37 protein-coding genes and 3 pseudogenes are annotated in these 44,711 nt (G+C 66.9%); 14 read left to right on the forward strand and 26 right to left on the reverse strand.

Translation table 11 applies throughout. From position 1 onward, the window contains the following. A partial coding sequence (locus OXS27_RS25020; protein ID WP_267359553.1) for a LysR family transcriptional regulator occupies positions 1-1,025 on the forward strand: 1,025 nt, incomplete at its 5' end. A 16-nt stretch (positions 1,026-1,041) separates the two neighbouring features. On the opposite strand, the gene OXS27_RS25025 is transcribed toward OXS27_RS25020, so the two are convergent. Next, a complete protein-coding gene (locus tag OXS27_RS25025; protein ID WP_267359555.1) occupies positions 1,042-2,001 on the reverse strand; it encodes a LysR substrate-binding domain-containing protein in 960 nt (319 codons plus the stop codon). Between the two features lie 98 nt (positions 2,002-2,099). On the opposite strand from OXS27_RS25025, the gene OXS27_RS25030 reads away from it, so the two are divergent. The 3 genes from OXS27_RS25030 (at position 2,100) to OXS27_RS25040 (ending at position 4,408) form a co-directional block, all read left to right on the forward strand. Further along, positions 2,100-3,272, forward strand: a complete 1,173-nt coding sequence (locus OXS27_RS25030) for an alanine racemase (protein WP_267359557.1) — start codon at positions 2,100-2,102, stop codon at positions 3,270-3,272. A gap of 12 nt (positions 3,273-3,284) precedes the next feature. After that, on the forward strand, positions 3,285-3,677 hold the full coding sequence (locus OXS27_RS25035; protein ID WP_267359559.1) for a RidA family protein: 393 nt from the start codon (positions 3,285-3,287) through the stop codon (positions 3,675-3,677). A 98-nt stretch (positions 3,678-3,775) separates the two neighbouring features. Then, entirely contained in the window at positions 3,776-4,408 is a 633-nt protein-coding gene (locus OXS27_RS25040) for an HAD-IA family hydrolase (protein WP_267359561.1), read from the forward strand. A gap of 254 nt (positions 4,409-4,662) precedes the next feature. Here OXS27_RS25040 and OXS27_RS25045 read toward each other — a convergent pair whose 3' ends face one another. Then, entirely contained in the window at positions 4,663-5,295 is a 633-nt protein-coding gene (locus OXS27_RS25045; protein WP_267359563.1) for a tyrosine-type recombinase/integrase, read from the reverse strand. A 326-nt stretch (positions 5,296-5,621) separates the two neighbouring features. Continuing rightward, positions 5,622-5,906 (reverse strand): hypothetical protein, encoded by a 285-nt coding sequence (locus OXS27_RS25050; RefSeq protein ID WP_043346816.1) that lies wholly within the window; start codon positions 5,904-5,906, stop codon positions 5,622-5,624. Positions 5,907-6,115: 209 nt separating this feature from the next. Here OXS27_RS25050 and OXS27_RS25055 point away from each other — a divergent pair, with 209 nt between their 5' ends. Continuing rightward, positions 6,116-8,287, forward strand: a complete 2,172-nt coding sequence (locus OXS27_RS25055) for a hypothetical protein (protein WP_267359568.1) — start codon at positions 6,116-6,118, stop codon at positions 8,285-8,287. Between the two features lie 346 nt (positions 8,288-8,633). Here the strand turns inward: OXS27_RS25055 and OXS27_RS25060 are convergent, their stop codons facing one another. From OXS27_RS25060 to OXS27_RS25110, 11 genes are all read right to left on the reverse strand, one after another. Beyond that, a complete protein-coding gene (locus tag OXS27_RS25060; RefSeq protein ID WP_267359623.1) occupies positions 8,634-9,569 on the reverse strand; it encodes a LysR family transcriptional regulator in 936 nt (311 codons plus the stop codon). A 134-nt stretch (positions 9,570-9,703) separates the two neighbouring features. Next, entirely contained in the window at positions 9,704-9,931 is a 228-nt protein-coding gene (locus OXS27_RS25065; protein WP_267359570.1) for a hypothetical protein, read from the reverse strand. 147 nt (positions 9,932-10,078) lie between these two features. After that, positions 10,079-11,617 (reverse strand): ABC transporter ATP-binding protein, encoded by a 1,539-nt coding sequence (locus tag OXS27_RS25070; protein ID WP_267359572.1) that lies wholly within the window; start codon positions 11,615-11,617, stop codon positions 10,079-10,081. A gap of 5 nt (positions 11,618-11,622) precedes the next feature. Next, the gene (locus tag OXS27_RS25075; RefSeq protein WP_267359574.1) at positions 11,623-12,336 is read right to left on the reverse strand and encodes an isochorismatase family cysteine hydrolase; all 714 of its coding nucleotides are present in this window, start codon (positions 12,334-12,336) and stop codon (positions 11,623-11,625) included. Then, positions 12,333-13,361: a formamidase gene (locus OXS27_RS25080; RefSeq protein WP_267359575.1), complete on the reverse strand. Its 1,029-nt coding sequence runs from the start codon at positions 13,359-13,361 to the stop codon at positions 12,333-12,335. The genes OXS27_RS25075 and OXS27_RS25080 overlap by 4 nt, the downstream gene beginning before the upstream one ends. Positions 13,362-13,372: 11 nt before the next feature. Beyond that, positions 13,373-14,296: an ABC transporter permease gene (locus tag OXS27_RS25085; protein ID WP_092044145.1), complete on the reverse strand. Its 924-nt coding sequence runs from the start codon at positions 14,294-14,296 to the stop codon at positions 13,373-13,375. A 10-nt stretch (positions 14,297-14,306) separates the two neighbouring features. Further along, positions 14,307-15,437 carry an ABC transporter permease gene (locus OXS27_RS25090; protein ID WP_267359625.1) on the reverse strand — a complete coding sequence of 377 codons (1,131 nt, stop codon included), beginning with the start codon at positions 15,435-15,437 and terminating at the stop codon, positions 14,307-14,309. Positions 15,438-15,525: 88 nt separating this feature from the next. Next, positions 15,526-16,638 carry a BMP family ABC transporter substrate-binding protein gene (locus tag OXS27_RS25095; RefSeq protein ID WP_267359581.1) on the reverse strand — a complete coding sequence of 371 codons (1,113 nt, stop codon included), beginning with the start codon at positions 16,636-16,638 and terminating at the stop codon, positions 15,526-15,528. A gap of 459 nt (positions 16,639-17,097) precedes the next feature. Continuing rightward, positions 17,098-17,355, reverse strand: coding sequence for a hypothetical protein (locus OXS27_RS25100; RefSeq protein WP_267359583.1), 258 nt, complete (start codon positions 17,353-17,355; stop codon positions 17,098-17,100). 493 nt (positions 17,356-17,848) lie between these two features. Then, positions 17,849-18,691, reverse strand: coding sequence for a factor-independent urate hydroxylase (gene pucL, locus OXS27_RS25105; RefSeq protein ID WP_267359585.1), 843 nt, complete (start codon positions 18,689-18,691; stop codon positions 17,849-17,851). Positions 18,692-18,723: 32 nt separating this feature from the next. Beyond that, positions 18,724-20,127 (reverse strand): nucleobase:cation symporter-2 family protein, encoded by a 1,404-nt coding sequence (locus tag OXS27_RS25110; RefSeq protein WP_267359587.1) that lies wholly within the window; start codon positions 20,125-20,127, stop codon positions 18,724-18,726. Between the two features lie 191 nt (positions 20,128-20,318). Between OXS27_RS25110 and uraD the strand changes: the two genes are divergently transcribed. After that, positions 20,319-21,203, forward strand: coding sequence for a 2-oxo-4-hydroxy-4-carboxy-5-ureidoimidazoline decarboxylase (uraD, locus tag OXS27_RS25115; RefSeq protein ID WP_267359589.1), 885 nt, complete (start codon positions 20,319-20,321; stop codon positions 21,201-21,203). A 49-nt stretch (positions 21,204-21,252) separates the two neighbouring features. On the opposite strand, the gene OXS27_RS25120 is transcribed toward uraD, so the two are convergent. Further along, positions 21,253-21,483 (reverse strand): hypothetical protein, encoded by a 231-nt coding sequence (locus OXS27_RS25120; protein WP_267359591.1) that lies wholly within the window; start codon positions 21,481-21,483, stop codon positions 21,253-21,255. Positions 21,484-21,569: 86 nt separating this feature from the next. Between OXS27_RS25120 and OXS27_RS25125 the strand changes: the two genes are divergently transcribed. Next, the gene (locus OXS27_RS25125; protein WP_267359593.1) at positions 21,570-21,836 is read left to right on the forward strand and encodes a hypothetical protein; all 267 of its coding nucleotides are present in this window, start codon (positions 21,570-21,572) and stop codon (positions 21,834-21,836) included. A gap of 69 nt (positions 21,837-21,905) precedes the next feature. Here the strand turns inward: OXS27_RS25125 and OXS27_RS25130 are convergent, their stop codons facing one another. From OXS27_RS25130 to OXS27_RS25150, 5 genes are read right to left on the reverse strand one after another with little or no spacing between them, the layout of a single operon-like run. Further along, positions 21,906-22,967 (reverse strand): BMP family ABC transporter substrate-binding protein, encoded by a 1,062-nt coding sequence (locus tag OXS27_RS25130; protein ID WP_267359595.1) that lies wholly within the window; start codon positions 22,965-22,967, stop codon positions 21,906-21,908. Positions 22,968-23,000: 33 nt separating this feature from the next. Continuing rightward, positions 23,001-23,927, reverse strand: coding sequence for an ABC transporter permease (locus OXS27_RS25135; RefSeq protein ID WP_267359597.1), 927 nt, complete (start codon positions 23,925-23,927; stop codon positions 23,001-23,003). Beyond that, entirely contained in the window at positions 23,924-25,000 is a 1,077-nt protein-coding gene (locus OXS27_RS25140) for an ABC transporter permease (RefSeq protein WP_267359599.1), read from the reverse strand. The genes OXS27_RS25135 and OXS27_RS25140 overlap by 4 nt, the downstream gene beginning before the upstream one ends. A gap of 15 nt (positions 25,001-25,015) precedes the next feature. After that, on the reverse strand, positions 25,016-26,614 hold the full coding sequence (locus OXS27_RS25145; RefSeq protein WP_267359627.1) for an ABC transporter ATP-binding protein: 1,599 nt from the start codon (positions 26,612-26,614) through the stop codon (positions 25,016-25,018). A 54-nt stretch (positions 26,615-26,668) separates the two neighbouring features. Next, a complete protein-coding gene (locus tag OXS27_RS25150; protein WP_267359601.1) occupies positions 26,669-27,676 on the reverse strand; it encodes a hypothetical protein in 1,008 nt (335 codons plus the stop codon). 400 nt (positions 27,677-28,076) lie between these two features. On the opposite strand from OXS27_RS25150, the gene OXS27_RS25155 reads away from it, so the two are divergent. The 5 genes from OXS27_RS25155 (at position 28,077) to OXS27_RS25175 (ending at position 34,126) form a co-directional block, all read left to right on the forward strand. Next, on the forward strand, positions 28,077-28,781 hold the full coding sequence (locus OXS27_RS25155; protein ID WP_267359603.1) for an isochorismatase family cysteine hydrolase: 705 nt from the start codon (positions 28,077-28,079) through the stop codon (positions 28,779-28,781). Between the two features lie 80 nt (positions 28,782-28,861). Further along, positions 28,862-29,689, forward strand: coding sequence for an FAD binding domain-containing protein (locus tag OXS27_RS25160; protein ID WP_267359605.1), 828 nt, complete (start codon positions 28,862-28,864; stop codon positions 29,687-29,689). Continuing rightward, positions 29,686-32,421: a molybdopterin cofactor-binding domain-containing protein gene (locus tag OXS27_RS25165; protein ID WP_267359607.1), complete on the forward strand. Its 2,736-nt coding sequence runs from the start codon at positions 29,686-29,688 to the stop codon at positions 32,419-32,421. The genes OXS27_RS25160 and OXS27_RS25165 overlap by 4 nt, the downstream gene beginning before the upstream one ends. Next, on the forward strand, positions 32,412-33,803 hold the full coding sequence (gene guaD, locus OXS27_RS25170; RefSeq protein WP_267359609.1) for a guanine deaminase: 1,392 nt from the start codon (positions 32,412-32,414) through the stop codon (positions 33,801-33,803). Before OXS27_RS25165 ends, guaD begins: the two co-directional genes overlap by 10 nt. An 80-nt stretch (positions 33,804-33,883) precedes the next feature. Beyond that, positions 33,884-34,126 (forward strand): hypothetical protein, encoded by a 243-nt coding sequence (locus OXS27_RS25175; RefSeq protein ID WP_267359611.1) that lies wholly within the window; start codon positions 33,884-33,886, stop codon positions 34,124-34,126. A 630-nt stretch (positions 34,127-34,756) separates the two neighbouring features. Here the strand turns inward: OXS27_RS25175 and OXS27_RS25180 are convergent. The 5 genes and pseudogenes from OXS27_RS25180 to OXS27_RS25200 form a co-directional block, all read right to left on the reverse strand. Then, entirely contained in the window at positions 34,757-36,568 is a 1,812-nt protein-coding gene (locus OXS27_RS25180; protein ID WP_267359613.1) for a gamma-glutamyltransferase family protein, read from the reverse strand. A gap of 32 nt (positions 36,569-36,600) precedes the next feature. Then, entirely contained in the window at positions 36,601-38,217 is a 1,617-nt protein-coding gene (locus tag OXS27_RS25185) for an ABC transporter substrate-binding protein (protein WP_267359615.1), read from the reverse strand. Positions 38,218-38,972: 755 nt separating this feature from the next. Continuing rightward, positions 38,973-39,178 (reverse strand): annotated as a pseudogene (garD, locus tag OXS27_RS25190) (galactarate dehydratase); the annotation flags it as partial. 169 nt (positions 39,179-39,347) lie between these two features. Beyond that, positions 39,348-39,443, reverse strand: a pseudogene (locus OXS27_RS25195) (IS5/IS1182 family transposase); the annotation flags it as partial. A 142-nt stretch (positions 39,444-39,585) separates the two neighbouring features. Continuing rightward, entirely contained in the window at positions 39,586-43,221 is a 3,636-nt protein-coding gene (locus OXS27_RS25200) for a lysozyme inhibitor LprI family protein (protein WP_267359617.1), read from the reverse strand. An 87-nt stretch (positions 43,222-43,308) separates the two neighbouring features. On the opposite strand from OXS27_RS25200, the gene OXS27_RS25205 reads away from it, so the two are divergent. Beyond that, complete coding sequence (locus OXS27_RS25205; protein WP_267359619.1) at positions 43,309-43,554, forward strand: hypothetical protein; 246 nt, start codon at positions 43,309-43,311, stop codon at positions 43,552-43,554. Between the two features lie 82 nt (positions 43,555-43,636). Here the strand turns inward: OXS27_RS25205 and OXS27_RS25210 are convergent, their stop codons facing one another. Beyond that, positions 43,637-43,783, reverse strand: a complete 147-nt coding sequence (locus OXS27_RS25210) for a hypothetical protein (RefSeq protein ID WP_267359621.1) — start codon at positions 43,781-43,783, stop codon at positions 43,637-43,639. Positions 43,784-43,854: 71 nt separating this feature from the next. Between OXS27_RS25210 and OXS27_RS25215 the strand changes: the two are divergent. Further along, positions 43,855-44,711, forward strand: a pseudogene (locus OXS27_RS25215) (penicillin-binding transpeptidase domain-containing protein); the annotation flags it as partial.

Raw genomic sequence — 44,711 nt, forward strand, 5'->3', positions numbered from 1 at the left:
GGCCTGCCGCGGCGAGGCAAACCAACGCTACTGTGCGATCGGTAGCTGGGCAAAAGATACCTTTTCAGGGGGTATTGAGTTTTCTACAACACCCTATGGTCCACATCCCGCCCCTCGCCGCCCTGTCGGCTTTCGAGGCCACAATCCGCCTGGGCGGGTTTGCCCGGGCCGCGGCGGAGCTGAATGTGTCCACCAGCGCCGTGAGCCATCGGATCCGGGCGCTTGAGCGCGACCTGGGGACCCGGTTGCTGGAGCGGAGCACCGGCGTTGGCGGCATCCTTGTGACGCCCGCCGGCGCGCGGCTCTTACCGGCTGTCGAACAGGCGCTTCTGGTCCTCGAAGAAGCTTGCACCGAGATTAAAGGGATTAAGAACAGGCTAACCGTCTCCGCAAACCTGCCGTTCTCAACAATGTGGCTGCCGCGACGGCTCGCGGATTTTGCGAAAGTTCACCCTGACTATTCGATCAACGCGATCATCCAACCCGACGAACCCGACTTTTCACGCCATCCGATCGATCTCGCGATCGTCTATGCGCCGGCCAAGCATATCCGAACCGATGATGTCGTCCTGTTGGCCGAGCATGTCTTTCCCGTCTGCAGTCCGAGTCTGACCCCGGTCACACCCGATGTCTTTCGCCGGCACCGTCTCCTGCAGGAGGAGTGCGAGGGCAGTCCGGAGCTGGACTGGAACAGCTGGGCTTCGGAGCTCGATCTGCCGGGCGACGTCGAGCCTCGCGTGATCCGGTACGCGAGCTTCAGCCAGGTTATCGCGGCCGCCCTCGATGGCGCCGGGCTCGCGCTCGGCCGCTCGCCGCTGATCGACTCCGAACTCGCCAGCGGACGCCTCGTGCGGATATGGCCGTTTGCCTCCCGGGTCGCCTCTTGGCGCTTCGTCGCGCGCTCGGGTGTCGGTCGCCCCCACAGGTTGGTGGCCCTGCTCATTGAGTTTCTGCGGTTGGAGGCGGTCGGAGCAGAAGAGGTTGGTCTGCCTGGGACGGGCCGGTCCCGGGGAGGAGACGCCTAGGCGTGGGTCCGTCTCCCTACGGCGAGGATCGACCGGCTTGTGCCATGTCGGCGGGATGCCGATGCTCGCGCCACGGGAGCGGATCAAGCGATTGCTTCAGCGCCGCCAGGAACCTCTCGGTCCTCGCCGCGCGCGCTTGCCGTTTCGACCCGAGCAGTGCCACGACCGGAGCGGGAGGCAGAGCATGACCTTCGAGGACGCGAACCAGCCGCCCCGTCCGCAGGTCGTCCGCGACATCCCACTCTGAGCGCATGATCACACCGAGGCCGGCGAGGGCCCAGCCCCGCACCACCTCGCCGTCGTTGCTGGCCAGCCCCGCGTCGATCCGGACGCGCTCTTCCGCGCCATCGGCCGAGCAGAAGCGCCAGAGCGTGACATCCTCGTCGTTCTCGCGCAGCGCGATGCAGACGTGATCTTTCAACTCGGCGGGCGTCAGAGGAGCCGGACGCTGCGCCAAGTAGGCGGGTGCCGCGCAAAGGACACGGTCGTTCGGCGCGAGCGCGCGGACAGTCAGGCTCGGGGTTGCTTCCTTGATCTCACCCACGTGGATGGCGAGGTCCCACATCTCGGACGGCATGCGGCCGAGGCGGTCCGAGAGCAAAAGGTCGACTCTGACCCCTGGATGCAGGATGCGGAAAGCCGCCACGACCGGTGCGACGTGACGGCGCCCAAAGCCGAAAGGCGCGACGACCCGCAAGTGGCCGATCACCTCCCCGCGACGCTCGGCCAATGCATTGTCGAGGTCGTCGAAAGCGGCGAGAAGGTCGCGCCCGTGCTCGGCCAGCAGCTCACCTTCGTCGGTGAGAGTGAGGCCGCGACCGGAACGGTCCATCAAGTGGACCCGCAGTCGTTTCTCCAAAGCTCGCAATCGCTGCGTCACGGCAGGCGGTGACACGTTCAATGCGCGTGCGGCGGCGGCGAGGGAGGGGCTGGCCGCGACGACAGCGAAAAAGCGGAGGTCTTCTGTGTCGAGCATTAAGGCCCCCCTTAATCCAAAATGAAGTAAGGGTTAATAGAGCTTCTTCTTCCGCTATGATTTTTCACTCGGATCAGCAAGCGCGGGAGGCGGGCGTGTTGAACGCCGGATCCGATACCACGATCAATCTGGGGCGAGTCGACTTGGCGTCGCCCGTACTATCGACCCCATGCCTTATATTAGACGAAACGCGCCTCCGGGCGAACCTCGCAGGGATGCATGCGCATCTTCGGCAGCTGGGTGTCGGATTCCGACCGCACCTCAAGACGGCGAAGTCGATCCAGGTCGCCCGTCTCGCCATGACCAGCCCGGCGGGTCCTGCAACGGTCTCGACGCTGCGCGAGGCGGAATATTTCGCCGAGGGCGGGGTGCAAGACATCCTCTACGCAGTGGGAATCACCCCCCAGAAACTCGATCGCGTCGACATGATCCGAAGGCGTTGGGACACGACGCTTACCGTGCTGCTCGACTCGGTCGAGCAAGCGGAAGCGGTCGCGTCCTGGGGTGTCCATTCCGGCCATGTCCTGCCGGCGCTGATCGAGATCGACGCTGACGGACACCGCTCCGGTGTGCCGCCGGAGGACGCGCAGACGATTGTCGCGATCGGACGCGCATTGGGCACGGCGCTGCGGGGGGTACTTCTGCACGCCGGCGACAGCTACGGCCTCAACGAACCCGAGGCGCTCACAGAGGCCGCGGAGCGCGAGCGGGCGGCGGCGGTGGCCGCGGCCGCCATCTTGCGCGATGCGGATTTGCCTTGCCCAATAGTCAGCGTCGGTTCGACCCCGACCGCGCGCTGGGCCCGGGATCTCTCCGGCGTCACCGAGGTCCGCGCCGGTGTGTTCATGTTCGGCGACCTGTTCCAGGCAGGAGTCGGCTCCGTCGCGGTCAGGGATATTGCGCTCAGCGTGCTCGCCACCGTCATCGGACATCGCCGCGACAGGGGCTGGATCATCACCGATGCGGGCTGGATGGCGCTGTCACGGGACCGGAGCACGGCGCGGCAGGCGGTGGACCAGGAATACGGCGTAGTCTGTGACCTTGCGGGCCGCCCCTATCCCGATTTGCTCGTCGCCGAGGTCAACCAAGAGCACGGCATTCTCGCCCTCCGCCCGGGCACCGGAACCGATCTGCCCGACCTGCCCATCGGCGCACGGGTCCGCATCCTGCCGAACCATGCCTGCGCCACCGGTGCCCAGCACGATTGCTACCATGTGCTCAACGGTGACGGACGAGTCGGCGCCGTGTGGCCGCGCATCAACGGCTGGTAGGAGACGCCAACGATGAAAGCACCAATTCAGCGTGTCGCGACCGCCCGGGCTCCGGCACCGGCAGGCCACTATGTCCAAGCCACAGCATGGGGGGATCTCGTCTTCGTCTCGGGGCAGCTCCCACTCCGACCTGACGGTACCCACATGGCCGACGCGACAGTCGAGGCCCAGATCCGACGAGCGCTCGCCAACTTGCTGGCGGTCCTGGCCGAGGCAGGCTCCTGTCCGGACCACGTGCTGCGCGTGACGGCCTACCTCGTCGGCGTCGAACATTGGTTGGTATTCGACCAAATCTTCGCTGAGCTATTCGGACCGGCGAGGCCAGCTCGCGCCGTGTTGCCGGTTCCGCAGTTGCATCACGGCTATCTCGTGGAGGTCGAGGCGGTCGCCACACGCGCGCCCTGACGTCCCAACCCATGGCGCACTAGCGATGAACTAACCTCCAATGCGCCGTCCGGCCGCGCTCGGATGACATCTGGGTGGTAATCTCGGAGATGCCAGCAATGACCACTCACCGTTTCGACGCCGTCTTGTTCGATCTCTTGACGGCCCTGCTGGACAGTTGGTCCTTGTGGAACGCGATCGCAGGCAGCGAGAAAGATGGCCGCCGATGGCGGGCAGAGTACCTGCAGATCACCTACCGGACGGGTGCGTACCGGCCCTACGAAGATCTCGTCGCCGAAGCAGCTGAAGCAGTCGGTCTACCTCGCCGACTGGCACAGGACCTTGAGGACCGTTACGGGGAACTCCAACCCTGGCCTGGCGTGACACAGACCTTGCAGGCCCTTGCAGCGAAGTCAGTGCCGCTCGGCGTGGTGACTAATTGCTCCGAGCGGTTGGGTCGCATCGCGGCCGGTTGCTTGGGTGTCGACTTCAACGTCGTTGTCACGGCGGAGCGAGCCGGATTTTACAAGCCTGACCCCCGACCATATGAGTTGGGACTCAAAGCCCTCGGAGCAGAGCGCTCTCGCTGTTTGTTCGTTGCGGGCTCGGCATACGACCTCGTCGGAACGGGTCAGGTCGGCCTAGCGACGTATTGGCATGACCGCATCGGGATGGCAGCTCCCGACGGCGTGCCGCCACCGCTGGCGCGCGAGAGCACGCTCGATTCATTGCAGACCTTCATCGATTGGTGAGGGAGAACGGAAAGTTCCCATTTGGCTGGGTTTTGCCGCAGAATGCATTGGACGGTCGGTCGCCAGCAAAGGAGCTCCTGCGCGTCTAAAACGGGGCCGGCCACAAATTTCGGGTAAGTTCCAATCGGAACCTGTTCAGGTTATCGATGTCCGCTTTGAAGAGGGAGCGGCGAAGTCCTGTACGACCGAATTGGGCGCTTTGCAGCCGGGCCGGTTTGAAAGCCCCTCGACCCGGGAGCCGAGGGGGCCAGTGCTCAAATCTCAGTGCCTTCCGCTAAGGTCAGAGCATCCTCAACGTCGACACCGAGATACCTGACCGTGCTCTCGATCTTGGTATGGCCGAGCAGGATCTGGACGGCACGTAGGTTGCCAGTCCGCTTGTAGATCAACGACGCCTTGGTGCGACGCAGGGAATGGGTTCCGTAGTCCTCGCTGCGCAGCCCGATGCCCGCGACCCACTCATCGACCAAGCGTGCATACTGTCTGGTGCTGATGTGCGTGACGCCGTCGAGCCGGCTCGGGAAGACATGGTCGTCGAGCGATCCACCCCTGGCCTCTAGCCAGGAGAGGATGCTGGTACGGGCGGGTTCGAGCAACTCGAACTGCACTGGTCGACCGGTCTTACGCTGGATGACGATGGCGCGACTACGGACGCGACCGCCGCTGACGAGGTCGCCAATCTTGAGTTTGACGATGTCGCAGCCGCGCAGCTTGCTGTCGATGGCGAGGTCGAACATCGCCCGGTCGCGTATGCGCCGTTCACGGTCGAGCCAGAACCGGATGGCCCAGACCTGCTGAGGTTTGAGGGCGCGCTTGGCGCCGAGCTTGCGGCCGGCGTTCCAGGCCGGCCGTCCTTTGGTGGCGGGATCGTGTGCGGAATGCCCCATCGCCTGTCTCCTTGCCGGCCCCTGCCGACAAGGCGAGGAGACACCCGAACCGATGGACTGAGATGAGGGCGAGCATTTGCGGACGTTCCGCTGACGACCCAACCCAGCCGCATGAGCCGATTTTGTGGCTGCCAGAAAGCGGCCGTAAGCGCTTATTTCTGCGGATGGCAGAATTGGCCTAAATCGGGCTGCCTTGCTTCCGTGAGGAGGTAAGGGAAGTGGCCGTTCGTGCGGTACTGGCTGAACGGTAAGAAACAACCGAATTCAATCGCACCGGTTATCCCGCTGGATGCCTCTGACCCGACATTCAACAAGTGTTCGATCGATCAGCCTCCCCCCTTGATCGGCATCAGGCTTTTGCGGTCGATCTCTGGCATCTTCGCCATCTGGTCGAAGGGCACCACCGCCATCACGTGACCGTCTGGCATCTTGATGACGTTAAACTGCTTGCCAGTGATCTTGTCGGTCGCCATCGCAACCATGAGCTGCATCGGCTCGAACGGTGTGACGACAAAATCATGCCCCCACGCGCCGACAAGACTCGACAGGGAGGCTGTAGCCACCCCCGTGCCGGCGAGGAGAGCGACAGCCGGCAGAATTGCGCGCATCATGATGGATTCCTTCCGGTTCGATCGATGGGATTTCGCAGGCCCGGGCCAAGCCGTTACCGGGAGGGGATCGTGATCACCCGCCCCGTAACGGAGAGCCCACGGCGAACGAAGGGCGGCAATGCGGTAGGACGGAGAGGAATCGCGATGACGCTGCATGCCCTCCGGCTAATGCGGCAACCCTTGGTGCGACCGATCAGGATGCGGGCGCAATGAGTATCGAACGGGCGACGGCGCAGGGCGAGCGGCGGCGCGCCGTATATCGAACGGCCTTCGGGCTCGTTCGTGGGGTGCTGTACGCGTTGCGTACCACGGCCCGGATTGCTGGCGCGCTCGTCCTCGCGGCCTTCGGCATCCTATTCCTGAACTACGTCGTGCTCGCGACAGACAAGGCGCACGCCTATCGCAACCTCGACCCGAGCCTCGCCGAATGCCGTGACGGGCTCGCGAAGGGCTGGACGGTCCTGGCCGATACCGGCCGTGAGACCCTGCGGGCGGCGATGCCGTCCGACGGCGACGGCTGGGTCGATGCCAGCAACGACGAAGACAGGGCGATCGCGACGGATGCGCGTTGGACGACACGGCTGCGTTGCACTCTGCAGCGCCACATCGTCCCGTCCCGCGAGGCCGGCGGACGGGACCTCGCCTACCACCTCGGTTTCATCGAGTTCCAGGAGGATGGCGAACCTTACGCGTTGGTTTCCCGCGAAGGGGCGAACGACACGGCCATCGACAGCGCGATGCTCCGCCACGCCATGGACACCGAGATGCGGGCCAAGGGCCTGCCGGCCACGATGGTCAAGCCCGTCATTACCCAGCTCGATGCCCTGAAGCAGCATCTTTCGACCGGGTCGCACTACGTGATCGCCTTCGTCCACGGCTGGCGGCACGACGCGCGGATCGGCGACGGCAACGTGGCGGATCTGCGCCTCTACGCGGCCCACGCGGCCCGTTTCCTTGCGCAGCGCTGCCCGAGCGACCCGAGTGTCTGCGATATGGACGTCACGGCGATCTATATCGGCTGGCGTGGGGCGCGTGTCGACGAGCGCGGACTGCAGCTCTGGTTCGGCGACGCGATCGGCGGCTTCTTCGGCAACCTGTCGGCCGGCGCCACCTTGTTCGATCGAAAGCCGGTGAGCGAAGCCATCGCGCCGGCGGCGATCTCAGCCCTTCGCACACTCGAGACCACGCTCGGCGCGCCGGGCGCGCACAACAAGCTGATCGTCGCCGGGCACAGCCTCGGCGGCAACATGCTTGCGAGCGGGCTCAAGGACGACATGGTCAAGGCGGTGCACCGCCATCGGTTTGGAGAAACCCTACCGCCGGTCCTGGGCAATCTCGTGGTCCTGATCAATCCCGCCTCCGAAGCGAGCAAGTGGACTGCAATCCAGCGCGAGGTCTGGTTGAAGCTGGCCGACCATGCCGATGCGCACACGCCGGCTTCAGAGGTTGAGCGCGGAGACGGCTACTTCCCGCCCAACCAGCGGCCGGTCCTGATGTCGGTGACGGCGGCTCTGGCCTTCCCGGCCGGTGGCCTGCGGCCTGGGGACTGCGCGTGGATCGGTCTCGATGTCGATGACGCCTTCGCGGCCGCCCGCCGCAAGATCCGGAGCCGGCTCTCGGCGACGGACAGCATGTTCGATGCGGGCGTCGACTACGATCGGGCGACCCACGACCTGTTCCCGACCTTCAAGTTCGATTTCCGCCCGGCCGCGGGCTTTCTCGACCGTGTGGCTGCGCGGTTCGAGGGCCGCCAGCCCCGTGGTGAGAGCTGCACCCCCCCGGCGCCCATCGACCTCGGAGCCGGATTGCTGACGCTGCCGCTGCGCACCCTGTCGCTGCTTGCTGCAACCTTCCCGTTCCAGAACACCGCCCGAGAGGATTCGCACACCATCGGCAATCTCGACCCGCCGCGGCCGGCGGCCGGCGTGCTCGCGGATGCCCAGCCTTCGGCTGCGCCCTTCGGCACGACCCACGAACTGCTTGGGCTCAATGATCCGGGCCTTGAGCGACACCACCCCTATGCCACCCTCGCCGATGCCGCTCTCGACTGCCCACGCTCCGACCGCTGGCTGACGCGAGCCCGGATGGCGCGCGCCGACCGGCGCGGCAACTTTTGGGACAGCGCCGCGCTCGCGCCTGGCGGATCCGGCGAGAACGGCCCGGCCGCTCGCTTCCTGCACGGCCTTCAGTTGACCGGCATTGCGCCGATCACCCGCCCCAACGACCCGTTCTGGAATGTCCGGGCTTTCGACAATGCTCTCTCACGCCACGACGGCTACCGACTGTCTTCGTTCATCTGTGCGCTGAACCAGCTCGTGATGGACGACATCACCGATGCGCCGTTGTCGATTAGTGATCACCGAGACACGCAAATCCCATAGAGCCTGCCTCGAACATCCGGTTCCCCAAGCTAGCGCCCCGAAGCGGACCGGCAGCTCTCCACCCAACCCAAACGTTCAGGGTGCCAGCGTGCGGGACTGGAACTGGCCGAGAGCGGAATGGCAGCTTCCGCGCAAATCAACCAGGGAAGCAGACTTGATAGTTGCGCCGCGACGAAGCCCGAAGACCGCGAGCACCGCTCGCAGCGACCGCTGACCACCAGCCAATCTTGGATCGGATGCTCAGCGTATCGATCGGTTCAGACCTCTTCGTGATCGCCGGTACGCTTCGCGTACGCGCCATGAGCCGTCGCCGCTCAGCGACGGCAACGGGACTTGGTATCGACAGCTACAAAAATGCGATCGGCCGCGCCGCGGCGGGGTTTGTCGCGGCCTGCTCGGTGAAGCGGCGGATAAGCCAGCGCCCGGCCGGGCCTGGTGGATCATCGCTCCGGTAGATCGCGGTGAACGGCAGCCGGCGATGCTTCGCGTCCGGCACGGGCAGCGCGACGAGGCGCCCCGCCGCGAGGTCCGCCTCGACCATATGGGCCGGCATGCTGCCCCAGCCGATCCCGGCCAGAAGCAGCGTGTGCTTGGTGCTGAGATCCGAGAGCCTCCACGTGCGGTCGGCGATCACGCCGAATTCCTGGCCCTCGGAGAGCGGTGAACGGTCGGCGATCACGAGCTGGATATGGTCCCGCGCGGCGCCCGGGACCTGAGAGCCGGCCTTCGCCAAGGGATGGCCGGGGGCCGCCACCGTAATCATCTCGACGTCGCCCACCGGGATCCGTTCCAGCGGATCGGTCTCCCGGTTCCAGAGTTCGACGCTGATGCCGAGCACAGCCTTGCCGGTGACGACGTGGTGCTGGACGGCGCCGAGGGCCTCGACGTTCAGGCGCAGCGAGACGGTGGGAAACGTCGCCTGGAAGGCGGTGAGCGCGTCCACGAGTCGGGCGCCCGGCATCAGAACACTGACGACCAAGCGCACCTCCGCCTCCAGGCCGCCCAGCAGGCCGCTGACCTTCGCGCGTAGCGCATCGATGCCGTGGGCGACGGTACGCGCCTCGGCCAGCACGGCGCGCCCGGCCTCGGTGAGTTGCGGCCTGCGCGTCGCTGCACGGTCGAAGAGCGGCAGGCCGAGCTGGAGCTCAAGGTTGGCGATCGCGTAGCTGATCACCGAAGTCGCGCGGTTCAGGCGCCGCCCTGCGGCCGCGAAGCTGCCGCACTCGATTACGGTGAGGAAGACGCGCAATTGATCGAGGGTCGGCGTCCCAGGTCCATGCATGTCGAAATCCTCGAACGACGCGCGCGCCGCCTTTCCGGAGGTCTCGACAAGCAAGGGAACCGCCAGTCCCGTGCCCGACATGACGAAGCCGGCCCCGTGTCCGGAACGAGCTTCGTCGCGCGAGGCGTATCGGCTCAGCGGCGGGCGGCCCCCCGGCCGTTGCGGGTCACGGACCCGGTCGTCAGCCTGTCGGAGGCGTTCACCGCACCTCCGGTCCAGGGACGGCTGGGCTCGGAGGCGCTGGCGCCCCCGGGGGCCGCGGCGGCGGGGATGCCGGCAGGAGCGGTGTAGCTCTGGGCCTGGGCGGCCGTGATGGCCGCGAAGGTGAGGGCAAGGACGGAGGCGACGAGCAGGCGGGACATGGTGGGCTCCATCAATCCGGTGGAGTGACGGCGCGTCGCCGTCATCCGATGCCGTCAAGATGGTCCCGTCCCGACCGCGCGAAAACCCGAAAAGACTAGATCAAAACGTTCGAGAAAATCGAAATGCCGGGTGGCGCCCTGCGCGCGTCAATGGTGACCGGCCATGTGCCGGCCGATCGTTCCGATCTCGGCCGTCGCGGCAGCCGTCTCGTAGACCAAGCGCCCGTCCGACATCACGACGATCCGATCCGACAGTTCCAGGATCTCGTCGAGGTCTTCGCTGATCAGGAGTACCGCCGCGCCGGCGTTGCGGGCGGCCACGATCCGGGTGCGGATCTCCGACACCGCCGCGAAATCGAGGCCGAAGCAGGGGTTGACCACGATCAGCAGATCGACCGGGTCGGTCAGCTCGCGTGCGAGCACCGCGCGCTGCACGTTGCCGCCTGACAGGGTCGCGATCGGCGCCTCGGAGGAAGCGGTCTTCACCTTGAAGCGCCCGATCAGATCCTTGGCGCGACGGGTCATCGCCCCCCTGTCGAGCCACAGGGTTGGCGGTCCGGACGGGTCCTCGCCACGCCGGTCGAAGGCGCGGAAAGCCAGATTCTCCGCGACCGACATCCGCGGGGCGCAGGCGTTGCGCAGGGGCTCCTCCGGGATGAAGCGCACGCGACGCGCCCGGCTCTGCGCGCGCCGGCCGGTATAGGGCTCGCCGGCCACCGCGACGCGCCCGCCGGCGGCGCGGATCTGGCCGCCGAGCACGTCGGCGAGCTCCTTCTGCCCGTTGCCGGAGACGCCCGCGATGCCGACGATCTCCCGCGCCCGGACGCGCAGGTCCGCGATCGCGATGCGGCGCAGGCCCGACGCGTCGGTGGCGTCGAGTTCCTCGATGCGCAGGATCTCGCGCTTCGCATCCGGCTCGCCGATCCGGGCCGCGATCGGGCGCACGACCCGCTCCCCGATCATCATCGCCGCCATATCGTCGCGCGAGAGGTCGCCAACCGCGCCGCCGCCCACCAGCCTGCCGCGGCGCAGAACGCTCAGCGAGCGGGCGAAGGTCTCGACCTCCCGGAACTTGTGGCTGATCATCAGCACGGTGAGGGCGCTGCGGTCGGTCATGGCGCGCAGGAGTCCCAGCACTTCCTCCGCCTCGTCGGGCGTGAGCACCGAGGTCGGTTCGTCGAGGATCAGGAAGCGGGCTTTCAGATAGAGCTGCTTGACGATCTCCAGCTTCTGCTTCTCGCCCGCGGCGAGTTCCGCGACCGGCCGATCGAGATTCAGTCGGAACGGCATCCCGGCCATGAAGGCCGAGAGCGCCGCGCGCTCGGCCTTCCAGTCGAGGATCGCCGGCGCGTCGGCGCGGCTGATCACGAGGTTCTCCGCCCCCGTCAGAGACGGCACCAGCGTGAAATGCTGGTAGACCATGCCCAGGCCGTTTGCCTGCGCACCCTTCGGGTTGGTGATCTCGGCCTCGCGCCCGTCGACCAGGACGCTGCCGGCTGTCGGCGCGTAGAAGCCCATCACGCATTTGACCAGCGTCGACTTGCCGGCGCCGTTCTCGCCGAGCAGGGCGTGGAAGCCGCCGGCCTCGATCTTCATCGACACGTCGTCGAGGGCCGCGAAGGCCCCAAAACGCTTCGTCATGCCGATCGTCTCGACGCCGATGGCGCCGGGCGTGGTGGTGTCCATCGCGCTCACCCCATCGCCTGGAGGATCGCCGCGGAGGCGGCGACCGCTCCGAAGACGCCGCCCTGCATCGTCACCATCCGCAGCGCCGCCTCGTGGTTGCTGCGATCCGTGGCGGCTGTGCCGTCGGAGACGATCACGCATTCGAAGCCGCGGTCGTTGGCCTCGCGCATCGTGGTGTGGACGCAGACATCGGTGGTGATGCCGGTCAGGATCAGGTTGCGGATGCCGCGCTGGTTGAGGATCAGCTCCAGGTCGGTTGCACAGAACGAGCCCTTGCCGGGCTTGTCGATGACCGGCTCGCCGGGCAGCGGCGCTAGCTCTGAGATGATCTCCCAGCCCGGCTCGCCGCGCACCAGAACCCGGCCGCACGGGCCGGGATCGCCGATTCCGGCCCCGATCCGGCGCGAGCGCCAGCGCTTGTTGGCGGGCAGGTCCGCGAGGTCCGGGCGGTGGCCCTCGCGCGTGTGGATCACGTGGTAGCCGTGGGCCCGCGCCGCCGCGAGCAAATCCGCGATCGGGCCGATCGGAGCGCGGGTGAGCGCGAGGTCGTAGCCCATGGCGTCGACATAGCCGCCCGGTCCGCAGAAGTCGGTCTGCATGTCGATAATGACCAGCGCCGTGTTCCCGGAGCGCAGGTCGCCGTCATAGGGCCAGGGATAGGGCTCGGCCGCCACGTAGGTGCCGGCGGCGGTCGCGCCGGGGCATGGGACCCCGCTCACTCCGCCGCCTCCCGCGGAGCCGGCGTCTGCGCCGCGCCGTAGGAGCGGGTCGGCGCCGGAAAGCCGCAGCCCGTGCCGTCGACGACCTTCACCGCGTCTTCCCATGGCAGCGCGTACCGGCCCGCGGCGAGGTCGTGCATATAGGTGTAGGGGCAGTCCTGGGCGCCGCCCTTCACGGCCGTGTAGCCGCGATGGCCGAGCTGGTAGATGTTGTTCTCGACGCCCCAGTGGATGCGCGCCTCGCGAACGAGGTCGGGCCGCACCTCCGCCGTGATGATCTCGTCGACACGACCCGTGGTCCCGTGGGTGATCACGGACCCGTCGAAATTGCAGATCATGCCCTCGCCCATCGAGTCGAAGGCACCGTCGGAGCCGCACATGCAGACGCTGGCGGTGATCATCAGATTGCAGAAGGCGTTCGACTGGTTGGTGAAGCGCCAGGATTCTCGGATCGGCGCCGTGTAGCCGGCCGTGCGGATCATGATTTCGGCGCCCTTGTAGGCGCATTCGCGCGCCATTTCCGGGAACATGCCGTCGTGGCAGATGATCAGGGCGATCTTGGCACCTTTGGGACCCTCGATGACCGGGATGCCGATATCGCCAGGCTCCCACGGCTCGACCGGCACCCACGGATGCATCTTGCGGTAATAGAGCTTCACCGCGCCGGCATCGTCGATGATCAGCCCGGAATTGAACGGGCTGCCGTTCGGGTTGGCCTCCATGATGGAGAAGCAGCCCCAGATCCGGTTGTCGATGCAGGCCTGCTTGAAGGCCGCGACCTCGGGACCGTCGAGACGGCACAGGATGTCCGGATCGGTGTCCATCGACAGGCCGTGCAGGGCGTATTCGGGGAAGACGACGAGGTCCATCGTCGCGAGGTTGCTCCGCGCCTTGGCGACCATGGCGACGATGCGGTCGGTCTGGGCGGCGAGGTCGGCCTTCGTGGCGATCCGCGGCAGCTGGAGCTGCACGAGCCCGATCACGACGCCGTTGGGAGACTTGTTCAGTCCGCCGAGCCCGTTCATCGCGACGTTCCTCACTTCGACAGGGACAGTTCGCCCGGGGCACCGGCCAGTGCCCGGTCGGGCGAGGAGGTGGCAATCAAGAGGGCGAGGGTGAGCACGTAGGGGGCGGCGTAGAACAGGTAGTAGCCCTGCGAGACGCCGACCGATTGCAGCGCGGGGCCGAGCGCACCCGCCCCTCCGAACAGCAGGGCGGCGCCGAAGCAGGCGAGCGGGTTCCAGCGGGCGAAGATCACCAGCGCCACCGCCATCAGGCCCTGGCCGGACGAGACGCCCTCGTTCCAGGAGCCCGGATAGTAAAGCGAGAGGTAGGCCCCTCCGATGCCGGCGAGCACGCCGCCGATGCCGGTCGCCAGCAGCCGGACCCGGTCGACGTCGTAGCCCATGGCGCGGGCCGCGTCCGCGCTATCTCCGACGACGCGCAGGACCAGTCCGGCCCTCGTGTTGCGCAGGCCCCACCACAGGGCGACGGACAGCGCGGCGCCGATCAGGAACAGCACGTTGACGCGCAGCGCCGCCTGGACCTGCGGCAGGTCCGACCACCCACCGAAACTGATCGCCGGCAGCGGCGGGGCCGAGGGCTGGATGAACGGCTTGCCGAGGAAGAAGGCAAGCCCCGACCCGAACAGCATCAGCGCGATGCCGATCGCGACGTCGTTGACCCGGGGGAACTTGCAGACGAAGCCGTGCAGCAGGCCGAACAGTCCGCCCGCGAGCCCGGCCACCGCGACACCGGCCCAGGGCGAGCCCGTCATCACGGCGGTGGCGTAGGCTGCCATGGCGCCGAAGACGAGCGTCCCCTCCAGTCCGAGGTTGATCCGGCCTGAGCGCTCGGTGATCGTCTCGCCGAGGCTTACGAACAGGAACGGTGTCGAGACGCGGATCGCTCCGCCGATCACCGCAAGCGGCACCGTCCAGAGGCCGAGATCGTCACTCATCGCGGGAGCCTCATGCCGGCACCGCGGCGGAGGGCACGGGCGCGCGCTTCTCGGCCCAGAGATGCGGGTTGAACAGCTTGAACCGGCCGTAGAGCGTCTCGCTCATCAGCACGATCAGGAACAGCAGACCTTCGAGCACGAGCACGGTGGCGTCGGGCAGCTGCATCCGCCGCTGGATCAGCCCGGAGGACGCCTCGATGCCGCCGAGCAGGAAGGCCACCGGCACGATCGCGATCGGGTTCTGCCGGGCGAGGAAGGCGACGAGGATGCCGGTGTAGCCGTAGCCTGCGGCCAGGGTGCCGTTGGCGGTGCCCTGGACGGCCACGACCTCGAAGAAGCCCGCGAGCGCCGCGAAGGCGCCTCCCAGCGCGGTGAAGCCGACAATCAGCCCGCCGACCGGCAACCCCTGAATCTGGGCCGCGCGGACGTTGCCGCCCGCGATCCGCGCGGCAAAGCCCAGCGTCGTGCGGTCCATCAGCCCGTAGGCGATCAGGCAGGCGATCACGCCGCAGCCAAGGCCCCAATGCACGCCGATCACCGGCATCGGCCCGAGCATGAACGCGTCGCCCACGGGCAGGGTCGAGGGCTTGTTGAGGCTGGTCGGGTCGCGCAGCGGCCCCTCGATCAGGTGGTTGGAGAGGGCGAGCGCGATGTACGACAGGAGCAGGCTGGAGATCGTGGCGTTCACCCCGCGATAGGCCTGGAGCCAGCCGACCGAACCGATCCAGACGGCACCGACCAGGGCGGCGGCGCAAGCCATCAGCGGCACCGCCAGCAGAGCGGGCAGCGCGGCCAGCGGTTGAGCCGCCGCGGCGGCGGCGAGGCCTCCCAGCACGATCGCCCCCTCGCCGCCGATCACCACGAGGCCGAGCCGAGCGGGCAAGGCCACGCAGAGCGCGGCGAAGAGCAGGGGCGCCGCCCGCTGCAAGCTGTTGCCGAGCGCGAAGGAAGAGCCGAACCCGCCGCGCCAGACGATGTCGACGAGCTGCAAGGGCGATTTGCCCAGCGCTGCGAGGAACAGGCCGAACAGGAGGAAGCCGAGCGCGGCGGCTCCGACAGGGATCGCCACGGCCTCCGAACGGCGCGCGAGCCACGCGCGGATTCGGAGGAATGCCGAGGATCGCGAAGGGGCGACGGTCAGGCTTGATGGGGCTGTGTCCGCGACCACGTCTCAGGGCCCTCCGGATAGGTCGGCGCCGAACGGCCGACAGAAACCGTGCCAGCGCGCCTCAAACCGAGCCCTTCACCCCGGCGACGAGGTAGTTCGTGCTCTCCAGTTCCGCCGCCTTCTCCGGGTAGGCCTTGCCCGCCGGCAGGACCTCCTTGCCGGCGTTGTCCTTGAGCGGGCCTTTGATGATCGTGTAGCCGCCCTTCAGCATCTCGGCCTTGACCGCGTCGGCGTTCTTGCGGGCCGCGTCGCTGACGCCGGGCCCGTAGGGGCTCATCTTGACGTAGCCGTCGGCAAGGCCGCCGCGAACGAAGTTCTCGGGAGTCTTGCCGGCCTGCATCGCCTCGATGAAGCCCTTGTAGATCGGCAGCCAGTTCCACTCGGCGCCGGTGAGGTATTTCTGGGGTGCCAGCGGCGACTGGTCGACGTGATAGCCGCACACGAAGGCGCCACGGCGCGCGGCAGTCTCGACCACGACCTTCGGGCTGTCGACATGGCAGGTGATCACGTCGGCGCCACCGTCGATCAGGGCGTTGGTTGCCTCCGCCTCTTTGACCGCGAGCGACCACTCGCCGGTGAAGATCACCTGGCAGGTTATCGCCGGGTCGACGCTCTGAGCGCCGAGTAGGAAGGCGTTGACGTTGTTGAGCACCTGCGGGATCGGCTTGGCCGCCACGAAGCCAATCTTCTTCGACTTCGACGCATGGGCGGCCACGATGCCGTTCAGATACTGCCCCTGCGCGATGTAGCCGAAGTAGGAGCCGGCGTTCTTGGGATCCTTCTCGGTCCAGAGGCCGCCGCAATGGCGAAACTGGATCTTCGGGTTCTTTTTCGCCTCGGCAAGAAGATAGGGGCTGTAATAGCCGAATGATGTCGGGAGCAGCAGCGTCGCCCCGTCGAGATTGATCATGCTCTCCATGGTCTTCTCGACGGCGTTGGTCTCCGGGACGCGTTCTTCCTCGGTAATCTCGACACCGGGCAGGCCCTTCAGCGCCTTCGCGGCCTGGGCATGCGCCTGATTGTATCCGTAATCGTCCTTCGGGCCGACATAGATGACACCGACGGTCAGGGGGCCGGCCGCGCGTGCGCGGGACCCCGTGGCGACGCCGAGCCCCAGGAAGGCACCCGCGCCGAGAAGACGCCTGCGCGTGAAAGGAAGATCTGCCACGGGCATCCGCTTGCTCACGCCATCCGTTCGATGACGCGAGCCAATCTAGAACCTCGTTAGACAGACGGTGAAGCCGATATTTTCAGCATTCGCCATAACGATTTCTACTACACGGATGGATGCCGACCTGCGTAGACGCACAAGAATCGGTCGGGTCGTGCGCGATCGCGCGCCACGCGTGCGTTGCTGCTTCTGACCGGTGATTCAACCGGGCAGCCTTCATCGGAGACCTGCCATATAGCCGAACAGCGGTCGAGATGAACGAACGCCGGCCCATGCGGGGGCGCATGGGCCGGCGTTGAGCTGTCCTGTTTCTGAACTGCGCGCGGCGCCTTCTTGCGAGGAGACCTGCGAACGGAACGGTCATCAGGCCCGCCACGCAGCGCTCAAGCGAAACCGGGCTCGGCTACCGTCAAGGGATCAACCGGTGTTCGTCTGCGTCGCGTTGCGCGTCGGCGGCCGCCCTCAGCGCGCGCCGCCGGTGTAGTTCCGATGCGGGCGGCGCAAGGCGCCGGTGACCAGATCGTCCGTGGTCTCGTAGGATTGACCGAGGCCGACCGTGCGCCCGCGGTCATTCATGAGATTGGGGAGGGCCGCGCGCCCTTCCAGGCCGCCCGGCGCGGTGGTGGCGGGGATCCCGGCGGGCGCAGTGTAGCTCTGCGCGAGCGCAGCGGTGGACAGCGTGAGGCCGAGAGCGGCTCCGAGAAGGATGCGGGTGGTCATGACTCAGGATCCGATGACGAAGGTGCCGGGCATGGGCTGCCCACCTTCCGTAGAGACAAAATTGTGCAGCGCTGCCGAGAAAAACAACAACGCCTGTCCGCTATTTGTGCGCTTTCGCACGATGCGATGCGCGCTCCGGAGGCCTGCCCCGAGGCAGGCGACCGGATTTTCGTTGAAATCAATCAAATTGTCAGTGATTTAGCTGATCGGAGCGTAACGATCGTTGCGATCGACGTGGTGGCACGCTTCTTTCGCAGGCACGCGTCGGCTTGTCCGCTAGTCGCCGACGCTGTGCTTGTCGAAGGCCTTCAATCTGCCTGGCGACGCAGCGTGCGGGCGGGTGCGGCGTGGAACGGACACGCGGCGCCTGCGCGGCGATCAGGGTGACGGCAGCAGCCTCGCGAAGAGCCATGAAGCCGAGGCCGCCGCGGGCGATCTCCGCAACGATGTCGGGCAGATCCAGGAAGGCGATGTGTGGACCGTGCGCGGCGCCTCAGCCCGTCCGGCGGATCGTCGCCTCGATCTGGCCGTGCGGCTCGTCTGTGGGCAGGAACACGGTACCCGGGTTCTCCAGGCCGAAGGGCTGCAGGTTGATCGGGATGTAGTGCTTATTCGGCATCGCGAAGCCGATCGCGTCGATCTCCGGCACGGCGGCCAGCGCCGCCTCGCCCATCCGGTACATGCTGTCCTGGACGCCGTAGCTGTAGGTGGTGCCGAACACCTCGATCAGGAGCGACAGGATCTTGGCGTTAGCAGCGGCGTAGTCGATCGGCTCACGGGCCCATGTCCAAGTCGCGTCCATGCTGGTGGCGGCGATGCGGTCGGTCGTGTCGGGCAGCGTCCGGTAGGCGTCGTCGACGAAATCGGCCCAGCCCGATTGCGTGGTCTTCATGAAGGTGAATCCGCGCAGGCCGGAGCGCAGCACCGAACCGCCCCGGCTCGCCACGAGCCCGACATAGCCGAAGCCGTTGCCGTCGAGGATGAAGACGTGGCCATGCGGGGGGCCACCGATCTCCTGGCGCAGCCAGCGCGTCTCCGTGGCGTCGATCGAGATTTCCTCCACCTGTGGATAGGTGTCGAGGAAGACCTTGGCCACGGCCTCGGCGAACGCCTCCTTGTCGAGCGAGAGGTTCTTCGCCGCGGTGACGTTGACGATGTTCTTCACGCTGTCGGTGGCCACGCAGGCCCGGTTGTCGCCCGCAGTCCAGGCGGCGTCGAACCCGCCCTTCATCAGGACGGTGAGCGTCAGTTCGCGCGGGATGTGGTGGTCGCCGTCGCGGGTCAGGCGCATCACCCGAACCCGGCCTTTGCCGTATCGCGATGCCGTCAGGGCCATGGGGATCTCCGGGAAAAGGCCGAAGGCGTTTCTCAATGCGCCTCGGCGGTCTTGGCTTGGCGGATGGCGGCCTCACGCGCCTCGTCCGTGCTGCCGATCCCGTTGAAGAACAGGTTCAGGAGCACGGCCGAGAGCGCACAGAGGAGGATGCCGGATTCGAGCAGCGGATGCAGCGCCTGGGGCATCTGCCGGAAGAAGCCCGGCGCCACCAGGGGGATCATCCCGAAGCCCACCGAGACCGCGACCACGAACAGGTTGTTGCGGTTGTTGGCGAAATCGACGGCGCCGAGGATGCGCGTGCCGGTCGCCCCGACCATGCCGAACATCACGAGCCCCGCGCCGCCGAGGACGCACTGCGGCACCGCCTCGACCAAGGCGGCGAGCTTGGGAACCAGCCCGAGGCCCAGCATGATGATCCCACCGACCACCGCGACGTAGCGCGTGCGCACGCCGGTGACCCCGACGAGGCCGATATTCTGCGAGAACGAGGTGTACGGGAAGGTGTTGAAGATGCCGCCGATCACCGTGCCGAGGCCGTCGCCGCGCAGGCCCCGGGTCAGGCGCGCCTCGTCGACCGGATCGGCGCAGATCTCGCTGAGCGCGAGGAACATGCCGGTCGACTCGATCATCACGACGATCATCACGATGCTCAGCGTGACCACCGAGACGGGATCGAAGCTCGGCCAGCCGAACGCGAAGGGGCGCACCACGTCGAACCACGGCGCGCTCGCCACGTGGCTGAAATCGACCAGCCCAAAGAAGCCGGCCACGACCATGCCGACGATGATGCCGATCAGCACCGAGGCCGAGTTGACGAAGCCGGTGCCGTATCGGGTGATCGCCAGGATCACGCACAGGACGAACGCCGCGATGGCCAGGTAGACGGGCGCGCCGTAGGCCGGGTTTCCGACCCCGCCCGCCGCCCAGTTCACGCCGACCCGCATCAGCGAGATGCCGATCACCAGGATGATGGTGCCCGTCACCACCGGCGGGAACAGCGGTAGCAGCCGCCCCACCAGCGGCGCGACGAGGAGCGCGAACAGGCCCGCGGCGATCACCGCGCCGTAGATGCCGGCGAGCCCGATCTCGGGATTGCTCCCCATGGCGATCATCGGCGTCACCGCCGCGAAGGTGACGCCCATCATCACCGGCATCCGGACGCCGATCCCGGGCAGGCCCCAGCTCTGGACCAGGGTGGCGAGGCCGCCGGCGAACAGGTCGGCGCTCACTAGCATCGCCACCTGCTCCGGCGCCAGCTTCAGCGCCCGCCCGACGATGAGCGGCACCGCCACCGCGCCCGCATACATCACCAGCACGTGCTGGAGGCCGAGGAGGCCGAGGGCGAGAGGGCCGACCCGGCCCACCGGGGCGGTGGCCGGCCCGAGGGGGACGGGACCTGAGGCTGCAGAAGGCTCTGACCGGATGGCGCTCGACATCGTGGAGACTCTCCCGAGGCGCAGCGAACCGGCAGCCGGATCGCGGCCCGATGCGCCAGAACCTCAGATGCGCAAGCCATATGCCACGCCTCCCTTTCAACGGCCGTCATGGTAGTGACGACCGGTCGATCGCCCTCACTTGGCTCATTGCCTGCTTCGCGGTCACACTGGACTGGGACGGTGCGGGCGCGATGACGTTTTCTCTCGCCGATCTCGACGGCATGCCGGAATCCGACTTCATCGCGGCACTGGGCGCGGTCTTCGAGCACGCGCCCTGGGTCGCCCGGGCCGCCGCGGCCCGCCGACCGTTCGGCACCGTCGCCGCCCTCCACGCGGCGATGTGCGCGGCGGTGGAAGCCGCGCCGGAGGCGATGCGCCACGCCTTGCTCGCCGGCCATCCGGAGCTCGCCGGCCGCGCCGCCCGCGACGGCGCCATCGCTCCGGACTCGATCGCGGAGCAGGCGGCGGCCGGCCTGGACCGGCTCTCGGATGCGGAATATGCGCGGTTCGCGGCGATGAATGCCGCCTACCGGAGCCACTTCGGCATCCCCTTCATCCTCTGCGTGAAACGCCACGGCCGCGCCTCGCTGATGGCCGCTTTCGAGGACCGCCTCGCCTCCGATCCGGAGACCGAGTTCCGCACGGCCCAGGCCGAGGTCTTCCGCATCGCCGCCATCCGCCTCGGCGCCCTGGTCGAGGGGGATGGCACGTTGGGCACCACCGGCCGGATCTCGACCCACGTGCTCGACACGATGCTGGGCAAGCCGGCCGCGGGCGTCGCCGTCGAACTGGTCGAGATCGTCTCGGAGATGGAGACCGCCCTTGTCGCGCGCACGCACACCAATGCCGATGGCCGCACCGACGCGCCGCTGATCGGCGGACGCCCGGTCCCGATCGCAGTCTACGAGATTCGCTTCGCGCTCGGCGACTATCACCGCCGGCTCGGTATAGACCTGCCGCGCCCGGCCTTTCTCGACGTGGTGCCCCTGCGCTTCGGTGTGGCGGAGCCGGAGGCGCATTACCACGTGCCCCTGGCAGCGACCCCGTGGAGCTTTCAAACCTATCGGGGGAGCTGAGGCCTGCGGCACAGGGTTTGCGGCGAAGCCGGGAAGGCCCGTCGAGACTTCAGGAGCAGACCGGATGCGGATTGTCCGCCTGGGAGCGATCGCGTTGCTGGCTGCGGGCGCGTGGCTCGGCCTGGGCGCCGGATTCGAAGGCGGGCTGCCCGCAGTCCCGCAACGTGCCGCGGCGCAGGGCACCGTGACGCCACCGGCCGGCCAGCCGCGCGTTACCGCTCCGGGCGGCCTGCGCGGTCGCGGCGTCCGCCGCCGCGGTTTTCGCCTCTTCCGAAGGCATCCCCATCATCGCCGCTGAAACCGCGGAACCTGCAGGCGGCTGCGCCATTCGTCCCGATTACAGAATTCATCGGGAACGAGGCGGCCATGCGAAAGAAAACAACGGTGATACTGGCTCTCTGCGGGCTTCTCGGCACGGCCGGCGCCGCATCAGCGCAATCCTACGGTGCGCCGGCCGGGCGCGATCCATCCACCGCGCCGGGCGGCACGGAGGGCCTCGCCGGACCGCGCAACGAGGCCGAATCGATCCGGTCGGGGGATGCCGTGGAGGTGGCGCCGAACCGCGGCGGGGTCGCCATCGAGGAACCCGCCATGCCGCCGCCCAGCACGAACGAGGCGCCCGCACGCCGCTGACGCGCGCATTTTACGGCGCCGATCCCGATCCGCGTCGGGGTCGGCGCCAACCCGCGGTGGCCGGTCGCCCTACTGGGGCAGCTTGTCGTCGATGCCCTTCACGTACCAGTTCATGCCGAGGATCATCGGGTCGGGGGCGGTCTCGCCGTCCTTGACCGCCACGGTCCCGTCCTGCTTCGTCACCGGCCCGGCGAAGGGATGCGTCCGGCCCGTCGCGATCGCCTTCACGGTGTCCTCGGCCATGGCCTTCACATCGGCAGGCATGTTGGTGAAGGGCGCGAGCACGACGAGGCCGTCCTTGATCCCGCCCCAGGTGTCGTGGCTCTTCCAGGAGCCGTCGAGCACGGCCTTGGCCTCGCTGACGACGTAGCCGTTCCAATCGTCGACGATCGACGTGAGCTGTGCCTTCGGGGCGAAGCGGTACTGGTCGGAGGATTGCCCGAACGCGAGCTTGCCCTGCTTCTCGGCCTCTTGCAGCGGGGCGGCTGAATCGGTGTGCTGGGTCAGGATGTCGGCGCCCTGCGCCAACAGGGCCTTGGCGGCCTCGGCCTCCTTGCCCGGGTCGAACCACGTGTTCACCCAGACGATCTTCACCTTCACGTTCGGGTTGACCGATTGCGCGCCGAGCATGAAGGCGTTGATCCCGCTCACCACCTCGGGGATCGGGAAGGACGCGATGTAGCCGACCGTCCCGGTCTTCGACAGCTTGGCCGCGATCTTCCCGCAGACGTAACGGCCTTCATAGAACCGGGCCGAGTAGGTCGAGACGTTGGCCGCGCGCTTGTAGCCGGTGGCGTGCTCGAACTTCACCGTCGGGAATTTCTTGGCGACCTTCAAGGTCGGCTCCATGAAGCCGAACGACGTGGTGAAGATCAGGCCCATGCCCGACCGCGCGAGCTTCTCGATCGCCCGCTCGCTGTCGGCCTCTGGCACGTTCTCCAAGTATGTGGTCTCGACCTTGTCGGGCATCGCCTCGGCCAGCGCCTTGCGGCTCAGGTCGTGCTGGAACGAGTAGCCGTAATCGGCCACCGGCCCGACATAGACGAAGCCCACCTTGAGCTTGCCCTCGGCCTGTGCCGGGCCGAGCAGGAGCAGGAATGCACCGAGGCCGGCGCAGAAGGAATGTCGCATGGTCGCTCGTGTCCTCTCCGGTGGACGGCACCGCTAGCGGTGCGGGGTGAAGTCGCGCCCCAGGGCGGCGGGTGCGAGCGAGCCGCCCTGCCGCCGTCCGAGAGACAACAGGACCAGGGCGACGATCGTCGCGAGGTAGGGAAGCGCCGAGAGCGCTTGTCCGGGCAGGCCGATGCTCGCCGCCTGGGCATGGAGTTGCAGCACCGTGGCGCCTCCGAACAGGATCGCCCCGGCCACCAGCCGCGCCGGCCGCCACGAGGCGAAGACGACGAGCGCCAGGGCGATCCAGCCGCGGCCTGCGGTCATCGCCGGGGCCCAGAACGGGGTGTAGGCCAGCGAGAGGTAGGATCCGGCAAGCCCGGCACAGGCACCGCCGAAGAGCACGGCCAGGAAGCGCAGCTTGCGGACCGGCAGGCCGAGGGCGTGGGTCGCGGTATGGTCGTCGCCGATCGCGCGCAGAATCAGGCCGCCCCGCGTCCGCCACAGGAACCACGAAACGGCGACGGTCAGGGCCAGGCCTGCGTACACGAAGGCGTCCTGCCCGAACAACAACCGGCCTATGCCCGGCAGGTCGCTGAGGCCGGGGATATCGAGATGCGGTGCGGGCTCGCGCTTCAGCCCGACATACGGGGCGCCGACGAGACCCGACAGGCCGAGGCCGAGGATCGTGAGCGCGAGGCCCGAGGCGACCTGGTTGGCCGCGAGCCCGACGGTCAGCAGCCCGAACAGAGACGCCAGGCCCAATCCGGCTCCGGCGCCGGCCAGGGCGCCCAGGAGGGTCGAGCCGGTCTCGACCGCGGCGGCAAAGCCGACGGCCGCCCCGCAGATCATCATGCCCTCGACGCCGAGGTTGAGCACGCCCGCACGCTCGACCACCAGTTCGCCGATCGCGGCGATGATCAGCGGGGTCGCCGCCGTCAGCACCGTGACCAGGATCATCTGGACCATGTCGAGGGTCATCGCGCCGCTCCCGGGACGAGGCGGACCTTGAAGCGGGTGAGGACGTCCGCCCCCAGGACGAAGGCCAGCAGCAGGCCCTGGAAGGCCCGCGTCAGGTCGAGGGGAAGCCTGAGGTCGATTTGCGCGCCCTCGCCGCCGATCGTGGTCAGCGCGATCACCAGGGCGGCGACGAGGATGCCCGGGGGCGAGAGCCGGCCGAGAAAGGCGACGATGATCGCCGTGAAGCCGTAGCCCGGCGAGATCGTCGGCTGGAGCTGGCCGATCTTGCCCGCGACCTCTGCGATCCCCGCCAGCCCCGCCGCCCCGCCCGAGACCGCGAAGGCGGCGAGCGTCAGGCGGGCCTCGCTGAAGCCGGCGAACCGGGCGGCGCGCGGGCTCGCTCCGACGACCCGCACCTCGAACCCGAACAGGGTCCGCCCGAGGACGATCGTCGCCAGCACGACGGAAGCGAAGGCGACGAGCACGCCCGCATGCAGGGTATCCCCTTCCATCAGGTAGGGAAGGCGCGCGGCGGCATCGAAACTGACGCTCTGCGGGAAATTGTATCCCGCCGGATCGCGCAACGGCCCCCGGGCCATGTAGTCGAGGAGCAGTTCCGCGACGTAGACCAACATCAGGCTGGTCAGGATCTCGGAGACGCCGAGCCGGACCTTCAGCACGGCCGGGATCATTGCGTAGGCGACGCCGGCGAGCGTGCCGGCGACCAGCATCGTCGGCAGGATCCACAGGGTGAAGCCCGCGCTGCCCTGGGCGGCGAGGGCGACGCAGCCGCCGGCGAGGCCCCCGACCACGAACTGGCCTTCGGCACCGATATTCCACAGGTTCGCCCGGTAGCAGAAGGCCAGGCCCGTCGCGATCAGGGCGAGCGGCGCGGCCTTCAGGGCGATCTCCTGGAGGGACCACAGTTCGGACAGCGGCGCGATGAAGTAGGCCGCGAAGGCCGCTGCCGGCGAGACGCCGAGCAGGGACACGGCCACGCCGCCGAGCAGCACGGAGGCGAGGAAGGCCAGGGCCGGCGCAAGGATGGCGGCGAGCGGCGAGCGGCCGACGCGCGGCACGAGGTCGAGGCGCATGGTTACCTCGCGTGCTTACGTTGCATGGGCCGCTCCTCCGCGGATGCGGCCGGGCGGGGCAACCGTGTGGCCGCCCGGGGGCGGACCGCCGGAGCCGCCCATCAGCAGGCCCACCGCCTCGCGGGAGGTCTCGGCACGTGGCACGGCCCGCGACAGGGTGCCGGCCTGGAGGACCGCGATGGAGCCGGCGATCTCGAACAGTTCGTCGAGATCCTGACTGATCACCAGGATGGCGCTCCCGCGCGCGGCGAGGTCGATCAGCGCTTGGCGGATGCGCGCGGCCGCCGCCGCGTCGACGCCCCAGGTCGGCTGATCGACGACGAGCACCCCGGGCTCGGCCAGGATCTCGCGACCGACGACGAACTTCTGCAGGTTGCCCCCCGACAGGGTGCCGGCGGCCGGATCCGGGCCGGCCTTGCGAACGTCGAACGCCTCAATCACTCGGGCCGCCAGCGCCCGGGCCGCGGCCCGGCGCACGAGTCCGAAGCGCGTGAGCGAGGCGGTCGAGTATCGGGAGAGCACCGCGTTCTCCGAGAGGCTCAGGCCGGGCGCCGCGGCGTGGCCGTTGCGCTCCTCGGGCACGAAAGCGGCTCCGAGACGCCGCCGCGCGTTGATGTCGAGGCGGCCGGCGGGTGTCCCGTCGATGCAGACGGCGCCGGCCTCTGGCGCTCGGGCCTCGCCCGAAAGCGCCGCGAACAGTTCCGACTGGCCGTTGCCCGCGATCCCGGCGATGCCGAAGATCTCGCCGCCGCGGACACCGAGCGAGATGTCGCGCAGGCCGGTGGCGTGCAGGCCCGGAGCGGGCAGCGACAGGCGGTCGAGGCGTAGGCGCTCGGGTCCCGCCAGCACTGACTGTGCGGGGGCTGCCCCGCGCGTCAGCGCGCGGACCTGCTCGCCGACCATCATGGCGGCGAGCGAGCCGGCACTCTTTGTCCGCGGATCGCAAGTGCCGACGACCCGGCCGCCGCGCAGGATCGTGGCGCGGGCGCAGAGGCGGCGCACCTCGTCGAGCCGGTGCGAGATGTAGAGCAGCGCCCGGCCCTCATCCCGCAGGCGCTCCAGCACCGCGAACAGCATTTCGGCCTCGCCGGGGGTGAGCACCGAGGTCGGCTCGTCGAGGATGACGAGCTTCGGGTCCTGGAGCAGGCAGCGCACGATCTCGATGCGCTGACGCTCCCCCGCCGACAGCGACCAGACCGGCCGATCCAGTTCGAGGTGCAGGCCATAGGTCCGGCCGAGGGTCGCGATCCGGTCGGCGAGCGCATTGCGGCTGAGGCCCTTGCCCATCACGAGGGCGATGTTCTCGGCGACCGTCAGGTTCTCGCACAGGGAAAAATGCTGGAACACCATGCCGATGCCGAGCCGGCGGGCCGCCTCCGGGTTGGCGAGCCTCACCGTTTCGCCACGATGCGTGACGACGCCCTCCGTCGGCTCCAGGAGGCCGTAGAGGATCTTCATCAGTGTGGATTTCCCGGCTCCGTTCTCGCCGAGCAGGGCGTGGATCTCGCCGGCCCGGATTTCGAGGTCGATGCGATCGTTGGCGGTGAAGGCGCCGAAGCGCTTCACGATGCCGTAGGCGCCGAACAGCGGCCTCGGATCGCCCGAGGCGGGCATCGGCTCCGTCGCCGCGATCGTCATCCAGCCCCTCCGCGATGCCGGGACAGCGTCTCAGAAGACGTGGAAGGCGAAGCCCGCCAGGAAGCTCTTCTCCTCGGTGCCCTTGAAGCTCGCGGTCTCCACGTTGCCGAACTTGTTCAGCCAGTACTGAAAGCCGATGAAGACATCGACCCTGTTGGGTTGGTCGTAGATCAGCTTGCCGAGGTCGAGAACGAGATTGGTGCGCGAGAGGAATTCGAGGCCGCGCTTGGGATTGAACGCGAAGTCGGCCACGTTCTGCACGCCGCGTCCCTTGGGCAGCACAATGTTGTTGAAGCCCGTGATGCTGAGCGGAAGGTTGGTGAAGGTCAGCGGGAAGTTGTAGACGAGTTCGAACTCGGGGACGACGTCGAAGCTCTGGTCGCGATCCGGCTGGAGGTTGAAGCCGTTGCGGTTCCATTCCTTGTAGGCGTGGGTGCTCAGGTTGAGGAAGCCCGCCGGAACGTCGAAGGCGAAGTTGAGGCCGCCGACAACGTCACGCTTCTTCGAGCCGAACGCGTCGTTCTGGGAATTCGCGTCGAAGCCGAAGGCGAGCGATACGTCCTTGACGAAGCCCGGGATCGCGAAGGCCTTCGAGCTCGTGAGCGCGTTCAGGCTGAGGGTGCCCCGATAGAGGCCGTAAGCTTCGGTGTTGCCGTAATCGGAGAAGGCCGGCGAGGCGATGCTCCCGGGCGGGTTCGTCGTGCCGGCGGGGAACTGGGAGCCGGACTTCAGGATGTCGAGCGCGAAGAAGTTCGTGCCGTAGGCCCAGGCATCCGCATGGGTGATGCCCAGGATCTGCTTGGGCGCTTCCCGCGACACGAAGCTTCCGTTTGGCCGCAGGATCTGCACGCCGGGCGAGACGGTCGGGAATTGATAGCGATAGCTGATTTGGGTGTCCGAGAAGAGGAAGAACGAGACGTCCTTCACCGGCATGGTCTCGGGGGCCTTGTCCTTTTTCGCGGTTTCAAGGTCTGCCGCGGAGGCGGCCGCAATCGCCCAAAGCGATAAGACCGCCGTTACCAGTACACGCCCAATCATTGCGCCGACCCCCGAATCCCGCTTGGCCCGATAGAAGGGCAGCAACCGCTATGCCAGCGCGCCGGCAAACCGCGTTGACTTCAGCGTGCGTCGCAAAAACACAACACATTGTCGCGGGCTTAGACCGATGTGTTCGGCCATATGTAAGCGCGGGCCGGCGATTCCGTCAGGTTGCGTGTCCACGCGGCGGCACGGCAGCCGAACTTTGCTGCCCCGGTGGGCGGATCGCTGCGGCAAGCATGACCAGTCTGAGTGATCCCTGGTCGTGGTGCCGATAAGGCTGCACCGCGGACACGTTTTGCGTGCGCTCAGGCCGGGAGCCCCGTATGGACTTTTCCAGCGGCGCCGGCATCATCCGGGGGGAACGTCGGTCATTCGGGCGTTCGCGGAGGTGACCGCCATGGCGTCCACGACAGGCCCCGCCGCGCGCTGCCGTCTTGAGGCCGAGCCGTCCCCGCTGCTGTTCGACCCCGCGGCCGCGGCCTTGGTGATCATCGACATGCAGCGCGATTTTCTGGAACCGGGCGGCTTCGGCGAGAGCCTCGGCAATGACGTGGCGCTGCTCGCCTCCGCCGTGGAACCCGCCGCCTCTGTGTTGTCGGCGGCCCGCGGCGCCGGCCTGCTGGTCGTCCACACGCGGGAGGGGCACAGGCCGGATCTGTCGGATGCGCCGCCCGCGAAGATCGCGCGCGGCGCGCCATCCGCCCGCATCGGCGACCCGGGCCCGATGGGCCGGATCCTGGTCCGCGGGGAACCCGGCCACGACATCATCCCAGCGTTGCAGCCTCGGCCCGGCGAGCCGGTGGTCGACAAACCCGGCAAGGGCGCTTTTTACGCCACTGACCTCGCCGACATCCTAAGCGCCCGGCGGATCGACACGCTGCTCGTCTGCGGCGTGACCACGGAGGTCTGCGTCCATACCACGGTGCGGGAAGCCAACGACCGGGGCTATCGGTGTGCGGTCATCGCGGATGCCTGCGCCTCCTACGATCCGGCCTTCCATCGCGTCGGGCTCGCCATGATCAAGGCCCAGGGCGGCATCTTCGGCTGGGTCACGGATTCCACCGCCGCCATCGCTAGCCTCGACGGCGCTGCGGCACGTTAGGATAGGCCCATCGCCCGGGCCTTCGGCGCGGCAGGCATATTGCGTCGGGTGTCCTACGAAGATCCGTCTCACGAGGGGGCATGGACCTCAACACGATCGAGACCGTCCTCCGGCCCCGCGGGAGGACCGACCTCCAGGATTGGACGGACGGTGACGCGTTCCTCGCCGGGGGGACATGGCTGTTCTCCGAGCCGCAGCCGGGAACACGCCGGCTCGTCGACTTGGCTGCTCTCGGCTGGCGCCCGCACACGGTCGAGGCGCAGGGTCTGACGCTCGCAGCGACCTGCACGATCGCGCAGCTCGACCGCCTCGAACTGCCGGGCGACTGGATCGCCGCGCCGCTCGTCGCGCAAAGCTGCCGCGCCCTCCTCGGCTCCTTCAAGATCTGGAACGTCGCCACGGTCGGCGGCAACCTCTGTCTAGCCCTCCCGGCCGGACCGATGATCGCGCTCGCGACCGCCCTCGAAGCTGTCTGCACGATCTGGTCGGCGGACGGGATGGAGCGCACCCTACCGGTGACGGACTTCGTCCTCGGGCCGCAGCGCAATGCCCTGGGTCCGGGCGAGATCCTGCGCAGCCTGTCCATGCCGGCGTTCGCCTTCGGACGGCGGACCGCGTTCCGGCGCGCGAGCCTCAGCCCGAACGGCCGCTCCGGCGCGCTCCTGATCGGCACTCGCGACCGCGACGGTGGGTTCGCACTGACCGTCACGGCGTCGGTCAAACGTCCGTTTCGGCTCACCTTCGCCGGATGGCCCGACACCGACACCTTGGCCGAGGCGCTCGACGCGGCGATCCCGGACGACGCGTATTACGACGACGTCCACGGCCGGCCGGACTGGCGGCGTCACGTCACCCGCCACCTCGCGCACGAGGTCCGCGACGCGCTGGCCGAGGAAGCCGCAGCATGAGGCTGACGATCAACGGGTTCGCCCATGCCGCGCGCCCCCGCCCCGGCCAGTGCCTGCGGACCTACCTGCGGGAGGCCGGCTGGTACGGCGTCAAGAAGGGCTGTGACGCCGGCGATTGCGGCGCCTGCACGATCCATCTCGACGGCGAGCCGGTGCATAGCTGCCTTATCCCGGCCTTCCGCGCGGAGGGGCGCAGCGTCACCACCATCGAGGGCCTGTCCGGCCCATGCCGGCTGCAGGATCCGCCGCCGGAGGCCTGCCACCCTGTCCAGGCGGCGTTCCGGGCGGCACAGGGCTTTCAATGCGGCTTCTGCACGCCGGGCATGATCATGACGGCCGCGGCGCTCGACCAAGCGCAGAGGCGCGATCTCGGGACCGCCCTCAAGGGCAATCTCTGCCGCTGCACCGGCTACAGGGCAATCCGGGACGCGATCGCGGGGCTGGCCCCCGCCGAGGGCGCGACCGAGCCCGGCGACCCGGTCGGCCGGAACCTGCCGGCACCGGCCGCCGCGGAGGTGGTCGCGGGCCGGGCGAGCTTCACCCTCGACGTGCCGGCCGAAGACGCCCTTCACCTGAAGGTCCTGCGGTCGCCGCATCCCCATGCCCGCATCGTGGCGATCGACGACGCGGCCGCGCGCGCCGTTCCGGGCGTGGTCGCGGTCCTGACGCACGCGGACGCGCCCGCGCGCTGCTTCTCCACCGGCCGCCATCAGGACCCACGCGACGACGCGGCCGACACGCGGGTGCTCGACCCGATCCTGCGCTTCGTCGGTCAGCGTGTCGCCGCCGTAATCGCCGAGACCGACGCGGCCGCCGAGGCCGGCTGCCGGGCGCTGCGCGTGACCTACGAGATCCGCCCGGCCATCCTCGACCCGACCGAGGCCCTGGCGCCCGACGCCCCCCGCGTCCACGATCCGGACGATCTGCCCGGCCACGACGCGCTTTCCCCGGGACGGCACTCGAACCTCGCCGCCGAGGTCCATGGCGAGGTCGGTGACGTCGCGGCGGGGTTGGCTGCGGCCGATGTCGTCTACGCGCAGACGTTCCAGTCGCAGCGCGTTCAGCACGCCGCCCTGGAGACCCATGCCTGCCTGGGCTGGCGCGACCCGGACGGCCGCTTGACGCTCCGGACCAGCACGCAGGTGCCGTTCCTGACCCGGGACGCCCTGTGCGATCTGTTCGGCCTGGAGCGGGACGCGGTGCGCGTCCTGTGCGGCCGGGTCGGCGGCGGCTTCGGCGGCAAGCAGGAGATGCTCACCGAGGACTTGGTGGCGCTTGCCGTGCTGCGGACCGGCCGCCCGGTCCGGTGGGAGCTGACCCGGCAGGAGCAGTTCATCGCCACCACGACCCGCCATCCGATGCGCGTGGGTGTGCGGGTCGGGGCGCGCCGGGACGGCACGCTCATGGCGATCAGCCTCGATGTCTTGTCCGACACCGGCGCCTACGGCAACCATGCGGGCGGCGTGCTGCATCACGGCTGCAACGAGGTTTTGGCTGCCTATGCATGCCCGAACAAGCGGGTCGACGGTCACGCGGTCTACACCCATACGGTGCCGTCCGGTGCCTTCCGCGGCTACGGCCTGAGCCAGACCATCTTCGCCCTCGAATCGGCCCTGGACGAGGTCGCCCGCGCCCTCGGCCTGGATCCGTTCGACCTGCGCCGCCGCAACGCGGTGAGACCCGGGGACGCGCTGGTGGCGAGCAGCCTGGAACCGCACGACGTCGTGTTCGGCAGCTACGGGCTCGATCAGTGCCTGACCCTGGTGGAGGACGCCCTGCGGGCCGATCCCGGAGCGGAGGCGCCGCCGGGCTGGCGCGCCGGCACCGGCATGGCGATGGCGATGATCGACACGATCCCCCCGCGTGGGCACCACGCCGAGGCGCGGGTGTCCCTGGGTTCGGCGGGTCATGTCACCGTGCATGTCGGAACCGCGGAGTTCGGCAACGGCACCAGCACGGTGCATCGGCAGATCGCGGCCTCGGCGCTGGGCGTGGAGCCCGAGCACGTCCGCGTCGCGGGTGGCGATACAGACGCCGTCGGCCAGGATACGGGCGCCTATGGCAGCACCGGCACGGTGGTGGCGGGCCTCGCCACCCTCCGGGCGGCCGAAGCGCTCGCCGCATCGATCCGGTCGCGGGCGGCTGAGTTGACCGACGCCGCGCCGGAGGCCTGCCGCCTCGCGGGCGCGGCCGTGGAGACGCCGCGCGGCCGCGTTGCCCTCGCCGGTCTCGGACCCCTGGAGGCCTGGGGGCGCGCCGACGGGTCGCCGCGCTCGGTGTCGTTCAATGTCCAGGCCTTCCTGGTCGCGGTGAATCCCGCGACCGGCGCGGTGCGGATCCTCAGGAGCGTGCATGCGGCGGATGCGGGACGGGTCATCAACCCGATGCAGTGCCGGGGTCAGGTCGAGGGCGGGGTCGCGCAGGCGATCGGCGCCGCGCTCTACGAGGACTTCATCATTGATGCGAGCGGGAAGGTGCTCACGCAGGCGTTCCGCGACTATCACATCGCCACCTGCGCCGACGTGCCGGACACCGAGGTTCTGTTCGCCGAGACGTACGACAGCGTCGGGCCGCTCGGCGCGAAGTCCATGAGCGAGTCGCCCTACAATCCCGTCGCGGCGGCCCTCGGCAACGCCATCCGCGACGCCACCGGCGCCCGGCTCACCGCCACGCCCTTCGCGGCCGATAGGATCTACAGGCTCGTCGCGGGCGAGGCCGCGGCATGTCCGTGAGGCCAGACCCCGCGCCCGGGCCCGCGGGATCGGCGTGGCGCGCCCTGCGCGGCCGCGCGGCGAGCCTGTCCGGAAACCCGTTCCTGGCCGAGGGATGCCTGGACCATGTCGAGGACGCGCTCATCCTGATCGCGGACGGTCGGATCGCGGGTTTCGGCCCCTTCGGCGACACGGTCGACCGGGTTCCCCCCGGCGTCGCGATTACGCATTACGAGAATGCCCTGATCCTGCCGGGGCTGATCGACACGCATGTCCATTATCCGCAGCTTCAGATGATCGCCTCGTACGGTGAGCAACTGCTCACCTGGCTTAGCAAGTACACATTCCCGGCCGAGCTGGAATTCGCGGACCACGCCCACGCGGAACGGGTCGCGAAGCTGTTCTTCCGCGAGATCCTGGGGGCGGGAACGACCACTGCGGTGGTCTACTGCACGGTCCATCCCGGCTCGGTAGAGGCCTTCTTCGCGGAGTCCGAGCGGTTCAACACCCGGATGATCGCCGGCAAGGTGTTGATGGACCGCAACGCGCCGGAGGCCCTCCTGGACACGGCGCAACGCGGCTACGACGAGAGCAAGGCGCTCATCGCGCGCTGGCACGGCCGCGGGCGGCAGCTCTACGCGGTCACTCCGCGCTTCGCGCCGTCCTGCACGGAGGCGCAGCTCGACGCCGCCGGCGTGCTCCTGCGCGAGCATGACGGGCTCTTCCTCCAGACACACCTGTGCGAGACCACCGACGAGATCGCGTGGGTGATGGACCTGTTCCCCGACAGGGCGAGCTACCTCGACGTCTATGCCCGGTCCGGCCTCGTCGGCCCGCGCAGCGTCTTCGGCCACGCGATTCACCTGAGCGAGGACGATTTCTGCACCTGCCACGCGGCGGGCGCGGCAGTCGCCCATTGCCCGACCTCCAACGGTTTCCTGGGCAGCGGCCTGTTCCGGCTGTTCGATGCCCTCGATCCCCGGCGGCCGGTGCGGGTCGGCCTTGGGACGGATGTCGGGGCCGGCACGTCCCTATCGCTGCTCAAGACGCTGGGTGACGCCTACAAGGTCGCGGCCCTGCGCGGGACCAAGCTCGACGCGCTGCGGGCCTTCTGGCTCGCGACGCTGGGCGGAGCCGAAGCCCTGCGCCTTGACGACCGGATCGGGCGAATCGCGGACGGCTTCGAGGCCGATCTCTGCGTCCTCGACCTCGCCGCCACCCCGCTGCTCGGATTCCGCACCGAGAGCTGCCGGGACATCGAGGATCTCTTGTTCGTGCTGATGACGCTCGGCGATCACCGCACGGTTCGGGCGACCTGGGTGGCGGGCGAATGCGTCTACGATGCACGCCGCCCCAACGACCCGCTGCGCTACCCGTCGCGAAGCACCGGGGCCCCGCACTGAGCGGCGCAACGCTCGGACGCCGGACAAACGGCATCTGGCGCGACGATTGCTTGGCCACAACAAGCATTCGGAGGGGTCTTATGCGTCGGTTGGGTCTCGGGTTCGCTTTATTGGTTGCGCTGTCGACGACGAGTCTTGCGCAGAGCTACACCGCTCCTTCTCCGACGGACGTGCCGTCCACGGGCACCAAGGAATTGAACAAAGCAGACCGCAAGATGGCCTGCACGCAGCAGGCCGATCGGCGCAGCATGCATGGCCTCTCACGCCAGCAATTCCGGGCCGCCTGTCGCGGACGTCCGATTCCGAAGCGCGTCAATTCCTGAGCTCGCTTGTGTCATGAGCCGGCGTTTTAGCTATTCAGGTACTCTGCGCCGGCTCGTCGAAACTTCACATGCCGTCTCAGCGCCCGCCGCTGAGCTGACGAACTGTCGAAATCTAATCTGGACCATGGAATTCAGGTTTTGCAATGGGTGGCAATCAAATTCGCAATCCCGAGCTGCGGAGCGTTGCTTTTACACAGGCGCGCGTACGGCGCCAACGTGCAAGCCATTATGGCTGATAAAGCTGGGCAATGCTCTGGCTAGCATCTTCTAAGTCAGACGTGAGCTGAGCCGCGATGTCATTGCCGTAACACGACACTACGGCTTATGTCTGCTTTCGGGGCTTGCCGGGTGAGCCTAGAGTGACCGGACTGGGCGCAAAACGGAAGGTCCGGTTTCAGGTGTTAAGCTCAGTTCCGTTCACCACCCTTCTTAGCCGTTGACGCCTTTGCGAGGCCGTCGAAGGTCGTGCAGGTATCAATATTAGTCCCTTTAAGCACCAAGGGACTGAGCGACGTGTGGGGGAGATTGGCTCCGACAGTTCCTGTCACGAGGTCTTGCTGGTGGCGCCTGTCTGCGTCTCCGTATCGACCTACGACGCGAATAGTGGCCCCTATCGAACCATCCGGCGCTTCAGTAGGCCAAAGCGAAGGCGGGGAATACCTCCGACTTGTTGCCGCGCGGATCGGACCCTGCCTCAAGGACCCCCGTCTCCAGATTTCGCTCGGTCCCACACAGGTAGCCCTCCGTCCAGGGCGGCGCGGGATCTACCTCGTGGCCGCGGGCGGCGAGCCCATCCAGGGTGTCTCGGCCGACACTCGTCTCGATCCGCAGGCGATTGAGGTAGAAGTCGTGCGGGTGGAACAGCGCCGGGAAGTGCTCACTGGAGAACTTCGGCGCCTCGATTGCCGTTTGGAGCGGCATGCCGAACACGACGCGGTTCAGGAAAAACTGCAACTGCCACTGGTCCTGCTGATCGCCGCCCATGCTGCCGAAGGCGAGCCAGGGTTTGCCGTCCTTCAGAGCCAGACTTGGGCTTATGGTCGTCCGCGGGCGTTTGAAGGGAGCGATGACATTGGGGTGATGCGCGGGTTGCAGCTGGAAGTTGGAGAGGCGCACGCCGAGGGGGAAGCCGAGGGCGGGAACGACCTCTGCACTCTTGATCCACGCCCCGCTCGGCGTGAATGCGGCGGTGTAGCCGGCCTGGTCCATCGCGTCGACGTGGACTGTGCCTGGCCCCCAGGACGAGCCGCCGAGCCGCTTCTCGGCCGGCAGAAGTGCCGTACCTGCCCAAGCGTCGCCTGGACGAAGGCTGCGGTCGGCGTGCTCCCCCACGAGCGCGGCGCGCAGCGAGCCGTAAGCGTCGGAGATCAACGTCTCTGTCGGCACTGAGACCTGCAGGGGGTCGCCATAGAACTGCTCCCGGTCCGCAAAGGCCAGCTTCATCGCCTCAACGACGAGATGCACGTAGGCGGCGGAGTTGTGGCCGAGCGCCGCGAGGTCAAAATTCTTGAGGATCGACAAGGTTTGGAGGACGGCAGGCCCTTGGGTCCAAGGTCCACATTTGTATAGGTCGGTTCCCGCGTAGCGGACCGACATGGGTCGCTCGACCGGTACTTTGAAGCGAGCGAGATCTTCGCGGGTGAGGAAGCCGTCGCGCCGTGCGACGAACGTGGCGATCTCGACGGCAATGTCGCCCTTGTAGAAGGCGTCGAACGCCGCCTGCAGACCGGACTCGCGCGATCCGCCGGTCTGCCGTTCCTCGTTCGCCATGAAGTCGAGCATGCTGGCTAGTGCTGGGTTGCGGATGATGGCGCCCTCCAGCGGGGGCCGTCCGCCCGGCAAGTATACGGCTGCCGATCCCTTCCACTCCCGCTTGAAGCGCTCTGCGTTGTCGAGGATGCCGAACTTGTGCTGGCGCAGCAGCCCGGAATGGACAGGGAAGCCGTCGCGCGCCAGATCGCGTGCCGGAGCACTTACGTCGGCGAAGCTGAGGCGGCCGTAGCGGCGCAATGCCTCTAACAAAGCACCCGGCGCACCTGGAACGCCCGCAGCCAGTGGCCCATCAGCGGGGACTTTGTCGTATCCGCGCCGTCGGAACGCCTCTGGTGTGGCGGTCGCCGGCGCTACGGTGTTGCCGTTGATGCAGACCACCCCGGCCTCGCTGGGCGCTGCAATCAGAATCGGGATCTCGCCACCGATCGTATGCATCTGTGGGTTTACCACGCCTTCGACGAGACAGGCGGCCACGGCTGCATCGATGGCGGTGCCGCCAGCTTTCATGATCTCGATGCCCGCCATTGGGGCGAGGTAGTGTTCGGCCGCCACCGCGCCGCGCTGCCCAAAGATGCGCGGGTGGAAGGTGACGGTTTCGGTCGGCATCACGCGGAAAGCGCGGGTGCTCTGGAGTCTTGTCATCGCCAGATCATCCGTTCGAAAAATCATGCCCCAGGCCGTTGGAGCGCAGCCTGCCAGCTTTAGGCAAAAGTCGAAAGATCCTGGAACCAGTGCTGGGCCTGCACATAATCCTTCACCCGTGGCGAGAGCGCATGCGGATTGGTGTCATGCACCACCCAGACCTGAACGGCATCGTCCACAACAATCTGGTGGATGAGCGCCAGCAGCCTGTTCTGCTCGTCCGTATCGAACGTAGCCTTGACCTTGTCGCACAAGGCGTCGACATCTGGATTGCGGTAGTGGCTCCAGTTCAATCCGTTCGGGGCGATCTGCCTCGAATCGTAGAAGCGCAGGATCGCGTTGAACGGATCCGTGGTAACGTAGGCGACGTTACTTGCCGTGATCCCTTTGAGGCTTGGGTCGGCGGCGCCTTGCCGCCACGCCGTATAAGACACTTCCTGCTCCACCGTCTTGAACTCGACCTGGATGCCCACTTCAGCCCAGCTCTGCTGGATGAACTCGTTGATCGGGAGGGACAGCATCTGCCCAGTGCCGCCGGTCGGGATCAGGATCGTGGCCTTTACGGGGTTCTCGACCGAGTACCCAGCCTCTTGAACCAGCTTGCGCGCAGCATCGAGGTCCGTCTTGATCTGGAAGCTCGGCTTGCCGAACCAGAGGCTCGATTGTAGCACCTGCCCAACGGCCGGTTGGGCGAGGCCGCCCATGAGCTGGACCACGCCTGCACGGTCGACAGCGAGGTTGGCGGCCTTGCGCAGGCGCAGGTCCCGCCAGGGCGAGCCCTCCAGCATCGACAGGTGGTAGTTCCAGACATGCGGCGTGTCGTTGCCTACGACGCGCATCCCGGCACCCTTGAGGCGCGGTACCGCGTCGGGGGCCGGCAACTCAATCAGGTCGACGTTACCTGACAGTAGGGCGTTCACCCGTGCGAGATCCTCGGGTAAGCAGGTGAGCGTGAGCTTCGCGAGCTTCGGGACCCGCTTAGGGTTCCAGTAGCTCACGTTCGGCAGGAGTTCGAGACGCACGCGCGGGACGAGCTGGCCCATCCGGAACGGCCCCGTGCCCGAGGGCTCGAAGGCGAACTTCGCCCAGTCCCGGCCGACCTTCTCGTACTGCGTGGGCGAAGAGATCAGAAACCAGAGCATCTGATAGGGGAACAGGCTGTCGGGCGTCTTGGTGGTCACCTGGACGGTCTTGGCGTCGAGCTTCCTGTAGCTCGCCACCCCCGGCAGGCGTGGACGGACCTGCGCGGCCTGGCGCTGGTCGAAGTGCGGCGCATCCTTGTTGAGCACCTTGTCGAAGTTCCAGATCACTGCGTCGGCATCGAAAGCCGAGCCGTCGTGGAACGTCACGCCCTCGCGCAGGTGGAAGGTCCAGACCTTCGGGTCGGCCTTGTCAACCTCCCAGAACGTGGCAAGCCCGGGCACCATCTTGCCGGGACGGTCGGCGACGTCGAGCTCCCAGGCGACCATTGGATCGTACAGGGTCAGGCCGGTGAACTGGTAGCCGCCGGCGCCCCGGTCCGGCTGGCCAGTGGTGAGCGGCAGGTCGGTCATCGAGATGCCATAGGTCAGGCTGCCAGGCTCACTCGCTGCCCGCGCCCGGTTAGTCGCGCTGAGCGCGGCTAATGTCACACCGCCGACCATCAGTGTGCGACGGGACGGAAGGATTTTTGTCATCGCGACACCTCGATCGGGCCATCAAAACCGAGCACGCATATTCGTGGCGGGGCGGCCTTTTATAACTATGAAAAATCTCAGGTTCTTCAAAAGATAAAGCGTGCCTCTGGACGATGATCTTTTACGCACCGGGCTCAAACTGGTGGCATTACCGTTAGAATGCGCCCGAGTTGAGCTGCATCGGCCAGCGAAAGCACAGGACGATCTCCGCCGAATCGGCTATCGTCCGTAGCGCAATTGGTGACGAGCGATCCATTCCCAACCTCAGACAAAGACTGAGGCAAGAATTTGAATTTTATGTAAGTGACCACCGAGATCGAGCGCCTGTTACTTTAGTCGTTTTGCGCTCCTAAATTTTTATGCTGTAGTCTAAGCCCTTGAGCAGGAAATAAGCAAGTCAATCCTGGATGACTCGGTGACTGCTTTGAAAAAATCATGTTGACAGTGCTGAACGTTCCGAATGGCGCAAAGCCGAACGACCGGCCTTGAGCATTGGCGATCTGGTATGGCGTAATATGGCCGAAATCCGCCAGACCCCTCTCGTTTTCGCGATGCTTAAAGCGGACCTCGAAGACGCGATGCAAGTCGACATCCGTCCCCGGGACCACCTCGAGACGTCGTTTTGAGGACTGTACGCGATGCCGTGCTCACTGGTTCAACGCTCCGCGCATCGGTCCCACGATCGATGCCTGCGGTCCCGCGGCGGGGTCAGGGTTGAACAGGGTGAGGTCGTTGAACAAGCCCCAGCGGTTCGATCAAGGCTGTGCCCGTCCCTCGCGACGTCCAGGATCAGCAGGAACGGCTCGCAGCCGGCCTCCTTGATCGTCGTCCGCCCGGTGGCGATCCGGCCCGCGTTGAATTCGATCAGGTCCGACCAGCGCACGGCCAGCTCCGTGCGAGTGGCGACCTTGATAACCGGCATCTGAGCCAGCCCATAGGGCGTGCTCCGCCCGGTGGAGTAAGTGAATCGAGGCCAGCGGAACCGCAGAAAGGCTGCAGGGAGGCAGCGTGCGACCCCGGCCGTTAGGGCCAAGCAAGAATCCGCGAGGTTGGCGGGCTCGGCCGAGCTATGTGCTGACGGCCTGGAATCATTCGATGAAGCGGACGATCGTCGGCCAGCACCGCCAGGTGGTGGTCACCACGCTGGCGTTGCCCGGCGTCAGAAGCAGGACGTCGGGGCCGTCGAGCACATTAAACAGCGCGTGGACCTTCGTGGTCTAGCCACCGTGCTGCGGCCGGTTCTGGGTCCGAAGCGCAAGGACACCAACATCTGGAGCGGCTAACAATCAAGCCAATTAGTTGAAAACCACTTCATTAAATCGTGATAATAGTAGTGGCTTCGCGTTGAGAGCGCGAAGTACAGCTCGATCAAAACTTGATGGCCGGGGTTTCATTGACAGGCGGTGACTGGTTCGCTGTCTCAATCCTGCGGGTAATGAGCGACAGGACGTCGAGGTCGTAGAGCACACCTTCGAACGGCACGCGCTCGCCGCTCATTAGCTGATAGTTGCGGGCGTGGAACACCGAACCACAGCCCGTGTAGTTAGCCTTCGAGTCGACGCGAAGGCGAGGAATCTCCGGCTTCTGGCCAGCCATGGTGCTGATTGGGAAGGGCTTCCCGTCGATGCGCCAGTCGACCCCGCCGTCGTGGCCGGAACCGAGCAGGCAGTTGCCGGTAGTCTCGTCTGAACTTGGGCGCCGCGTCCAGAACGCCTCATGGTCGCCGCGCACCTCCGGTTGACCGTATTTAGTGATCAGGATGTCGCTGAGTACAACGTCCCACTTGTCGCGCGGCACAGGCTGTGTCCGCCAGACCGCCACCACCCGCCCGGCCGCGACGGGCGGCCAATCGTAAAGCACGATGATCTCGCCGGTATCTTGGTTGACAAACATCTTACCGTGCTGCGGGCCGATACTTGAGGGATTAAGCACCGCCTGCTGGCCTTCTACGGTCTGCAAGACTGTCATATGGCGGCGCACCGCTGCCTCAGCGTCGTCCATCGACATGCCGAGCCTAATGCCGAGCATGTCGTAACCGTAAGGTGGCCCGGCGAGCCGGTCAGCTGCGGTGGCAAGCGTAGGGGGGGTAACGGCCCACGGGATGGTCGGAAGCTTGATGGTGCCGAGCGCGGCGCCGTTCTGCCAAACCGTCGCGCTGTCAGGTTCGAGCCGCACAAGGATGGCCGTCTTTCCCGCATTGGGACCATATTTGACGATATCGAAGTCGGAAAGCTTGGCGTTGACCGCGTAACGAGGTTGCTGACCTCCTGCCGTAAAGTTCATCGGCGCCGCCGCGAAATCGAGGACGTACTTGCTGGCCGCCACTGGAAAGGCCGCAAGAACCAAGACATCATCGTTGCCCGGCATGCGGATGCGCAGTGGCGCCAGTTGGTCCGGGCTGATGCCGCGGACCCATAGGCGGCGCGCGAGGTCGTCATCAAGCGACCCGCGCTGTTCGTCCATGCCGTTGAAGCCGCTGACTATAAGATTATCGTTGCCGAAGGCCGATATCGACCTCCCCTGCGCGGTAGCGACGTATGGGGAGAGCAGCCGCCAGAACGTAACGTGGTCCGGTAGTGCAGCAGCTCGTTCCTTAGTCCAGCTTTGGTAGCGCGCGGCGTTCGCAGCGTCAGGGCTGCTTGAGAAGAAGCGGCCCCAGGGGTCAAAATTCTTCCAATTTGGCACATCGGCATAAGATTGCTCGAAGCGGAAGCGGCTGTCCGCTGCCTGCTGCCAATTGATGCGCACCGTATCGACATGGGGACTCGAAACAAGCGCTAAGAGGCCGAGTTCTCCGCCCATGCGGATCGGTGTCGTAGTACGCGTTTTCGCCCTGGCTTCGGCGCCTGCATCCGGTTGCGCAAGCCGTAAGCCGTCGAGTGCAAAGGTGAATAGGGGCTTCCGCAACATGTCATCGGCGAAAAGCGTCATCGCAGCAGTCTGGAACAGCCAACTTCGATGATCAGGAAGTCCGGTTGCACTAGTCGACATGACGGACGGCGAACCAGCCGGCGTTGTGCCGGTGATCGATAAATCGATAGCGAGCCATGCGCGACTGCCGTAAGGCGAGGACTGGATTGCTGTGAAGGCGCGCGCCTCGGCTTCGGAGGCCGGCCAACTGCTGGGCAGCAGCACATCAATCGGCGAGCCAAATATCCTGATCGGACCATTGACAGACGTCTTGAGGTCGAACCTACCCTGATTGTAATGCCCAACCTCTACCGGCATCACTACACGGGCGCGAACTGGAAGATCGGGGGCGGACGCCACAATCTGCTTTACTGTCGTTTGTCTAAACGCCCTGCCGCCGTCATTGATTGCGAACTCGGCCCCCGGTACATAGGACTGGAATCCGCATGCATTCTGTCCGAACAACTTCATTTGTTGCTGAGATGGCATGAAAACGCAGGCAAGCCGCACAGCGTCTGCGTCCGATGGTTCCGCCCCATTGCGGATCACGATGCGCAAGGCGAGGGCCTGCATGAAGCGCGCCCACCGCTCCCGCGGCGGATGGCGAGACGAGCTGCCGCCGTTGCTGTCACCGGCTAGAAAGGGTGGATAAACGCTCGCGGCTTCGTACTCAGTTCCCGTGATGAGCGGGATTGTGCCGCTGAGCGGCAGGGCCCAAGGATTGCCTGCAGTACGCGCCGTGTAGGCTGACGTCGTTCCTGCTGGCCACGCGTCCGCCTGGGGTGCAGCCGCGTCTCCCGGCGCCTCGACCGGAAAGGCGTAGAGCCGTCGACCGTCTTCTTTATTGTAGAGCACCGCGCTGACGAGCCTAGCCGAAAGTTCGCCTGTTTTTTGATCGATCCCGAATAGATCGACAGACATTCTAATCTGGACGTGGCCGGCCGAATTTGCGTTGAGGAACACTTCGGCATCATTTTTCGAAACGGGCCAAAACAGTTGTGGTAATTTGAAGCCTTGACCCATCGTCAAACCGGCGTCCTTCACAACATTTTGTAACTCCACAGATTGTTGACTGCTTCCAATCGAGGCCGCGAAAGTTTTCACACTAAAGCCGTTATTCGCTTCGTCGTAGTCAGAGCCAGTGTGGGCCATCTCCACCCAGGTAAGGCGCATCGGCAGTCTTGGCGCCACATCAATTAGTCGTTGTCGAAAGATTTTGAGGAAATCTTTACTGTTCTTCTCTTGAGTTAGAGGATTGTTGCCGATCCATGCATTGTGGTTAGAGATCATGAAGGGAGCTGCTGACTCATCATCGACAAAAGTCGCGAGAACGCTCGGATTGTCGCGAAAGCGGTCGATTATCGAAGGGTTGTTGGCCATCGCGAGTAGCACGAAGAATCGCTTCGCGGTTTCCATGTCCCGTTCTTTCGTGCCCGGCAGCACTTGGTTGAGGTACGTAAGGGCGTAATGCCGGTCGACCACCTGAAAGGCCCAACGCCGCATCCCTGACGGAGGGGTCACAAGTTGCTGAAGGGGGTCGCCACGGCCGTGGTCGGCCACAGGCGGCTGAAATTCGCCGTCTGCCATGCCGGCTGACAGTCTAGATCCCAGAGTTGTTGACCCACCCAACTCGGCGATACGCTCGAAATAGGCGCGCCTAATGCACTCGCGGTCGTTTGCACACATGTTGCGCGCTAATAACCAGTCACGCTGTCTACGCCGCAGAGCCGGATCTCTACCTGAATGAAGCTTATTGATGTACGCTTCCGCCATTTGGGCATCCAGCGATGCGAGTTCCGGATCTGCGCAGATCGTAATTGTGACAGTGCCAGTCGAACGCGTGCAGTCGAAGCTTGGTACGCCCGCCAGCGCAGGTCCGGTTCGAGCAGTACGGGGAGGGTAATATGGCGCCGGCGACTGGTAGTTCGGGCGGTACGGCGTTGCGCCATTCTGAATTACCTGCCCGATAATTCCTCTCAAAATACCGTCAAATTGGGCCTCGGCTGGTACGCAGCTCACAATAACTGTAGATAAGATAATCAACGCCGCGTTCATCGGCGCTTGAAATGATCCAATAAAACGCGCGAAAAGCATTCGATGCGTCCCACCGTTGTCGAATAAAGAATTTGTATCATTGCCGTTCCCAACCGTCCAGGCTTCGGCAACACGGCCTTCGTCACCGTGCCGCTATGGGACGCCGCCGGGCCGGCGCTCAGCGGACTGCCGCTGACGCTGGTCGTGCGACGGCCGGACGGAGTCGAATACCGCCGGGTGCAGGTGGCGGATGAGGGCCTGGGCGACCGCGCCTTCGCTATCCCGCTGCTGTCGGGCGCGGCGCGGAGGACATGGCGCGTGGCCACCTATACCGACACAAAGGCCGCTCCGATGGGCGAGACGGCCTTCCTCGTGGAAGACTACGTCCCCTAACGCCTGAAGTGTCGCTGACCCCGAAGGAGGCGGCCCTGCGGCCCGCTCGGCCAGTTGAGATGGCCCTGTCTGCGCGCTTCCTCTACGGCGCCCCGGGGCCGACCTCGACGTCGCGGGTACCCTCATCGTCGAGCCGGGCCCGGTCCCGGCGGTCAAGGGCCTCGACCGTTATACGGTCGGCCTCGACGACGAGGAGGTCCAGGCGGCGAATGCCGAACTGGAGGAGCATGCCCGCACCGATGCCGAGGGCAAGGCCAGCGTGAGGTTCCGCTGCCGGACCTCACGATGGGGCTCACTGTCCTCGACAACGCCGGCGGGGACGTGCGCGCCCAGGTCGGCAGCGCCGGCTACCTGGACGGGTCGCGTGGCGCCGCCGTGGATGTCATAACTGCCGCGCGCTCCCCTGGATCGGCCCTGAAGCCGTTCATCTATGCCGCAGCCTTCGACCTGGGCCTCGCCCATCCCGAGACGCTGATCGAGGACCGGCCCGTTCGCTTCGCGGACTACGCCCCAAGGAACTTCGATCTATCGTTCCAAGGGACCGTGGCCGCTCGTCGGGCCTTGCAGCTCTCGCTCAATGTGCCTTGCAATGGGACTCCTCGACGCGGTCGGCCCGACGCGGTTCGTCGCCCGGTTGCGGGCAGCGGGAGCTAGAATCGTCCTGCTGCAGAACGCGCCGCCGGGCCTGCCGACGGCGCTGGGCGACCTCGGCATCACCCTCGCCGACCTCGCGCGGCTCTATGCCGGCCTCGCCAGGGAAGGCACGGTGCCGCCCCTTCGCAAACGCCTCGACCCGCCCGGTCCGTCTGAGGCGCGCGAGCGGATCGCCGAGCCGGTGGCGGCAAGGTACGTGGTCGACATCCTTCGCGACGCCCTCCGCAAGACAGTGCTCTCTCCGGCCGCATCGCTTTCAAGACCGGCACCTCCTATGGCTACCGCGATGCCTGAGCTGTGAGTTTCGACCGTCGGATCACCGTGGCGGTCTGGGTCGGCCGGCCGCACGGAGGCGTGGTGCCGGACCTCGCCGAGCGGACGACCGCCGCCCCCCGATCGTCTTCGACGCCTTCGCCCGGGCCGGAAGCGAGCCCGAACTCATCCCTGCCCCGCCGGGAGTGCTCTTGGCAACGAGCGCCGGCCTGCCGCGGCCTTTGTGGCAC

The organism is Methylobacterium sp. GC_Met_3, from assembly GCF_026540775.1.
GTDB lineage: Bacteria > Pseudomonadota > Alphaproteobacteria > Rhizobiales > Beijerinckiaceae > Methylobacterium.

Coding starts and splice junctions, on each gene's coding strand:
- OXS27_RS25025 (WP_267359555.1), bottom strand. CDS start 2,001: ATGCTCGACACAGAAGACCTCCGCTTTTTCGCTGTCGTCGCGGCCAGC.
- OXS27_RS25035 (WP_267359559.1), top strand. CDS start 3,285: ATGAAAGCACCAATTCAGCGTGTCGCGACCGCCCGGGCTCCGGCACCG.
- OXS27_RS25040 (WP_267359561.1), top strand. CDS start 3,776: ATGACCACTCACCGTTTCGACGCCGTCTTGTTCGATCTCTTGACGGCC.
- OXS27_RS25045 (WP_267359563.1), bottom strand. CDS start 5,295: ATGGGGCATTCCGCACACGATCCCGCCACCAAAGGACGGCCGGCCTGG.
- OXS27_RS25050 (WP_043346816.1), bottom strand. CDS start 5,906: ATGATGCGCGCAATTCTGCCGGCTGTCGCTCTCCTCGCCGGCACGGGG.
- OXS27_RS25055 (WP_267359568.1), top strand. CDS start 6,116: ATGAGTATCGAACGGGCGACGGCGCAGGGCGAGCGGCGGCGCGCCGTA.
- OXS27_RS25060 (WP_267359623.1), bottom strand. CDS start 9,569: ATGCATGGACCTGGGACGCCGACCCTCGATCAATTGCGCGTCTTCCTC.
- OXS27_RS25065 (WP_267359570.1), bottom strand. CDS start 9,931: ATGTCCCGCCTGCTCGTCGCCTCCGTCCTTGCCCTCACCTTCGCGGCC.
- OXS27_RS25070 (WP_267359572.1), bottom strand. CDS start 11,617: ATGGACACCACCACGCCCGGCGCCATCGGCGTCGAGACGATCGGCATG.
- OXS27_RS25080 (WP_267359575.1), bottom strand. CDS start 13,361: ATGAACGGGCTCGGCGGACTGAACAAGTCTCCCAACGGCGTCGTGATC.
- OXS27_RS25085 (WP_092044145.1), bottom strand. CDS start 14,296: ATGAGTGACGATCTCGGCCTCTGGACGGTGCCGCTTGCGGTGATCGGC.
- OXS27_RS25095 (WP_267359581.1), bottom strand. CDS start 16,638: ATGCCCGTGGCAGATCTTCCTTTCACGCGCAGGCGTCTTCTCGGCGCG.
- OXS27_RS25100 (WP_267359583.1), bottom strand. CDS start 17,355: ATGACCACCCGCATCCTTCTCGGAGCCGCTCTCGGCCTCACGCTGTCC.
- pucL (WP_267359585.1), bottom strand. CDS start 18,691: ATGGCCCTGACGGCATCGCGATACGGCAAAGGCCGGGTTCGGGTGATG.
- OXS27_RS25110 (WP_267359587.1), bottom strand. CDS start 20,127: ATGTCGAGCGCCATCCGGTCAGAGCCTTCTGCAGCCTCAGGTCCCGTC.
- uraD (WP_267359589.1), top strand. CDS start 20,319: ATGACGTTTTCTCTCGCCGATCTCGACGGCATGCCGGAATCCGACTTC.
- OXS27_RS25120 (WP_267359591.1), bottom strand. CDS start 21,483: ATGCCTTCGGAAGAGGCGAAAACCGCGGCGGCGGACGCCGCGACCGCG.
- OXS27_RS25125 (WP_267359593.1), top strand. CDS start 21,570: ATGCGAAAGAAAACAACGGTGATACTGGCTCTCTGCGGGCTTCTCGGC.
- OXS27_RS25130 (WP_267359595.1), bottom strand. CDS start 22,967: ATGCGACATTCCTTCTGCGCCGGCCTCGGTGCATTCCTGCTCCTGCTC.
- OXS27_RS25135 (WP_267359597.1), bottom strand. CDS start 23,927: ATGACCCTCGACATGGTCCAGATGATCCTGGTCACGGTGCTGACGGCG.
- OXS27_RS25140 (WP_267359599.1), bottom strand. CDS start 25,000: ATGCGCCTCGACCTCGTGCCGCGCGTCGGCCGCTCGCCGCTCGCCGCC.
- OXS27_RS25145 (WP_267359627.1), bottom strand. CDS start 26,614: ATGCCCGCCTCGGGCGATCCGAGGCCGCTGTTCGGCGCCTACGGCATC.
- OXS27_RS25150 (WP_267359601.1), bottom strand. CDS start 27,676: ATGATTGGGCGTGTACTGGTAACGGCGGTCTTATCGCTTTGGGCGATT.
- OXS27_RS25155 (WP_267359603.1), top strand. CDS start 28,077: ATGGCGTCCACGACAGGCCCCGCCGCGCGCTGCCGTCTTGAGGCCGAG.
- OXS27_RS25160 (WP_267359605.1), top strand. CDS start 28,862: ATGGACCTCAACACGATCGAGACCGTCCTCCGGCCCCGCGGGAGGACC.
- OXS27_RS25165 (WP_267359607.1), top strand. CDS start 29,686: ATGAGGCTGACGATCAACGGGTTCGCCCATGCCGCGCGCCCCCGCCCC.
- guaD (WP_267359609.1), top strand. CDS start 32,412: ATGTCCGTGAGGCCAGACCCCGCGCCCGGGCCCGCGGGATCGGCGTGG.
- OXS27_RS25175 (WP_267359611.1), top strand. CDS start 33,884: ATGCGTCGGTTGGGTCTCGGGTTCGCTTTATTGGTTGCGCTGTCGACG.
- OXS27_RS25180 (WP_267359613.1), bottom strand. CDS start 36,568: ATGATTTTTCGAACGGATGATCTGGCGATGACAAGACTCCAGAGCACC.
- OXS27_RS25185 (WP_267359615.1), bottom strand. CDS start 38,217: ATGACAAAAATCCTTCCGTCCCGTCGCACACTGATGGTCGGCGGTGTG.
- OXS27_RS25200 (WP_267359617.1), bottom strand. CDS start 43,221: ATGCTTTTCGCGCGTTTTATTGGATCATTTCAAGCGCCGATGAACGCG.
- OXS27_RS25210 (WP_267359621.1), bottom strand. CDS start 43,783: ATGCTCCTCCAGTTCGGCATTCGCCGCCTGGACCTCCTCGTCGTCGAG.